Source organism: Corynebacterium sp. HMSC14B06, from assembly GCF_001807075.1.
Taxonomy (GTDB): Bacteria; Actinomycetota; Actinomycetes; order Mycobacteriales; family Mycobacteriaceae; genus Corynebacterium; species Corynebacterium jeikeium_D.
Map to the genome: position 1 here is coordinate 160,303 of NZ_KV787380.1, position 56,067 is coordinate 216,369.

Sequence of the window (56,067 nt, forward strand, 5' to 3'; positions counted from 1 at the left end):
TTTTAAAATCGTGCCCCCGGTGAGACTCGAACGCACAAAAGGCGACCCGAAATAAACGGTTAACCAGCCTGTTTAGAATCGTTAGCTAGTTTTTGGTGCATTTTTGGTGCACTTTCATTCTGGGGCACTGATTCAAGTTCACCAAGAGTCGAATAAACCATCTCCATCGAATCAGCGACCTCATCAAGGTCCCCATCGAACAAATCTGCGTACTGGTCTAGCGTCATCGCCGCCGACGCATGACCCAATTGGCGCTGCACCACTTTCACATTCGCCCCCGACGACACCAAAAGACCAGCAGCCACATGGCGCAATCCATGGACAGTCACATGGGGAAAACTCGAGTCAGCCTCCTGCACACGCTCCAGTGCACAATGAAAAAACGAACCAGTAGACGGCAACTTCAATGGCCCACCGTCAGCACGCTCCCACACCCAATCACCAGAATCACGCCCCTCAATAAGCGGCGCAAGCATATTACACACAAACCGAGGAATAGCCACCTTTCGGTTCTCATGCGTCTTCAATGTTCCAACTTCAACCCTGGACACAACCGTCACCGCAGCACGCTGCAAATGCGCCCGCCGACCGTCCAAATCCAAATCCCCTACCTGCAACCCAGCCAACTCCGACCACCGCAACCCACTGGTCGCCAACAACCAAATAATCTCCGGCCGACTCGACTCCTCCGCCAAAGTTCGCACCTGCTCCATCGTCAAATACACCTTCACCGGCTTAGGCTTCCTCGGCAAACGCACCCCACGCGCAGGATTAGTCTGCAAACACTCATCATCAACCGCCATATCCAAAATCTGTGACAACACGTTATGAGCGCGCCGGGCGGTTGTTGGGGTCATTTTTGAGGTGTAGATCCATTCTTGGATTTCTGATTTTTTGATGCTGCCGACGGGACGTGGTCCCCATTTGGGTAGGACGTGGTTGTTGAGGGCGCTACGGATGGAGCGTGCGCCGGAGGGCTTGAGCCTGGTTAAGGTGCTGTCCCATCGTTTGGCAAGCACAGCAATAGTGGTGTTTTGCCGGTTGGGGTCTATCCATGTTCCGTCGCGGCCTGCAGCACCTTCGTCTTCGACCCAGGCTTGGGCTTCTATTTTTGTACAGAATCCACGTTTATGAGCGCGCGCGCCGTCGGGTCGTGTGTAGAAGACTTCCCATCGTCGACCTTTCCTTGTTTTATACGGGCTGATTGACGCCATGGTGTAGACTCCTTATGTATCCCATTTCAAACAAGTCGAGCTGTTTATTATGGGGCTTTGCATAAGCGGGCGCTGTCTAAAATGGTGTTAGACAGCGCCCGCTTCATTTGTCGTGATGTGCAAAAACTAGGTTTTATCTTTCGCTGCGAACGAAACTGGCAGTTTTGATAGTGCGGTCAATGCTGTAGTCGAAGTTGAGGGTAGGGCAGTCAATCAACCTCGCGAGGTCATTAATTTTCGCGGTGGCTACGGCGAGCATGCGAGGCGCGAAGAGGTCGCGGACAGCATTGCCGAGTACCTCCTCGTCGATGGATTCAGGCAGTGGCGACTTTTCGTCGGCGCTCCAAATCCCGCTCATGACGAGGTAGTAATTTGCGTAGAAAGTGTCTGCGCCAAGTTTAATATCGACGCTGATGTGTTCAGTGTTTTGGGCAATGCGGAAATTGAAGTCGAATTTGATTGGGGTGGGGTCTTCTGGTGGGGTCAGGGGCTCGTCGACATCCTTGCGCGTTGCCTTGAGTTCGCCGGTTCGGTACCGAACTGTACTAAGAGACTCTTCCAGAGCGTTGATGTCCATTGTGGTTTGCTCCTATTTGGTGAGTAGCTCGAATTTACGTTGAGGGGTGCCGTCGCTCCATGATTGAGCTGCGGTAGTAGTGCGCCCAGTAGCTTCGAAGGAGATGCTATTTCGCTCCCGAGTTATCTCTGCTTCTTTTTCTTGCAGGCGCTTGAGGTTGCGTCGAAGAGCCGACTGGAGCGGCGAGTAGTTCTCTGCCTGCGTCACGATTGGGGCGATGTAGGCATTAACTGCTGTCGCGTAGCGGCGAACGGTGGTGATGTTCGGTCGCTTTGCTCCGAAGATTGCTTTCTCGAATCGTGTAACAGCAGACCTGTCGACGCCCATCGATTCGGCTACCTGCGCTTGTGACAGGCCTCGCTGCTTGCGAATAGCGATGAGTTGCTCGATGAGATCTACTTCCGCATCGGCTAGGTCGATGCCCAGCTGATCTTCTGGGGTAATCAAATCGTCCAAGAACATGCTATTCCCCTTTCTCTACATACGATGTGCATTTTAACGCAACATGTGGCGTTGTGTGTTAATTCCCGAGTTCCCGGTACGTCCGAGAGTTCTTGCTGCACCAGTGGATGATGCGTTTCATGGCTTGTTCTATGTCGTGGTTTTGTCTTTGTGTAACTTTCGTCTGGTCAGCGCCTTTATTGGACGTCCATTTTTCTCCGCCTGAGATAGCAAGCATTTGTGCCGCTGCTTCTTCGGCGACATCACACAGGTCACCGAAGTACAGGCGATAGTGCTTGCCGCCACCGATTTCTTTCGTGTGCATTTCGATTCGTAATTCTCCGAGCCAAGGTCTAGGGCCGCTAATCTTTGGCCGGAATCGGTCGCCTACCGGCGCATCGAGCTCATACTCGGAGGCAATGGGATTTCCGTTTTCGTCTTCACCAGAAGTGGGCGCGCCCTCACGTGCGTAGCGGCTCATGAGAGCTATGAGTTCTTGCCAGGTGGCGATATTTGTTTTCTTTAGCTCCTTGAGATCGTCAGTGCACTCCTGTGTCAATATCCACCGTTTGGGTGCGTGCTTCTGGTCTGTGGCGGGGAGGTAGACGTGTGGAGTATCGGGGAAGTAGTCGACCATATTTACGCTCCTCTCAGTTCATCGGCATGTTGAGCTCAGTCTTGCCGCTTCTTTCAGCTGCGCGCGCAGATTCGCCGCAACGTGTACATCGTCTAGGGTGATGAGGTTGGTTGCAGCCCATTTGTCTGTCCGGCGTTCAGGGGGGGGACGCCCCTTTACTTCTTTTTCTTTGCAGCAAAAGCTCCGAGCCACTTTGCGCCAACGTATCCACCGAACAGAATTGCAGCGAGCATGACAAACCCCGGCCATGCGGGTGTGTCAGTTCCTGGTTCTCCGAGAAAAGCCCCAATTAGCAATGCCACGATGAATAGGCAGACGAGCGCCCCAAGTAGACCACCGAGTAATTGGAGAATAATCTTCGGAACCTTTGCTAGCTGTTCCGATCCACGTTGACGTGCCTCATTGAATTGCGGGTGACTCTGTTCTGAGGGCTGTATAGCTGGCTTTGCTTCGCTAAACGTCGGCTGTCCGTGTAGCGAACCATCGTGTGTGTCAGCTGGTGTTTTTGGGGCAGCCGGTTTTGGAGAGTCTTTCTTCCGCAGGATCTCTGTCGGGTTCGGGGCGCCACCACTCTTTGCCTCCGGGCGTTTCTGTGCGCGTTGGATGGGAGTGCGTTTGCCTGGGTAGGCGGGAGGAACTTCGTAATTGTGGGCGTTTACCTCAAATGGCACAAGTTTACGAAGCGGGCTGATTTCCGGGTCAAGGTCATCGTTAGATAATTCGTTAGATCGTAATGCGTGAATCGTAACTTCTGCGGCCAATGATGACCCCTTGATTTTCCCGTACACAACGGTGGTAAGCCCCATTGCATCGAAGTGCTTAATAGCATCAACAAAGCGAGCACTCGATTGTTTTGTCAGAACCCCGATGGGTTCTCCATCGAGGCGAACCTCAACTTGCTCGAACTTTGTTTTAACCCCGCCTTCGATGATGTGAAGGCTCACCAGCAGCAGGCCTTCACCGGATTCGGGCACGTAATCGAGTAGGTGGTCATAGTGCTCATTTTCTTTGGTGACCTGCAGGCTGGTGCCGATTGGAAGTAATGTCCAACCTTCAACCGGTGGGTCATTGAGTGGAACAAGGTAATTGAAATCATCGAGGTAGAGCTCGATGTTGGTAACTAGTTCCTTCTTGGGTCTATATGAGTCACTGTTGAGGTAGTCGTAATCGTCCCATTTCTCGTGTTCGTATGCGATGTAGGTAGCTTTGCAGACAGGTGTGTACCCACTCGCGACGAGACGCTTGATCTGTTGGTAGTTTCCTACTTCTGATTCCTTGATGTGACCGAGAACTTTATTGTCCCAGCGAACTGAAATAGCTTGGCGCGCCGGGCTGTATGGATTGTCTGGCTCTGGGATTAGCTCTACCACGATTTTTGTTCGTTGGTATTCCTCGACATTGAGCCGAAGGCTTCTGATTAATGCTCTGTGGTTCTTCTTGTAGTACGAGGTTCCGACGACGAGATCAGGTGTGTAGCCCCGGAATTTAGAAAGGCTATATGTCGACTTCATTGTTTCTGTCTTTCGTATGTGTCTCGCCAGACGGCGAGTAGGTGGGTCGTGACGCCGAGTTCACGGGCGATAGCCCCGGGGTGTGGCCCGTAGATCGATTCCGCTGTGGCGTATTCGGCGTGAGAAATGAGAAGTTCGGCTGCTAATTGGTCGGCTGCGCGTTCTGCTCTGGCATCGAAATGCGGGTTACCGGTTGGAGTATCGCCCCTGATGGCGTGTGCCAACTCGTGGGCTAGGGTGCACCGCCTGTTTATGGAGCCCAGTGTGGGGTCGAGCAGGATCGTCTGGCGGTGGTGGATGTATCCGCCGAGATCGCCGGGGCGAAGTGACTTGCGGTAGTCGTCTTCCACGGTGATTCCCATGGATTCGGCGAGTTGTTCAAGCTCCGTCTCCGTAATCGTCATCGCCCTCCTCTGGTTCTGGGGTGCCGCGCTTGGCAACGTAGTCCAGATGTGTATCAGCCGGGGCGGATTCAGGCCCGGGGAATTCGAACACCGTAGCGTTGAGCGCATCATCATGTGGCTTGCCGTCGTGCATGGTGCGCAAGTCACCAACGGCTGTCTCGCGTGTGGGGTTCTTGGTGCTGTCGTGGAATATGCTCAGAATCTCGGCTGAGCCAATCCGACGGCCGACGGACTCCTGCTCGATTTGCGCCACAACTTCAAGCGGCAGCTCCTGCAGTGCGCCAAAGCGCTCTTCAATCATCGTGCTAGGCATTGGCCCGCCAGCCCTGTCGGGAAACGGAGCATGTCCCGGCTCTGCATACAGGCTTCGAATCATCACCCAGCGACCATCACCGCAAAAGTCCCACACGCGAGCAGGCTCACCCAATGTCACAGCCAAACGACGACAAGACGCCACCTGGGTGTTCGGACGGTGCTCTGCAAGCTCATCAACAGGCTCATCAAAAGCCTGTGAACCTGCTTTAAGTCTGCGCAAAACCTCATCAGTTAGCTGCTCATCCGATGCAAGCCGGAGTGCACCGGTTATATTCGGCACCTTCTCCCACACGCGACTGACGATTCCAAAGTCCAACAGCGTCTCAATCGGGTTCACGTCGTAGGTCGATGAAATCTTGAGCAAATTCTCGATACTCGGCTTGTCGTTAGCTAGCTGGTATTGGAGCGTGCGCCGGGGGATGCCGGTACGTCGTGAAATCTCGGCTATTGAATCCTCGGTGGCGGTGGATAGCCAATGTTGAAATGTCATGCCCTCATGGTAATTGCAATTAGGTATGTGCGCAATAGTTGCACACCTTGTTACCTGGGGAAACGTTAAATTGCTAAGAATAGCTTGCGCTATTCGGCAAGGGTGTGCAATGATTGCGTTGCAAGCGCAATGAATTGCGCAGATGGAATTACACAGGAGGAATACAGTGGGCTACCTGCTAGACCCGTCAGTCCTGGATGATGCCCGTCGCCTGGGTGGATACACCTCGGATGAGAAGTTGGCTGCAGCAATCGGAATGACCGGTACGGCAGTGCGAAATTTGCGCCACGGGCGCAGCTCTCCGTCGGTAGCCACGTTGGTGAAGTTGCGCAGCATCTCCGGCAGGCCATTGGACGGGATGCTTATCCAGCAGCCAAAAACCGCGTAAGAAAAACCGCGCCGGGCACTGGGGAAGGCGCCGGGCAGCAACCGTCAACAAGCGAGAGCCCCCAGCAGCGCTTAAAGCATGGAGCTGCTGGAGGTAACCGACCTAAAGGAGGTCAGTATGGGCAACCGAATCCAGCAACTTATTCGGCTTCTCAAACGGGCGATAACCGTCAGGCCAGCTGACGCTGACTGGCGTCGCAGAGGTGACCAGAACAGTCGCGTACCCGTCACCCTCGGTTCCCAGGTCCAAGAATCTGAACCCCGGGTCATCAATAAGAGCCGCGTTAATCAGGGCGACATAGAACTCCACCAATGCAGTCGGTGCAGTGAATGTCACAGGCCCAACGGTGAGAGTCGCCATGTTTTCACTGTCCGTACTACCGACGGCCTCCGCGAACTCTTCTTGCGACAGAGACATCGTAATCACCTCCTCTCTGGGGAAGCGTCCCCTGAGCAGGAAGTTTAACCAACTGAATAGCTGCCCAGTGCTGGGGAAGGTGCTGGGCAGAGCAAACCGTCGATAAGCGAAAGGAGGAAGCGGCGATGAAGTACATGGATTTAGCCAAAGCTAGAGGCCAACTGCGTCAACGAATGTTGACCAGACTCCATGACAGTGGCCTAAGCCAGTATCTCGTCATCAACGATGAAGAGTTGCTCGAACAACTCGATGGTCTTACTGAGATACATTTCTGCGTTGGCCATTCGGTCATCGAGGCTCCAAACACCGTAGCTGCGGGGAATGCGCTGGACCCAGTCGGCTACATCGAATTGGAGACGCCAAGTGATATCTACTCCGTCATTCGAGTTGAGTTCGATGCCGCGGCGGAGCGCGATCCACGCGGCTTCCAACTCCTCATCACCCCGGATGAAAGCCTCGAACTGATTGCATACACCACAGCGCGAGGCGTCGATGGCCGGGCTGTTGGAATTGACCTGCAGCTCGATAATGCGCCACACGAGGCAATGCCCACGTCGATGGCGGTCAATTCGAGCGAGCTCATGAATCCACCACAGCGCACTTCCGCTGAATCCTCCGGTGGCGTGATAGGGCTGCGTGCGTTCAATAGCTCGGCGAATCCTATCGGAAACCCCATAGGTATTGCACGAAGCGAAAGCGTCAGCAGATCTACACAACGGGTAGGAAATCCGGCCGGCATTTGGCGGAGGGTCCAACTTGGTTTCTCGGACAACGATTTCGTACATCAGCCCATCGAGAGCGGCACGAAGTTGGTACAGCCACTCTCCGAAGACGAGGGACAACTCGGTTGGCACAGGTGCGGTCGCATGGAGGCGAAAGGAACGGATATCACCGTCGCCTACAACCCGGCGCTCAATCGGATTCGCCTTCAGATGTTCGGCACCAAGACTCCACAGCTCGTGGCGGTGCGAAGCTGCTCGCTCTACTCGAGCTACGAGGCGCCGGAATTCGTTTTCACTCATAGACAAATCGTAACGGCTGACACTAATCCAACTGCATCAACAAAACCAGGGCAGTAAAGGGGAGCACACATGGAATTAACAGCAGCAATCGGGAGCACGAGAATCGACGCCACCGAAAGCGAAATCACAATCACCAATACGGACAACGACACATCAGTGTCGATTCCTTACCGGGCAGTCGGCACCGTTGTCGAAGTGTTGGAGCTCGCAGATAGGTGTCGCGCGCCTCTTACACATCCATGGGCAGCCAGAGCAGTCCCTTGGTCGGACTACAGCAAATTGGCGAAATAAGAACAGCCCGAATGGTTACTCAGAGGTTCGATTCCTCTGCCGGGCACTGGCGCGTAGGCGATATGAGAATCGGTCGCCGCAAGCCAGCCACAATGCCGTGGGCCTTTCGCACGGCGGTTTGGCTGCGCGCCTCACAAACCAAATAAAAGGGCCCGCCCCCGCTAGCACCAGGGACAGGCCGAAAGTGTTGAAAGGAACACTGCCATGAAGCATACCGCAAGGAACGAGGTCACCATGCCAACGCAAGACCAAGTGATGTGGACACCCAAGGAAGTCGCCAAGCATTTCCGAGTACACGTGAACTATATCTACGCGCTCTTAAACGCAGGTCGTCTGCAGTACGTGGGTCCTCGCCGTCGACCAGGATCACGACGCCCGTACCTCATCCATGTCACCGAGGTTCATCGCATTGAGCGCGAAGGGCTTCCAGAAGCACCAAGGGGAGCAGCATAAATGAGTAATCCAAACGTGAAGTTCAGCCGCTCAATGTGGCGCGACGCCTACGATTTGCTGGACCACGTCAACACCAGAAACAAATTGCAATGGGCAATGTCGCTGATTCTTGCCGCATCCTCTTTCGCAATGGTCATCATTACCGGCTACGACAATTTCAATTTTGTGCCAATCATTTGGACAATCACAACAATTTTCTGGTTGTGCACGGCGGTCTTTATTTCAAAGTCTGTCAAAAACATTGAGCGTGTTCTCCAGATGAAAAAGAACAACAGTGGCGTCTCTGCGACCCGGTATTGGCCGGAGGCATGACATGAAACAGCTTCGTAGGGTTCGCTCACCGAAGAATCGGTGGGTGCTCGTAGTAGTCCCCGTGCCCCGCGGCGGCAGGAAGCCGGCCACGATCGATTTCGAGGTGTCGTTCGGTGATGTGATGTCAGAGATGCCTCGTAGTCTGAGGTTTCCGGCAACGCTGCCTCGGCGGTTAGGCCGGCATGGGGATGGGCAGCAGTTCATCACCAGAGGGGCCTTGGAAAACCTGGTCACTTTCAATAAGGATGACAAGCGCGTTATGCGCCAGCTTGAGGAGTTCATCGAGCACATCGCAAGTGAGGTGCAAGGTGAACCAGAAAGATAAGCCACGGTGCGCCCGCCGAATCTCAGACGGTCGCTGGCAGGTAGCAATGGCAGGGATTCCGCCGGCCGTGATCTGCAATTCGCTGCAAGACGCTCTGAAGGCCGCGGTGGGCATTGAGGAAGTTCCGCCCGGCGATTATGAGGTGTGCCGGCTTGATGCTCGGGGGCATGTTCTCGAGCTCATAGAACTGGGAATGTCAGTAGAACATATCGCTGAGTCAGCCCAGGTGGGCTGTCAAACAGTGGAAGCAATCATCTCCGGTACTGCAGCCGTCGCTATGGCTGACGTTAATGCGATGGCGCAGGTTGAGTTTGAGCTCTCCGATGCGGAAGCCACCGCGCTAGATCTCCTGCACTTCACGTCATTAGGAGCCACCCTTCGGGAAGCGATTGCATGGTGCCGAAAAAGAGATGGCCTGTCGGCGCAGAAAGCGTGGGCTGCAGTTCCCGTCGTCAAGCAGCGTATGGAGGGGCTGAAATCAGCATGATGCGCCGACGATGGCTGATTTTCCAGATGACGGTCGAAGCCCACGTGTTGCGGATAGTCCACCGCGGCGAAAAGCACTAAGCAGCCGATAGCAGTCAAACATAAGGAGGAAAAATGCCACCCCAAAGGGTTTGTAGGTATTGCGGTTTCCCTATCCGGTGGGCGTGCACACCATTGGGGCATCGGCTTGCCCTTGATGCATCGTCTGACCCAGATGGGACCGTGCAGATCGTACATGGTGCTGCCGTGTTCCTTAGCGCGGAAGAAGCTCTGCGGAAACGGTCGCAGGGGTATTTGCTGTTCCAGCAGCATGTATGCGCCGGTGCTCATGGCAAACGACGAGCGGGCATGCCTGAGCGGGAGAAACAACGCATGCAACAGCGGCGTGCTGCGCGTGAACGCAAGCGGCTCAATGAGATGACGAAAAACCATAAAGCGGCAGCTAGATGACGTCAGATGAATCAGCTGCGCAGCGTTGGTGGGAGCAGCAGCAAACGCGACGCCAAATTCAGATCTACCGATTCCTTGGCCCCCGCAAGCGCCCCACCCGCACTGAGATTCCAGGGCAATTAACCATTGATGGACAGGAGATACGCGATGACCACCAAGAAGATTGACAATGACGCAGAACACCAGAACCAAGACCACCGGGAGCCTGAAGCGGCCAAGTTGCAGGAGGATGCACCGGCCAAGTGCATTGTCGTCAACGCTCGTCCGCTGGGAGGCGTAGCGTAGCCATGACGCTCCAGGTGAAGAAGACGGGAAGCAGTTTGTTGCCGTGGGTTGTCGAGGACGATACCGGTGGCATCGCGTGGTGTGGCTCGTGGGAAGACGCTGTCAGTACCGCGAACGAGTACGCCCGCGAGGTGGAAGTACAGCTCGTACGGCCGGACAAGCTGTTCATTGAGCATTGCTACTCATTGGGTGTTGGGCGTTACGACCGTGATATCGCACAGTTCGGCGATGTTGAGGCTTCTCGGGGTGTGGCCGCCTGTGGTGGCCCCCGGGTTCGCCTGGGGGACATTGTGTTCGCTTCTGTCGACGAGGCTCGTCGGACGGCAGCGCAGTTGCTGTCTGCGTGTCAGTGGGCGCAACGGCCGGCAGTAACGGGGAAGGTTTCTTGATGGGTGACAGCGGCGTAAGCAATAACAAGGCCGTCAGGCAGTTCTGTGTGGTGGCGTCAACAGATGGCGGATACACATGGAATTCATTGCGCGTCGCTGGGGTGACATGGATGAGCGCAGAACAGGCACAAGATGTGCACCAGGCGTGCAGTTTGCGGGCCCGCACGTATGGCTTGCCTGTGCGGTACCGGGTGCTGTCCCGCACTGTTTCTGCGAACACCATGTGGCCTTATCCGTCTGATGAAGATGATGACCGAGCCGGTTATCACGAGGAAAGCGAGGATTAGCCGTGGCGCTACCAGTGCCTTGTTGTAGAGATCCGTAAGCAATTGTGTTGGTTCATTTTGTTACCGCGCCTGTTTTTGATTTGGAGTTCGAAGAATGATTGTTACCGCTTCCCATATTTCTGCTGGGCAGCCCCGGTCCGGGAGTGATGCACCATGGCATGGGTAAGGGTCAGCGATACTTTCAACGAGGCCCCGGAGTGGATGCGAGCCTATGAGCTGGCAGCCGAACGTGGCGATGACCGTCTGGTCAGTGAACTCAAAGGCGCGGCGTCAGCGTTGTTTACGCATTCTGCGCAGCAGTGGACGGATTACAAAATCACCTATGGTGCAGCCGTCCGGCATATCGGCATTAGCCGGGTGGAGCCTGTACTTCAGGATCTGATCACTATCGGGATTATCACCGAGGTGGAGTCTGAAGGTGAGCGGCAATTCATGCTCGTTGAGCGTGAATCGTTTGTTCATGTCATCCGCTCCGATGCGAAGTCGAAGGCAACGAAACGCCGCAACGATCAAAACCGTGCTGGGTTGCAGGTGCCGGTCATGCTCCGTGATGGAGACCAGTGCCGGTACTGCGGTGATGAAGTGGTCTGGGGCGATAAGAAGTCCGATCGTGGCCGTGAGTACGACCACCGTGACATCGATGCGCCGACGACCCCAGACAATTATGTGACGGCATGCCGTGGCTGTAATCAGCTGCGGCATGAATTAGGCGAACGCGCCGAGGAGGAACTTCCGCTCCTCGACCCACCAGAGTCTCCAATGTATGGCCCGGAGCTGCGTAAGAAGCTCTCCCGCTGGGAGGGATTCGTTGCGCGCTGGTGCAAGAAGGAGGGACTCCCGAATCCGCTTATCGCGGACGAGGTTGAGGCCCAGGACAACCCGGCAGCCAGTCGGGCAGTGACCCCTTCTCAGGAAGAAAAAACGGTACGCGCTACGTCCCCGGCCGCGGGCCCAAGCCAGGAGCCCGGCAAGCCGCAGTTCCCCAATACTGATTCCCATGGCCAGGTTGAGTCTGAGGGTAGAGCCGCCAAAGGGAGTTCTCGGCAGCCAGCCGAGACTATTCAAGTCAATGTTGTCCAGTCGCTTCCGGCACTCCCCGCACACCATGCGGGCGGTGCGCCGCAGGGCCGTAAGGCATCGCACGTGCGCGATGCCGGTCCCGCCAAAGGAGCGGAGCCTTTCGCACGTCGCCGTCGCCGACGCCGCCGCAACTAGTTTTCGAGTACACGCCCCGCGATAGGAGGGGCGAAAAACAAACGAGCATGCGGTGCGTCCAAGAGAGCCTACGCGCTTTTGACGACGCGGCCTTTGTCGTACCCAAAAACTTTCCCGTCGACGAAAAAACCGTTCGACAAGGGGAGTAGTTGTCGGGCTGGCACCGGGTCGGGTCGGGACGGGTCGGGTCGGGACGGGTCGGGGCGGGAGGGCTTTTAAATATCCCTCCCCCTCTTTCTTTCCACCCCCCCCTTTACCTTTGTTGGTTCTCTAGTTCTTTTTGTTGTGGCTTGTTGATTGGAGCCTTATGCCACCGTTGTCGCCAGACCAGGTTGAGCAGCTTGGTCGTGCATTGTCCGCGATTGAATCTATGGCCCCCGCCCTCGCTGAGATGATGGTCCCCTCGCCGCCTGCCTCCGGGGTCAATGGGGGCCGTCCCCCGAGTGCCCGGGGGTCTCGCCCGCCGCTACCGGTGTACCTGCTGGATGTGGAGCACGCGGCGGAGTTGTGTCTGTGGGACTGGGCGCAGGCGCTGGCCTACGAGGTGCAGTGCCGGCCGCCAACCAGCCGACGCCTTGAGCACGTGGCTCGTTGGCTTCATGATCGTGTGCATGATGTCGCGGAGCGTTCGTGGGCTGATGGCATGCTCGTCGAGGTTGAGCATCATCGGCGGGTGATGGGCGATAGAGTGAGTCCACCTGAGCCGGTAGCGCGGCGGGAGATTCCGCAGCAGGGTTCTGCGCGTCAGGTTGCCGACGCGCTCGCAGTGCTGGGTGTGCGTGTCAGTCACACGTCGTTGAGGAAGTGGGCGAAGCAAGGCGAGATTCCAACGACGCTGAACGCTGAAGGCGTGGAACTCTTCGACATCGCAGACTGCATGCGCGCAGTCGCAGCGCATCAGTGTGGCGACGACACGCGGTCGACAGGGTAGAGCTTCGTGACCTGCGGTTTACAGTCCGTGTGCTAAGCTACGCTTGACTGAAGCGCATGCTCTTAAACCGGACTTAGGTTTGAGGGCATTTTCTTGTATGCGGCTCTCCTTGCCAGTGGCACAGCCGGGAAGGGATTCCCAATGTCCAGAACTGGAAACATTCACTACCGAGCAAAAAGAGCTCGCTTACTAGCCGGCGACGGTCTCGTCTGCGCCCGCTGCGGTCTGCCTATCGACAAGACACTGAAGTTCCCAGATCCATTCAGCGCGACGGCTGACCACATCACCCCAGTAGCCGCCGGCGGCCATAACCTCGGCCCCCTCCAACCGATGCACCTGTGCTGCAACCAAGCAGAGGGAGCCAAAGGGCATCGGGCAGCAAAGGTGAAGCCTAAGCACGTTAGAAACTGGTAGCGCATGTGAAGCCCCTGGGGAGGGGACCCTGTCCCGACCACGGAAGCAAAAGGGGCACTGCATTGCCTGGATACCTCCCCTGACCTGCGAAAATGAAGTGTGACTAGGTAGGGACATCCTAACAAAAACAGAACGAAGGAGCAGCCAATGAATCAGCGGCTTACATGCATCGTCTGCTCCACACCCCTGACGGGGCGGCAACGGTTCTACTGCTCAGGCCGATGTAGAAAGCGCGGCCAACGCCACCCCGATCTCTACCCAAAACCACAGCCCCGAAAGCCCAACCCCACGGCACAACCGCCCGTAGAGATACCTCGCGCTGGGCGTATCACCACCGCGGTACGTCGCAACAGCAAGCAAGACGTACTGGACGAACTGCTCCTACGCCTTGCGATGGAAATCGACCAGGCGACCGACCCGAAAACAATCGCCCCGCTGTCAGCGCGCCTCATTGATGTCCTCGACCGAGTAGAAGACGCAGACACCGATTCGCAGAAGGGAGGAAGCTTCCTTGACGAACTCACTGCACGCCGTGCCCAGCGCCCCGAGGCTGGGTAGCCAAATGCCAAGCTTCCTCGCCAAGCCGAAAACCCCCGTAGCCGACATCTACGACGGCGAAGACTACATCGCCCTAGCCAGCGCCTGCGGCCTTATCCCAGACGAATGGCAAGAAGGCATCATCACCGGCATCACAGCAAGAGACAAAGACGGGCGCCTCGTCGCCAAGCGCGCCGGGCTGTCTGTTCCTCGCCAGAATGGTAAGAACGGTGCCCTTGAGGTTTTGGAGCTCGGGCAGATGGTTTTGTCCGGGCGGAGGATTATTCATACAAGCCACGAAGTGAAAACGTCGCGTAAGGCGTTTATTCGTTTGGCGTCGTTCTTCGAGGAGAACGATGAGCTTGCGAAGTTGGTGAAGAATATCCGTAAGGTCAATGGCCAGGAGCAGATTATTCTCACCAATGGTGGCTCGTGTGAGTTTATCGCTAGGTCAAAGTCGTCGGGGCGTGGCTTCACGGTGGATACTCTGGTTCTTGATGAGGCGCAAGAGCTTCGGGACGAAGCGCTAGAGGCTTTGCTGCCTACGATCGCATCGGGGCCAGCCGGAGACCCTCAAATCATCATGACGGGCACGCCGCCGGACCCGACAGACATTAACGGTGAAGTGTTCCGGCGAATGCATGATGCTGCGCACTCTAACGAAGATGACACTTTGTGGTGGGCAGAGTGGTCTGTCCTCGCCGATGACGATGTCGAGATAGACGCTGATGATCGCGACCTGTGGTACCAAGCGAACCCGGCGCTTGGAAAGCGTATGCGTGTCGAAACTGTCGCTGCGGAGCGTGCAGCTATGGCGGATTCGTCTTTTCGTCGCGAGCGTCTTGGTATGTGGGAGCAGGAACGTAGTGCGCGAATCTTGCCGATTGAAGACTGGACGGCGTGCGCTGACCCGAACTTGTCTGATGATGGGGAGCCGGTGGCGTTAGCCATTGATATTGCTCCGTCGCGTGATTCTGCGTCTATCGCGGCTGCCGGCATGACTGTTGATGGTCATGTGTGGGCGGATGTGATTGAAAACCGCCGCGGCACACCTGAGTGGGTTATCCCGCGGTTGAAGGCGATTCTGGAGAAGCAGGAAGCCCGCGCGGTTCTCATCGATGTGTTGTCGCCGGCTGGGTCGTTGATTGACCCGTTGGAGGCGGAGGGCGTCAAAGTCTCGCGCATCGGGTCGAACATTATGGCGGCGGCAACGGCGCAGTTGTATGACGCTGTGATGTCGCATGATTTCCGGCATTTGGATCAGCCGTCTCTGAACCTTGCTGCTGCGGCTGCGAGGAAACGCAAGCTTGGTGATGCGTGGGCGTGGAACCGGTCGAACCCGGACGCGGACATTACCCCATTGGTGGCAGCGACGCTGGCATGCACAGGACGGACATACACGAGGGCGAAGCGCCCGGTGAAACCGGTGAGGGCTAGAAGGAAGGTGACGGTATGGTAGCGGATGTTTTCTCCCGTGAGGAGAAGGCGCTGGTGGATTCGATGCTGGCGCAGATTGTGGCGCATTCGGCGGCGAACCGTGAGCACGCTGCCTACTACGATGGTTCGTTCTCGGCGAAGCTGTTGAGCATTTCGACTCCGGAGCATATTGGCCGGATGCTGAAAACCGTGTCCGGTTGGGCTGGCACAGCAGTTGATGTGCTTGAGGAACGCCTGGACTTCCTCGGTTATGCCGATGATGATTTGGTTGATGCGTTTGAGGCGAACGCGCTGGATGAGGAGTCTGGGCAGGTTCACCTCGACACACTGATCTACGGCATCGGATTCGTCTCAGTAACCGGTGGCGGCGAGGGGGAACCGGAACAGCTGATCCGTGGACACGACGCAAACAACACGACAGGCATGCTTAACCCGCGCACCCGACTGTTCGACGCGGCACTAACCCGCGAGGTCAAAGACGGCGACATCGTCGGTGTGGACCTGTGGCTACCAGACCAGGTAGTCAAGGCCCGCAGGCAACGCCATGGTTCCCCGTGGGAGATTGTCGACCGCAAGCGCAACAACCTCGGTGCAGTACAGATCGTGCCGTTTATCAACCGTGCCCGCATCGGCGACCGTGGCGGCAAATCTGAGGTGACTGCTCCGCTGCGCCGCTACGCAGACGCCGCAGTGCGCACCCTCATTTCGATGGACGTCAACCGTGAGTTCTTCTCCGCGCCACAGCGCTACGCCATCGGCATGAGCACTGATGATTTCGTTGGCCCCGACGGCCGGCCCCTAAACCCGTGGCAGATCCTCACTGGGCGCGTGTGGTCAACCGGCGAAGTCGGCGACGATGAACGCGAACCAAAACTCGGCGAATTCGACCCACAACCACCAGGACCATTCCTCGACCAAATCGAGGGACTAGCGCAGTTGGCTGCTGCAGAAGCCGGGCTGCCGTCACATTACTTCGGTTTACGCGGTGACCAAGCAACATCAGCCGACGCTATCCGTGCGATGGAAGCCCGCCTCGTCAAGCGCGCGGAGCGCCGCCAAAAATCATTTGGCCGCTCTTGGTCGCAGGTTTCCCGCCTGGTGCGCGCCGGGCGTGACGGTGAACGTGTCGCAGACGTTCAGGCGTCGCGTACACGCTGGGGCAACCCGGCGACACCAACGGTTGGTGCGACGATGGACGCGATGGTCAAGGCCGTGCAGGCAGGAATCGCGCCGGGTAATTCTCGGGTGATTTGGGATCGTGTCGGTTTCACCCCGGAGGAACAGCGACTGTTGGAACGCGAGGTGGCGCAGCTGCGGTTAGAGAATCGTGTGGCGCTGATTTCGGGCGCCTCGCGTGCCGTAGGGGATGAAGCCAAGGCTTTATCTGGTTCTGAGCAGCCAGTCGCAACGGAAATTGGGATCGATGAGTTTATACGTGGCAGTGATTCCAGCGGCCTGTAGCGGAGGTGAGCAAACATGCCTTCCGGGATGGACGAGTACGCATTTGCGCTTGACCAACTGAGGATACTGGCGCAGCAGGATTTAGCGGATTGGTGGGCTAACACTGATGGGTTGGCGCCGCCGGTGCGAATGGATACGCTGCGTGAGGCGTTCCATGCGATACAAGCGACATATGGAGAGCAAGCCGCGTACTTGGCGGCAGACTATTTGTTTTTGCAGCGTTCTTTAGATGACACGCTGTCCGATATGGAGTTCCCGGAGGTTGCTAACCCGGCAGGGTATGAGCAAGCGCGGGCTGGGTTTAACTGGGCGACGGCGAAGTATCGTGAGGAGTTCGCCCCGGAGTTAGTGCCGATGGCGCGGGAGAAACTGGCTGGGGTACTTAATCGGCTGGTTTCTCAACCTGCTCATGACACAGTTGCCAAGGCAGTAGAAACCGCTGGCACAGGGTATGCGCGTGTCCCAGAGCCTGGGGCATGTAGTTTCTGTCTCATGCTGGCATCACGAGGAGCGGCTTACTCCAAAGCGTCGGTGCAGTCGGCAAACGGGTACCACGATAATTGTCGGTGTGTTGGCGTCGAAGTCAAAAGCGATGCCGACTTGCCGAGGATTAACCGTGAGCTCCATGAGCTGTGGCAGGCGACAGGCAAGAAGCTCGGTGACACGCCTACTGAGAGGCAGTTCCAGGAGGCGTTGCTGAGGTACAGGAATAGAACCCCTGACTGGGTGCCTTTCGAAGCAATCAGGATAAATGAAAAACCTCAACATCAACGAGGAATGCATCCAGGAGTTAAGACCATTCCTGACTTGGAAAAGCATGCGCTTGTTGAATCTGTGTCGACGTTGCCAGGTACCAAGCGCTCAAAGCGAGAGCAACAAGTTTACGAAAATGAGCAGAGCGTTATTGAATGGTTGGCTGGCAACGGCGCGGTGAAGATTCAAAGGGTTGGAATTGCGAACGACGCTATTCCCTCATTGCCGGAGGGGCAAAAGAAAACTCCGGACTTAATCGTCGATGGCATGACTGCCGATGTTAAAACAATCACCTCAAAACGCGGGATTCATAAAAATGCGAAACGAGGTTCCCAACAGTCAACCTTGCTGATTTATGATGCTCGAAAATCAGGGATTGATGAAAAAGATCTTGTCACGTCAAGCAAGAATGCAATACGCGATTATGGCGACAGACTTGATAGAATCGTGATTATTAGTGATAAAACTACGTTGTTTTGGGAGAGGTGAGCATGATGAGCATCTATCCGACTATTGAAATAATTTCGGGGCCGACGGCGCCGAGCGAGATAGAGAACGTCATCCGGCATGTACTCCCCGAAAAGTCACTGCCGATGGGAGAATATCGGCATTCAATGTTGGATATCACCCATCAAGACGATGGATCTACGAGTATCTCGACAGATGCACTCGATGAAGTCCCACTTAGTAGGTTCGCAAAACTGTTCACACAGTTATGCGCTGAGACTGATTGGGAGTTACGTCTCGACTGGGATGATTTGGAATCAATCGACCCGGGTTCGAGAAGGGAATATCTGTACCGACCGCTTGGCGGCGGACAACCGAGAGAGTATGCCCCAGAGGGGGCCTAGCGCGTGTAGGTTTCTTAGCCCCGTTCCACTGCGGTGGTTCGGGGTTTTCTCATGCCCAAAAATAGAGGCCACCTAGTCGGGTAGGGCAGGGTGCAATTCCCTGTATGGCCACGGCATTGACCCCACATTCCCCTGGCGGGCTCTGTGGGGTTTTTGCGTACCCGAAGTGTTTTTCTCCCAGGAGGGGCAAACAAATTTATGTCTACGAATGAAGCGGCTGCTGATGCGCAGACCACCGATTCCACGTCAGATGCTCCGGCGCAGGCTGAACCTGCTCGCGAGACTAGCGGCGCGGAAGAGAAGCAGGAAATGACCATCGAGGATTACAAGTCCGCGTTGGAAAAGGTTCGTCGTGAGGCGGCTAAGTATCGCACGGAAAACAAGGAGCTTCGCCCTCTGGCGGAGCGCGCTAAGGAAGCCGAAGAGGCTGGAAAGAGTGAGCTGCAAAAAGCCCAGGAGCGGATTGCGGCATTGGAGGCGGAAAAGCAGGCAAGTGTTCTTGCCGCAGCACGCGCAGAGCTCGCAGCTAAGCACGGTATTCCTGGTGAGTTGATTTCCGGTGATGATGCCGAATCGATGGCGGAGTCTGCGGCGGCTATCGCTGCGTATGTGGACAAGCGGCTGGGGGAGTCGGCGAAGCCGAGTCTTCCGGTTGTTGAGTCGGTCGGCCGCTTAAGTGGTGGCGTTGATCGTGACTCGCAGGCCAGGGCAATCCTCGGCCTGAAATAACAAGACTAGGCCACCATGTGTGGCAGAAAGGACAGGTAGCATTATGGCTACTCTGACTGCAGAGACTCTGACTGGGGGAAACGGCGGCTCCGCGCTGCTGCCCCGCAGCGTCTCTGATGAGATTTGGAACGCAGCGACCGCACAGTCGATTGTGCCGACGCTGGCGAAGGCTCACCCGGTGATTCTGGGTGAGAACATCATCCCGGTGCTGACTAAGCGCCCGTCCGCGTCGATTGTCGGCGAGCTGGGCAACAAGCCGGACTCCGAGTTCGAGGTTGGCGCGAAGTCCATCAAGCCGATTAAGGCTGTTGTGGGCCTGGAGTTTTCTATGGAGACTCTGGTGGCTAACCCGGCGAACACTATGGACATGATGAGCGAGGAACTGTCGGCAGCTCTTGCCCGCCAGATTGACCTTGCAATCATCCACGGCCGCCAGGCATCCGACGGCGCCGCACTGTCCGGCAACCCGGAGTTCATCAACCAGACCACTAACCGCGTTAAGGTTGCCGGCACCCCGGAGACCGCGGACTCGGAGCTATGGCAGGGCTACGACCTTGTTGTCGGCGGCTCCACTGCACGCGATTTCACCGGCTTCGCTATGGACCCGCGCATGGTGTCCATGCTGGCCAATGCCCGCGATAAGGAAGGCCGTCGCCTGAACCCGGAGATTCCGATGGGCGGCCAGGTCACTAACTACGCAGGCCAGCCTGTGGCTGTGTCCCGCTCGGTGTCTGGCCAGATGGACGCATCGGCGGACACGAAGGTTCGCGCGTTCGGTGGCGATTGGAATGCTCTGCGTTTCGGTCGCGCTCTGGATATTTCCCTCAAGCGCATCGAGTACGGTGACCCGTTCGGCAATGGTGACCTGCAGCGCCGCAACGCGGTGGCTTTCCTGACGGAGGTTATCTTCGGCTGGGCAATTCTCGACAAGGACGCATTCGTTGCCTACGAGCTCGGTAGCGAGGGCTAGAGCGATGAAGCTTGTCAACAAGGCGAACGGCGTCGAGGTGTCTGTGTGTGATGAGCGCGGCCAGGAGCTGCTCTCGGAGGGCACATGGGAGCGTATCGACGCGCCCAAGAAAACCACGCGGCGGACTTCGCGTTCGAAGACAGCTACTGAATAGCAGCTCTGCTGCTAGGGGAGGAGGAAGTGATGCCAGTCATCATCACCGTTGAGGACATCCACGTTTTCAACAAGGACATCCCCACCGAACAGGCCGAGATTCTTATCCGTGATGGTTTGGCGCTCGCCAGGCGTGTAGCGCCCTGCATCGACGATGAGGAATTCGCATTCGCTGATGCTGCAGCGGCGATTATCCGTGGCGCGATTCTCCGTTGGGCGGAGTCCGGCTCCGGTGGTATCACGCAGCGGCAAATGTCGGCTGGCCCATTCGCACAAAACCTGTCGTTCGATAACCGGCAGTCGCGGCGCTCGCTGTTTTTCCCATCGGAGATAACGGAGCTGCAGGATCTCTGCAAAGCATCGAATACGGATGGGGCGTTTGGTATCGACACGATTGCCGACCGTCCGTCGCGGTGCGTGCGTGACTACGAGGGCTGCCCGTACCTGATGGGGTCGGTGAACTCACCGTGTGAAGCATGCGGTGAAACACTCCGGCCTGGTTGGTGGTTGGGGGCGCGATGACTAGTCCGTACAAATGCGAATATGCCGTTGAGGTACTGCGGCGTGCCGTGAAGGTCAACGAGTTCGACGATGAAATTGAGGTGCCAGGAACACCGGAAACCGTCACCGTTTTTGGCTGGTACGTCGGCGGGCGCGTGGAAGGCCGACCAGACGGGCACGTCTATCAAGTGGAGTGGGACGCCACACTCTACGCCCCGGTGGAAGCCCATATTCATGCCGGTGACCGTGTTCGCCTTCCTGGGGTTGGCGAGTTCACCCTGGTTGGTGAACCGTCCAATTGGGATAACAACCCCTGGTTCAGCCCCGGCCTCGTAGAAGTCAGACTCAAAAGAGTAGGTGACCGCGATGGATCTTAAGTTCAACGTCAAGCGCCTGAAGCTGCACAACTCCGCTTTTACAGAGATGCGCAAAGACGCCAACCTAGTAGCCGATTTGGAAGCCCGCGGCCGCGCTATCGCCAACGCTGCGGGCTCCGGCTACGAGGTGTCCTCCTACTCCGGTAAGACCCGTCACCGTGTCTCTGTGATTACCGAGTCGTATGATGCGGCCAAGGACACAGCGGAAAACAACACACTGCTCAAAGCACTGGACGCGGGGCGATAACCGGTGGCTATTCGTTCTGCGGAAAAAGTCGCACTACAGATTCTCCGCGACGCTGGATTCCGGGCGCATGTGACACCACCTCGTGACGTCACAGCACCGTATATCCGGGTCAATCGTGTCGGCGGCATCATGTCGAACCTGGTGACCGACGCCGCAATGCTGGCTGTGGCCGCATACGCGGCTGACCCAGCAGAAGCGGCAAACATGGCAAACAAAGCACGCGAAGCCTTATTCGCGGCGCGCACAACAATGGTTGGGGACGCATGGGTGCGGTGGTGGAAAGAATCAGCCGGACCCGCGAACTTCCCTGACCCAACCTCAAAACTGACCCGGTACCAATTCTCCGGGCAGCTGATGATTGCAACAAACCTCGACTAACACAGTCGGGGTTTTACTCATTTTTAAGGAGAAAACCATGGCACTTGGAAACACCAAGAATGTTCTCGCCGGTATCCCTGATGTTGCCGGCGGCCTGTGGGTCAAGGACCTCATCACCGACCCAAAGGAGTACCCGAAGGCAGGCGCTGACCTCAAGGCAGAAGGCTGGACACACGTCGGCTTCATCTCCGAAGACGGCGTAACCGAAGCCAACGAGCGCGACACCGAGAAGGTCAAGGCATGGGGCGGCGACACCGTGCGCGTCCTGCAGAACGACCACACCCAGACCTTCGCATTCTCGTTCTTCGAGCTCGGCAACCCGGAGGTTCTGAAGCTCATCTACGGAGACGAGAACGTCACCGTTGGCTCTGACGGCAAGGTCGAAGTCAAGCAGAACTCCAAGGTTCTGCCGCACAAGTCCTTCATGATCCAGGTACTCGACGGCGACACCAAGATTGATAAGTTCATCCCCGATGGCCAGATCATCGAGACCGGTGAGCTGCAGATGACCCACTCGGCGGTTATGTCGGTTGAGGTCACTGTGGAGGCGTTTGTCGATAAGCAGGGCAACAAGGTCTACACCACTCAGTCCACTGCTGCGGCGCCGGTTGGCGGGGCTGAAACGTCTGGCCGTGACACTGGCTCAGAAACTAGCGACCAGTAGCTAGGCAGCGCGCCGGGCGGTCGCGCTTTAGGGAAGTCACCGCCCCTCTTTTCTTCTATTCACTGCATATAAAAAGGACAGTTTCTATGGCTCTTGAAAAGTTCCACCACGAGTTCGACGGCAAGAAGTTCACGCTGCCGAAGTTCGACCAGCTGCCGTTCGGCGTTATCCGTAAGCTCCGCAAGCTGCCGGATGAGGAGCAGTTTTTCCAGATGTTCGAGCTCGCCGCCGATGATAAGGCGCTGGCTGTCATCGACACGATGGGCATGAAGGACATCGAAAAGCTTGTCGAGGAGTGGCAGAAGGACGCAGGCGTCACCCAGGGGGAATCCTAAGCCTGGTCGACAGGCTCGAGGACAGTGAGAAACGGCGGGCGCTGGAAGCAGACCTCATCAATGCCGGGATGAGGCTGCGTTGGTTTCCAGCCCCCGATTACACCTGGGGCGATCTCGTGGCTTTCGTCTCAGGGCTCGACCACGGCTCTGCGTCTGTTCGCGCGGAGCTTGGCGAGGACGCGATGTGGGGGCTGCAGGAGCAGCTGCTGGCCCTGAATGCGGATTATCTGCGGATTCTGATTTGGCAGAGAACCCCGGATGGTCAGAAGGGTCGTAAATTCCCGAAGCCCATCAAACGACCTGGCGTTGATGACGGCGTCGACAGAAAGAAGATTGGCGGCACTACGAAGGTGCCAGCTGAGGAGCTCGCGAAACTCCTCGGAGTGTAGGAGGTCATCGTGGCAACAAATCTTGCGACCGCATACGTGGAGATCATTCCCTCGGCGAAGGGGATTGGTGCGGCTATTTCCCAGGAGTTGTCTGGCGTTGAGCCGAAGGCAACGTCTCATGGCTCGAAGATCGGCTCCAAGCTGTCTGCGGGTCTTAAGTCTGCGATGAAGAAGGGCGCGCTGGGCGCTGGCGCGGCTGCTGGCGCTACGTTGGGGCGTGCTCTGCAGAAGGGTTTTGGCCGCCTGAATGCTATCGAGCAGGCACGAGCTAAGTTGTCCACGCTTGCGGACAGCGCGGCTGATGTCGATGCGGCGATGGATAGCGTCACAAAGGCTGTGACAGGCACTGCGTTCGCTACATCGGAGGCTGCGGATGCCGCGGCTATGGCTATGGCAGCTGGCATTAAGCCAGGCAGGGAGATGACCGGTGTGCTCTCCACTATCGCCGATGCCGCCTCGTTTTCGAATAAGGAGTTTTCCGAGGTTGCGCCAATCTTCACCAAGGCCATCAATAAGGGCAAGGTGATGGGCGATACGCTCATGCAGCTGGAAGAAAACTCCATTCCAGCAACCCAGGCTTTGGCTCGCCATTTGGGTAAGACTGGCGAGGAAATCCAGGAAATGGCTTCCAAGGGGCAAATCAGCTTTAAGGATTTGCAGGAAGCGATGGATAAAACCATCGGCGGCCAGGCGCAGGCACAGGGCGAGACGTTCACTGGTGCGCTAAAGAATGTTGATGCCGCTTTGGGGCGTTTCGGCGAGACGCTGCTTGCGACGCCGTTCAAGATGGGGCCGCAGGTTTTCTCCGCGCTCGGCAAGTCAATCGATGACGTAAACACCAAAGTTAAGGCTGGTATTGAGTACTTGCAGACTGGTGTGGACACCGAGGGCTACATGTTTAAGGCGTTTGGCACCCGTGAGCAGGCCGATGAGGTCATGGCGATGCTCGATGACGTGCGCCAGAATTGGAGCGAGTTTCAAGCTGGCCTGCGTGGTGAGGACGCCTCCGGCCTGTTCGGGGCGCTAGGCGGCTCCCTGCGTGAGATTGGGCAGGCTGCTGCGGACATCATGCCGGCACTGATGGATGTCGGCATGTCGCTGGGTGAAGCCGGAATGACCGCCTCGATTGTGTCTATTACCGGCGCACTAGGTGTAGTAGCGCCGCTGCTTGCGGATGTGCTTGCGCCAATTCTGCAGACTGTCGGTGACCTGATGCGCGAGAACCAGGGCGTTGTGAACGCACTTGTCACCGCGTTTGTTGGTATGAAAGCCGTCAACGGAGTGCTTGGCCCGTTGGGTAAGGGAGCTTCCTCCCTGCGTAAGTTCGGAGGCACCGCAAAAACGGCTGCAGGATTATTAAAGCTTCCTGGCGGGGCTGCGCTGGTTTTCAAAGATGTGCTTGGTGGGCTCGGTGGAGCGATCACTAAAGTTGCCCCCAACGTCTCCAAGTTGGCAACGTCATTTGCCAAACTCGGCGGAGTTAAGAAAGCTGCTGCCGCATTCAAGAACTTTGGCAAGATCATTGGCGGCGATTTTATTGGTCTGATGAAGGACATGCCGCGCTACGCCGCATCTGCTGCGAAAGCTATTGGTGGCGGTTTAGTGCGAGGGCTCAAGCTTGCTGCTGGTGGCTTCAAGGCTCTCGGAGCAGTGATCTCAGCGAACCCGTTTGGCGCGGTCGTTGCAGTTATCGCAGCTGTTGTCGCTGGTCTGGTCTGGTTCTTTACCCAGACGGAGACCGGTAAGAAAATCTGGGCAGACTTCACTGAGTTCTTGGGCAGGGCCTGGGAGAGCATCAAAATCTGGGCGCAGGACACATGGCAGACGATTGTTGACGTGTGGAACGGTATTCCGGAGTGGTTCTCTGAGAAGTGGAACTCGGTTAAGGACACTGTTTCGCAGGCGTGGGAGGGCATTAAGACCGCTATCTCCAACGCCTGGAACGCCATCACTGAGTGGTTCGCGGCAGTGTGGGAGGCATACAAGGCGCAGGTTCAGGCGAACTGGGAGTTCGTCAAGAGCATCTTCAGCGCTGCCTGGGAAGGCATCAAGAACATTGTCATCCTCGCGTGGAATGGTATCCAGACGTTCTTCACTACCGCGTGGACTATCTTCACCTCGCTGGTGCAGACGGTGTGGAACGGCATTGTGCTGGTGTTCCAGACCGTGTGGAACGTCATCAAGACGGTTGTCACCACAGTGTGGAACGGTATCGCCGCGTTCTTCTCGGCAGCGTGGACAATGTTCACGTCCATCGTCACAACGGTGTGGAACACTATCCTCACTATCATCCAGGGCGTATGGGACGGTATTAAGAACGCTGTCACTACAATCTGGAATGCCATCTCGTCGTTCATTTCCGGCGCATGGTCGGCATTCACCGGGTTCGTGTCCTCCACCTGGGAGAACATCAAGAACCTAATCTCCAACGCCTGGGAAGCAATCAAGGCAACCACCCAGGCCGTATGGGAAGCCATTAAGACTGCTATCGCTAACGCGGTGCAGTCCATGGTGTCGAAGCTGCAGGAATTCGCGTCCTCGGTCAAGGCCAAGATTGATGAGGCGTGGAACCACGTCAAGCAGTTCCCGCAGAACATCCGCAACGCGTTCTCCAACGCTGGCTCCTGGCTCGTCAACGCTGGTAAGGCCATCATCCAAGGCCTCATCAACGGCATTAAGTCAATGGCCGGAACTGTCGGCAACGCTATCCGCAGTATCCTGCCTGGCGCTGTCCAAGGCCTCATTTCGCTCGGCGACGGCGGCATCGCCCTAGTCGACGGTGGTATCACCGCCTACGCCAACGGCGGCATCCGACGTTTGGAGCAGTACGCCAACGGCGGGCACCGCCGCGAAAAGCACGTCGCACAGATCGCAAACGCAGGTGACTGGCGACTATGGGCAGAACCAGAGACCGGCGGTGAGGCTTACATCCCACTTGCTCGGTCGAAGCGCGGGCGCTCCACCGCGATTCTCAACGATGTTGCCAAAATCTTCGGCCTGCAGCTGGTCGATAATGACGGCAACCGCGTTGATGCCACCACGCCTGGTGGTACGGGGCCGAAGGGCAGCGCAGTCCGCGCATTCGCCAACGGTGGTATCCGCACAGCAGCAGAAGTCCGCCGATTCGTCGAAGGCGACAACGTCGCCGGCGTACAGGCCGAACGCTCACTGCAAGGCGCACCATATGAAAACTTCCCAGGGCGTGACGGCGCGTGGGGTGACTGCTCCTACACCCAGGGCAACATCGCCGCGTTCATGCTCGGTCTGAACCCGTGGCCACGCAAATTCTCCACCAGCTCGCAGCTGTCATGGCTCCGGTCAAACGGGGCAAACATCGGCATGGGTCCAGAAGGCTCCTACCGCGTCGGCTGGTACGACAACGGCGGCGGACAATTCGGCCACACCTCCGGTACTCTGCCGGACGGAACCAACGTCGAAATGGGCGGAGGAAACGGCGGCGGAGCCATCGGCGGCGGCGCAGTCCCATGGAACCACCCACAATTCACACACCACGCATGGATCCCCGCGGCGCCGGGCTACACCGGTCCAACCGGTATGGATGATGCTGTGGCTGAGGTACCGGAGGTTGATTTCTCCGACACCACTGGCGGCTCGGCTACAGCCACCACGTCGACTACGGCGGCTACCGGTTCTGACCCGAACATGGTGCCACTGGACGACGATGTAGCGGCCAAGGCGGAGCAGGCCGGCATGGTCGACACCAGCACCACTGGTGAAGCAACCACCTGGTCTGACGCTATCGGCGATATGGCCAAGGCGTTCGTGTCTGGCCACATCAAGGACATCCTTGGTGTGTTCGGCATCCCGGACGAGATTCCGCCAATCATTGTTGCTGCCCGCAAAATGTTCGTTCAGGCCACCCAGGGTGACCCGGACGGGCAGAAGGCACAGCAGCAGATTGAGGACGCGGCGGACGCGCAGCTAGAAGCGCAGGACGCTGTAGTCGATGTTGAAGCCGAGCCAGTCGAGATTGATTCGGTTCCCACAGGCGCTATCGACGACAACGCCAGTGTCGCTGATGCAGCGATTGAGGCGAACCCCACCCCACCTCCGCCAGAGTGGGGTGAGGGATTTTTCGCCCACGAGATTGCCCGCGCTGCAATCGACCAGAATTTCCCTGGCGACGAAGCCCCGTTCGATGCCACACAAATTGCGCTCGCGACAGCGCTGGTTGAGTCCGGCGACCCGATGCTGATGTACGCGAACAACGCAGTTCCAGAGTCGCTTCAGTATCGTCATGACGCTGTTGGCTCCGACCATGATTCCGTTGGCCTGTTCCAGCAACGTGACAACGGCGCGTGGGGAACCGTAGCGCAGAGGATGAACCCCTACGACTCCGCGGTCATGTTCTACCGCGAACTGAAAAAGTTCGATTGGCAGAGCATGCAACCGGGCGACGCGGCGCAGAAGGTTCAGCGCTCTGCGTTCCCGGACCGCTATGCCACAAAGCTGGATAAAGCAGGCAATCTCGCGTTCGACACGGGCTATTTCGTATACGACCCAGAACGGAACCGAAACCTTCTCAAAAGCGCGCCGGGCTTTAAGAAGGGCGGCATGGTCTATGGCGGTAATGGCAAGAATCTAGATGATGTGCTCGCGTGGCTGTCGCAGGGTGAGATGGTCATTAACAGTGATTCTGTTGACGCTGACCCGGATATGGCGAAAACTCTCAACGACGCTGGCCCTGACGCGGTACGTGACCAGGTGTTGCGTGACGCGGTGGGTGGCGCACTGAATGCGGTGCCGGAGTTTAAGTTGTCCGGCAGCATGCGGGATATGTTGGCGCAGAACCTCTATGGTGCGTCCAATACGTTCTCGCAGTTGGCGTCGATGGGTGTTGCTGCCGGTTTCCAGCTGGCGGGCACTGGTGCTCGGTCGGCGTTGACGGCGGGTGCTGCCGGCGCTGACGTCGCTCTGGCTGGGGCTGGAATCACACCGTCGATGCTGGGCGTTCCAGGTCTGCCTACTCCGCCGAGTGTTGCTGGCATGGCCGGCATGGTGCCAATCGAGGGATTATTCGGTGTCGCCGGTGATGTGGCGTCGTGGTACACGGGCAAGGTCACATCCGGTATCGGCAACGCGCTGGCAGAAGCAACCCTCGGCGTGTACGACATCGGCGTCGGCCAAGTCGAAGAGGTCATGAACGCCTTCGGCATGAACCGACTGAACCCGGCGATGATCGCGGAGAACTCGGAACTCGCAGAACTACGCGGTGTTCTCGAGGATTCGGTTCAGACCCGGTTCAGCCCGGAAGCAGGCTACGGCACACAGCCGGTTGGTGACACGTACGTGTTCAACGCTAGTGATTTCGGCCAGATGCAGTCGCTGTATCGCCGTGAGAAGGCTAAGAAGGGGAAGGTAGGTGCCCGCTAATGCTGGCTGAGCAAGCAAATATCACCATTAGGGGAGTTGATGGAGTTGAGTGGCATATTCATGGGCCGCGGTCCATCGGCTCCCCAGTAAGGTTGCGCGAGGGCGCTGTCGGTGAACTTTTTGATGCGCCATTTTCCACGGTGTACAGGGGTGTTGCCGGCAAGCCCGGTAAATCGTTCCGTGGAATCAACTATGCGGAACGTAACGTTGTGCTGCGGCTCAACATCGCCGGGGATACCGGTGGGGATTGGGCGCGGGTGGATTCCCGTTTCCGCCGCTCCCTGTCTGCGGAGCGGGAGTTTCAGCTCATCTGCGACACGGAGTTGTCGGGACGCCGCTGGTTGAATGTTCGGCTAGCGGAAGCCCCGGAGGTGGAGAACAACCTTGACCCGCACGAGCAGGCGAATATGCAGATGCAGATTGTGGTGGTGGCTGCTAACCCGTTTTGGCAGTCTCAGCCGATTACGGACGAGTTCGTATTTGACGGCTCTAACTGGACGTCGGATAGCGTGACGGTAACGAATCCGGGTGATGTTCCTGCATGGCCGAAGTGGGTACTCACAGCGCCCGCAAAATATGGTTTGCCGGATATTGACCTGTCAACGCCGGTTGATAAGCGCCTGGACCGGTTCGTTTATCTGCCGTTCCAGCCACATGGCAGGGAAGTGCTGGTGGACACAGACCCGTTCGAGGAGATGATTACCACCAACGACGGGACACTGCTGTGGGCGCAGATGAACGGTCAGTTCTTCCAGAACCAGCTCCCGCCACACCTACCGCCGACACAGCTTCCCGTTTATGTTGACCCGTTTCCGCTGCTGCCGTTCGACCTGCCCACAACGTGGCGCATCTGGATTGGCGAGAAACTAGAAAAACTAGTCGACGCGATTGGGCTGTCGGAGTTCCTGGCGCTCACGCCGGAGGCCATTGCGGAGAAAATTACCGAGTGGATCAACGGCGTGAAGCCAGACTGGCTCGACCCGATTGTTCCTGACATTGCGGTTCAGTTGACATTTGATTTCGTTGCCCGCATTATCCGTGAAACCTACGGGCGTATCGGCAATATCGCGGGCGCGACTGCACAAATCATTGTGGAGCCGCAGCACACGAGACCGTGGGGAGGTTAGACGATGGCGGAGGCGAACTATGCTGCGCTTCAGCGGATTTATTCGTCGACGATGCAGGCCAGAAGGAAGCGGGATGACCTGCGCCGGAAGCCCCCGGCGGTGCATATCTATGACGGTGACTGGAAGTACCGTGGGCAGGTATTCGGTGAGCGCGATCTGTCGTTTGAGTGGAAGAAGAATGACACTGGCCCGGGCCACATCACTTTGCCGGCTGAGCATCATATTGCCCGGTGGGTAGCGGAGTACTGGAAGCGGGATAAGCAGAATGTGCATGTCCGTCTAGATAAGGACGGTGCTCGCTGGTGTGGCACGCTTTCGGATTGTGTGTCGGAGCAGGATGAGGACGGAGACCGTGTTGTCACCCTCAACTTCCTGCATGACTACGAGAAGCTGAAGCACATTGACCTGTGGCCTAACCCACTGACTCCTGCTGGGGTGCAGTTCCCGAAGGCGTGGGTCATGCCAGGCCCAGCAGCCTATGTGCTGAAACTGACCTTGTTCATGAACCTGTTTAGGCACTTCGGCAATCTGTGGCAGTTGCCGGATGACCCACTGGATTTCAAGTCATGGGTGCGTGGCCTGAACTACAAGGACTGGCCAATGCTAGTCAAACCCAGCTCGCTGCTCATGGATGATTCGCCGTGGTGCATAGTGTCCTCTCGTTTCAAAACGTTCGATGAGGTTGCTAAGCCCATTCTGGCGGATGGGCGGTTGATGGTGAAGCTGGACAGGTGGTTCACCGGAGACCCGCAGCCGTGGCCGGGCGCTGGGTTGAAGCGCGATGGCCAACTGATTGTCGACATCGTGGACAAGTCCGGTTGGTGGGAACAAACCAGCGTTGGTGGCACCATCGCTGGTGGCCTGGTGCGCACCGGCGTGGAGCTGGCTGAGAACCTGGTGGATGAAGCCCGCGTGCATCTACAGAAGTACGAGGACGCGGAGGAATACACCCTCGCAGGCTGGCTAGGTATCGCACCGAAACAACCATGGGTGGTCTACCGCACCAACGAGCCGTACAACACTGCGGCATCGACGCGGTTCACGTGGCAGCCCGCGACGGTAGGCCAGATTACGGTTGGTGGGCATTCGGCTCCGGGCATCAACGAAAGTATCAGCATTGCTACTAAGTTGGTGTTCAACATCCTCGGGTCGTTTATTCTGCAGCCGGGTCTGGGCTCCATCGTCGACGGCGCAGCCGCACCACTCTACGAGGATGTGCTGGGCGCTTTCATGAGCGTGAAAAACCCACTTCGAACCAGAAAACTCGGCTGGGACCACTACCTTGAGAACTTCGAGGACGGGGCAGATAAGGCCTACACGCTGTCCTCACTCATCGCGCTGCGCAGCGGGTTCTTTAAGACCCGTGAGCGCACCGCCCACACAATGAACATCCAAGACGGAGCGCCGTACCTGGTCGGCGATAACGGCCAAGGACACTTCTTCCTCGGCGACCGTGTTGGCGGGGAAATACCCGGCTCAAAGGAAGGCAGGGTGGTCGTTGAGCAAGTCAGCTCAATCGTGCTCACCCAGTCAGCCGAGCAACCGCACCAGTGGGAAATCACCACCGGCGACGAAGAAACAGATCAAGACCCAGTGGACTATCTACTGGGTCTTTCTCGTGATTTCTTCGCATCAATCAAGGAATTGGGGCTGATATAAATGTCGATTCCGACGCAGGATAACTGCGACCTAGACAATCCGCGCGAGATGTTCCTGTGGATGCTGGTCAACATTTCCAACTCCCAGGTACCACTGCTGTTCCCGCGCAAGGTGCTCGAGGATATCTCCGAGCAGATTTACCGCTGCGGTGGGCGCCTGCATTTGGACGAGCAACAGATTTACTACAAGCCACCGAAACCACCGGAGGACGGCAGCGTCTGGGATTCACTAGGCGGCGAATGGGTAAAAGCCGAGCAACCCGGCGTTCGACCCGAAGGCATGGAGCCAACCAGAGTGCAGGCCATGCTCGATGTACTCGATGACCAAGCAAAGCAAGAAATTAAGGCCGAGCTAGAAAGGCGGGGATTCTGATGGGCATTGCACCTGGTGGCAGCAATCCACGGCCGGAGGGCTCTTTGAACCCTTCGGGGCTACAGGAGTTGGCGTCGTATGACGAGGCGTTTGTCCGTCGGCAGGCGCTGACTGGTATCACTGCAGCAGCAGAGGAAGCCCGCAACGGATTCCTTCAGGGGCTGAAGAGTTCCATCATCAGCCCCCTCGTGAAGGCATTCACAGGCTCTGAAGGTGACCTACCGGATCTCACGACCGCTATCACCGACCAGCAGAGTAAAACGCAGAGCCTGTGGGACGAGCGTGGCCGTGGACATGTGTTTAGTTCAAAGAATTTGACGTACCGCGGCGACCAAACCGCAGGGACCCGCATGCAGATTCCCTTCACTGAGCAGGTCGGGCCTCTCATCGGTGTGGAAATCGACACGGACGGCGGGCTGGTGTTAAAGACTCCGGGTTCGTGGCTGATTACAGCCAAGTGCGGAGTGTCAGGCACGAATGCTCTGGGAGGGGACTGGCAGCGGGTGTGGCTGGAAGCCTACCGCGCTGACGGTTCACTGCTCGCTGAGTCGTGGGCTACCGGGTGGGCGGCGAAAGACCAGGCGACAGTGATGGACATTCTGCCGCTGGTGATTAGCCCGTATGAAGCCCAGGACGGCGTGACTATCAGGGTGTTCCAGGACGCAGGACGCTGGCGGTACCTGCTTGGAGGGCATGGTTACACGTTCCTCCTTGCCCAGAAACAGTCCAGTACTCGCGTGATGTCCAGCGTAGATCCGGGCGACCCGGGAGTCTTTGACCAAGAAGAAGGTGAATCATGACCATCCTTTATGGGACTTTCATCAATGAAGCCCGCGAGCGGTCGAGCGGCACTGTCACGGTTTCGTCTGTGGAGTCACGGCCATCGTATGAGGGCACGGAGATTGTCACCCGGGAGCTGCACAGGCAACGCCTCGAAGAGGGGACTTTTGAGACTCCGGAGCTTGACCCCGGTCGTATTCGGGTAGAGCTGGCGGTTTCTGGCGTGTATGAGGTGTGGGAGATTGATCTGCCGTTGTCTGGGCGGGTGAACCTGAAAGACCAGCTGGAAGCGAAGGTGGATTACTCGCCGGACGTGACTGGCCGTGTCGAGTCTGCACTAACGAAGATTGCTGAGGCGGAGCAGCGCATTGAGGCTACGGTCGCTGATACTGCTGACGCTATCGAGACCAGGCTGCAGGAGTCGATGTCCGCTCAGGTTGCTGCTGCGAAAGACGCTGCAGCGCGTGCCGAGGCCGCAGCCCAAAACACCGTAGTGGGCGCGCCGGAAACTGGGTGGGCACGCAACCAGCTATCTGACGATGTTCAATCTTCGCTGGCTAAGGCTGATGAGTCTGTGTCGGCGGCTGGCGTGGATGAGCGAGTGTCTAAGGCTGTGGAGCCTCTGGCGCAGTCAAGTAGCGTGGACGCACTTTCGAAGCGGGTCTCTGCCCTGGAAGGCGCGGATACGCCTGATTTTTCTGGGTACGCAACCCGCGAGTGGGCCACGGAGCAGATGAAGGCGAAGGCCGAACGGTCGGCGGTGACATCGTTGCAGCAGCTGGTGGAGAACCAGCGTCAGCAGATTCAAGCGCTTCAAGGTCAGGTAGCCGAGCTAGTTGCATCTGCTTCTGTGCGCCGCATTGAGCTGGGCACCGGCTCGGATGCCTCGACTTTGTACATCGAGGGGGCGTAGATGCCGCAGTTGAGTGACGCGAAAGCGGTTTCATTTGGTGGCAGGCCGGTTAAGGCTTTGTGGCTTGGTAGCCGGAAAGTGTGGCCGACTACCCCGGAGGTTGGCGACTGGCTGCTAGGGAATCAGGCCGTGCGGGCGTATTACCGCAACAATTTGCTCGATAAGAGCCTCGCAGATCCACCTAAGTCCGGGAAGACCAGCGTCACACTGTCTGTGCCGGATAGATCATTTGTTGAGTTCATGGTGTGCCTTGCTGACGGTGGCAGCGTCACATGGGCTGATGGTGGCCGGGTGGCGCTGAGAGTGTCGCGTCGTGGCCGTCAGGTGCGCGTGGAATCAACCGCAACTCGTGGTACTGTGACTGACTTTTCGTATACCTGCGAAGATGCCCCGTGGGTGTGGATGGGTGTGAAGTCATCTCGCCACTGGTACGGGTACTGGCTCGATTTGTTTGATGCTGATGGAAACAAGCTAGACGGGCGCGGTAACTCTCATGGTTTGAAGCTGCCCGAGCAGATGTTTAGTGGCGACCAGATGACGGTCAGTATTAACAGCTCGGCGTGTTACCCGTTGAACGGCCTGCACGGTGGAACGAAATTCCGCGAGCTACTTTCAAGCAACCGCATTGTTGACATCTTCACTATGTCCCAGTCGTGGAAGCGCCGCCACATGGACCCTGGTGGCACAACCATCGGTTATCTGGTCGGTGGCGGTCAGGGCGGTACAGGCGGCCAGGGAGGCCAAGGCGGCCAAGGCGGCCAGCACGGCATGGAGAAAGCGCAAGGCGCAACCGGGCGCCGGGGTGAAACCGGAGAGATGGGCGGGCCAGGTAGCCGCGGTTTATGCCTCGTCATTGACGGCATGCCTGAAAACGCCACATTGACCGTCGGCCAAGGCGGCGCCGGTGGAGCAGGCGGCGCCGGCGGCGCAGGAGGCGCAGGAGGCGGCGGATTTTGGTTCAGCCCTCGGCCCGGGTCAGCAGGTGAACGCGGTCTCCCAGGAAAACCAGGGGCAGCCGGAACCGAATCACAACTCGCGGAGTTCACCTCGACCAGTGGCCAACTACAGCCAACAGACACACCGAGCGCCGTACTCAAAGTCGGTGCCGGTGGTGTCGGAGGTGCCGGTGGCTCAGGAGGAGCAGGCGGCGCTGGCGGAGAGACTCAGGACACCAATGGATACCCCGGCAAACCAGGCTCCCAGGGAAGCACAGGCGGAACCGGCGGCGTCGGCGGCCTCGTCGTGGTCTACGACTGGAACTAAAAACCACCACAAAAAATAACCGTAAGGAGACATCATGGCTGATAACGCCGTTGATATTGACAAGCACCATCTGATTACATTCGGCAGGTCAACACCATTGCCGAAGAAACGAATCATAGTTCACACTACGGAGAACGCTCCGGGCACGTCCTCGCAGACAATCCTGGACTACCAGGTGCGCACGCGCACAGGTTCGTATCACCGACTCGTAGATGCGACTGGAAAAATTACGCTCGCCAATACGGATGATTGGCAAACGTGGTCAACGGGCAATAAGGGAAATGACATCGCGTTGCATGTGTCGTGTGTGGCGCAAGCGAAAATGACCCGCGAGCAATGGCTCGCCCAACCGAAAATGCTGGAAGGTGTCGCCAGGGGTATCGCGCATTGGTCGAAGAAGTACGGCATCCCGCTGGTGAAGCTCTCACGCCAGGAACTCGGCGCAGGCAAGCACGGTGTCGCCGGGCACCTCGAAGCACAGGTATGGGGCAACACCACACATTGGGATCCCGGCTACCACTTCCCATATGACGTGGTTCTGAAGCGGGCAAAGGAAATCAATGAGGGTAAATCAGCCCCGGCTGTGTCGGTTCCGCCTACACCGGCTCCGAAGGCTCCGATGACGTTGGATACCCCGTGTAAGTCACATGTTGCAGGCTCTAAGCATGTTGCGCCGTTGGCGGATTACATCATGTACATCGACCGTGGCGTGTATGAGGGGCGGCATCAGATTGACCAGGTTCTTGCTGCTACGGAACGCATCGAGAAGCAGAACGCGGAGATTCTGGCGTTGCTGAAAGAACAGAACAAGTAAGCACCCCACCGGGGTGCTTTTCTTTTACCCAAAACAACTCTGAAACAACGTCTACCAGCACAAACGCTAAACAGTTGTTCGGAGTTGTTTGAAACAACTAGGAGGAAACCATCATGGAAACCATTCGTAATTTCATCCCAGCGTCCGCTCGTGCCACCTGGTACGCGGTAGCGTCAGCGCTCGTCGCAGCGCTCGTGTCCTGGGGTGTCCTGGACGACACCGCAGCGCCAGCAATCACCGGCGTCATCATCGCAACCGTCACCCTTGTCTTCGCCCTGCTGCACTCTGACACGCCGTGGCGTCAGGCCGTCTACGGCCTCGCCGCAGCGCTCGGTGTCCTTGGCGTGTACCTCGGCTGGGGCAGCGAAGTGCAGATGGATGCGCTACTGGCGGTTATCGCCCCGGTTCTCGGCCTGGGAACCGCCGCAGCGACCACTAACCCTGGCGAGTATGTCGGTGAGCACCGGCTGGGCGAGTAGGAGCTGGCGCGGTGACGGAAAAACTGTTCAACCCGCGCCTGATCGCCACAGTCTGGGCAGTCTACGCTGCAGCCACCAGTTACGGCTACTACGGGCATTCGGTGACCGCGCTCACACCAGTTGAGGCGGCGCTGCCGGCCGGTAGTCCGGCGTTGGCATGGGCGGCCGCATCGCTGCTTCTGGCTATTGGTGCGGCTACCCCGCCGAAAGGGAAGTGGGCAGCCCTTGGCAGAGTCAGCAGAACCGCAGGCATTGCAATCTGCGGCGCGTTGCTGACAATGTGGGCGAGCTCGTATGCGATTGACGCGATCCACGACGGGTCACGAATGTGGGTGAGCGCGAAGAATTATCTGCTGTTGGCTATTACTGCGGCTGCGTCTGCCACAGTGATGGGGCGAAACCGCTCCCGTGGGGAGGTTGCGTATGGAGATCAACTGGGGAAGTCTCATTAATTCGATTCCGGGTGCTGTGGTTGGCATTATCGTGGCGTGGATTGGCTGGAAGGGCCGTAAAGAAGAGTCTTCGGTGACGTTCAACGGAACGCTGCTGCAGAGCCAGGACAATCGGATTAAGAAGCTTGAGGACCGGCTCGATAGTGTCGAGAGTCGCCTGCGGGACACGGAGGCGATGCTTCGTGTGGAGGAGGACCGGACGCATTTGCTTCGCCGTGGTCTCACGGATGCGATTGATTGGCTACGCGAGTTCATTGATTGGGCGCGTTGTGGTGCGGAGGGTGCCGCACCGCAGCCGGATTTGGCGAGACTAACCGGGATCGTGGGGGATTCGCAGGCGTTGCCGACAGCCCGGAATCCACCGACCGAGACTTAAATCAAGAATCTTTGCCCCGCTGGTTTGAGTTGTTCGGGATTTCCGAACGGTTCGCCAGCGGGGCGTTTTTTTTCATGCCTACAGGGCGGGTTGGGGCAACGATACTGTTTTCGAAAAGTGCGATTTCACAGCCGAACTCTTGGGATTGTGAATCCTGCTGCTTTACGGCGCAATTGTGTGGTGCGTTCGTGGTGCATTTTTGGTGCAAAATACCCGTGAAAGTGCGTGAAAAAGAGTGAAAGATAGTGAATACTCAGACAAGTAAAACCCGCTCCCACCAGGCTAAAAGCCTAGTGAAAGCGGGTTTTAAAATCGTGCCCCCGGTGAGACTCGAACTCACACTGGACGGGTTTTGAATCCGTTGCCTCTGCCAATTGGGCTACAGGGGCGCAAAGCCGTCGATAAGCGAAAATGCTCTATCGAAGCGACTTTGACTAGTTTAGTCCATCGACCCCGAATTAGAAAAACGGCGCTGCGCATAAGCGACGACGCTGACGATTGCGGCGCCGAGAATGAACAGTCCGAGGGCGAGTCCCCAGTCGGAGCCGATGCCCTGGAGCTCGTTGTTTTCGGTCTGCCACGGCCAGAGAGCGCGCAGTGAACCGAGCATGAGGCCGGACATGGCGACCAACGTGAGCGCCTGGTGCGTACTCAGCAGCCATTCGAGGAGGCGGATGAACAGGACGATGCCAATCAGCGCGCCGACGAAGAACGTGCCGATGTAGGCGAAGTCACGGTCGTGAATTGCGCCCATGGTCGGTGCGTAGAGTCCGATGACCAGCAGGAAGAAAGAGCCCGAAACGCCCGGCAGAACCAGTGCGCACACGGCAATCGAGGCGGCGATGAGTACGAGCCAGAGAGGCGGCTGCGTCGGTGCGGCCTGGGGGAGGGAGGTCAGCGCGAACAGGGCGATGCTGAAGAACAGGAAGACTGCGATGGCCTTGCCGCGCATGCCCGGCTGACGCAGAGCGCCTGGCTGTAGCTCGTTCAGCGGCATGGTGATCGAGGCGGCGATCATGCCCATGAACAGTGCTCGGGAAGCGACTGGTTGGTTGGTGACGAAGTTCTCCATGATGCCTGCCATGGAGAAGACCACGGCAACCATGCCGATAGCCACCGGGATGAGCAGCCACCAGTCGATTCTGCGAAGGTCCTCCTTGAAGGTGCCCTTCGAAGTTGCCCGCGGCAGGTCGGTGATGCGCTTTGCCGATTCAATCAGGCGTCCGTAGATGCCCGTGATCAGCGCAAGGGTGCCGCCGGAGACCCCCGGAATCGTCTCGGCGAGACCAATGAGGCCACCGCGAACTGCGTTGGCGATGACACCCAGCGGGGTCGGCTTCGGGATTTCAGAGTAGGGGCTCGTGGTCGGCAGCGTGGTCGACTCTGCGCCAGGAGCGCTCGTATTTTCAGTAGACATCGCAGGCCATTGTATGTCTTCCACCTGAGAAGAAGCGTATTTCCGTGTGTGTATTAGTAGCTTCGGGGTGCGATTAAAGACACAAAACAAAAAAGCAGCGCCTGGGGTGGCGCTGCTGATTCAGTGAGTTACGCAGGAGTAGTCGGTGGCAGTGGGGGGGGGGGCAGTAGGCGGTGGGCAGTGGAGCTGCTTTCTTAGCCGTGCTCGGTTCTTAGCCGTGTTCGATGATTTGCTGCAGGCAGCTGCCCAGGGCCTCAACCGAAATCCTCGGCGCGTTGGCCTCATCGATTAGGCCGGTGTCGGAAAGAACTAGGTATCCGACGCAGAGGGAAATAGCCATCTGGCTGCGGTGCACAGCAGTGTCGTAGCTAACGTCTTCCGGTCCGTCCGCTTCGACGCGGCGAATTAGGTCATCTGCAACAGCTTCATTGAACCGCTCGGCAATGACTTTTGCGGTTTCCTCGGAGTCGAGGGATCCGACAATCAGTGGAATCATGGACTGTCCGGCCATTCCTTGACCAGTCAAAATAGCGCTGGCCATCCGCTGGCCAAGTTCATTGAAGGGAGCTCGGCTGAGTGTGCCTTTGAACTGGCTGAAGTCAATCAGTTCGGCCATGAGACCTTCTTTGGAGCCGAAGTACTTGATGATGAGCGGCGCGCTAACGCCCGCATCGCTGGCAATTTCCTTCAGCGGCACGCTTCGCAAAGGCTTGCGCGCGAAGTGCCGAGCTGCAGCCGCGATGATGCGCTCGCGGGTGGACTGGGCGCTCCGTTGGAAATCGGTCGAATCGAACTCACTCATGCTGAAGAGTCTAAAGCCATGAAAGCGTAACTACGCCAATTGATTTCAGAGGCATGCGCAGGACGTGGTGATATGTTTTCGCGGCCACCTCAAAGAGGGGGTAATTTCTAGGTGCCTCATTTGGGGCAGGTTCCGTGCATGCTGTTGAACAATCGCTGGAAAATATGGAAAAACTCCAGGAAAATAAGGCGAATATTAAAGTTGGATTACAGCATTTCGGAAACTGAAACCAGGTGCCAAGCGACGCTCGAGAGGCTCACTCTTGCGAATCACTGTTCAGGTGGACTAAGGGGCTGCTGAATCCGTTTCAAAATGCAGCCTGATTACCGTAATTATTGTTCACTGAAGCTGACCGGCCAACAGCTCATCCTCCGCAGCTCGCGATTCCTCAGCGCGCATCTCAGTTTTCCTACGCTGTTCAATATTTTCCTACACTGGGATGTCATGAAGAAGACCCTCATGCTTATCGACGGTCATTCCATGGCCTTCCGCGCGTTCTTTGCCCTTCCGGTGGATAATTTCTCAACCACCGGTGGTCAGACAACGAACGCGGTGTACGGCTTCCTTTCTATGCTGTCCAATATCCTCAGCGAGGAAAAGCCCACGCACGTGGCGGTCGCCTTCGACGTCGCCCGCGAGACGTTCCGCAACGAGATCTTCCCGGAGTATAAGGCTCAGCGTGAGAAGACTCCTGAGGAATTCCGTGGTCAGGTGCCGCTTATTCAGCAGGTGCTGAAAGAGATGGGCATCGTCACGCTGGAAAAGGACAACTACGAGGCCGACGACATTATCGCGACGTTGGCTACCCAAGCCAAGCCCGAGGGTTTCGAAACGCTCATCGTCACTGGTGACCGTGACTCGTTCCAGTTGGTCAACGACACCACGACGGTGCTTTATCCAATGCGCGGCGTCACCACGCTGCATCGCTTCACGCCTGCTGCTATCGAGAAGAAGTACGGTCTGACGCCAACTCAGTACCCGGACTTCGCGGCTCTCCGTGGCGACCCCTCTGACAATCTCCCGGGCATTCCGGGTGTCGGGGAGAAGACCGCGACGAAGTGGATCGTTCAGTACGGCACGCTGGCAAACCTCATCGACCACGCTGACGAAATCCGCGGCAAAGTCGGCGATAACTTCCGCGAGCGCGTCGCAAACGTCCAGCTGAACCGCGACATCACCGAAATGGTCAAGGACCTGCCCTTGCCGTATGGTCCGAACGAGCTCGAGCTCCGTCCCGCCGGCGCCCAGGGCATCATCGACTTCTTCGACCGCCTTGAATTCGGCGACAACCTTCGCGAACGCGTCTTCCGCACCCTTTCCATCGAAGGCGCGGGCGTCACCGCCTCCACCAGCGACAGTGCGACAAAGCTCGAGGCTGTTTCGCTTGACGACGGCGCCCTGGCTGCCTGGCTCGATAATCTGCACGAGCCGGCCGCGTTGCAGGTCGGGGAGCACACCCTGATGATTGGCTCCGCAGATGAGAAGGGCAGGACCCCCGGCCAGGCTGTTTCTCGCGACTTGGGTGATCTTTCCGCCGAAGATGCCGACGCACTGCGCGAGTGGCTCGCTGGCGACCATCCGAAGCTGGTGCATGACTCTAAAACGGCCATGCATGCACTCTGGAACTACGACTTCGAGCTGGCCGGGGTCATCCACGACACCTTCCTGGCTGCGTATCTGCTGCGCCCAAGCCAGCGCAGCTACAGCTTGGACAACGTCGTCCAGCGTCACCTGGGCCAGACTCTTTCGCAGGCCGATGGCCAAATGACCCTGCTCGATGGCCCGGCCGAAGACGCTTCCTATGTCGCCGCCGTCATCGACCTGGCTGAGCGATTGGCTGTCGAACTCGACGAGGCCGGGCTCTACAGCGTGTACGCCGACCTGGAAGTCCCGCTCGCCCCAGTGCTGGGTCGGATGGAGCGTGCCGGTATCGCTGTCGATGTTGATGCGCTCGAGGAGCTCCGAAAGCAGGCGCAGGCGGCTACCGATGAAGCGGAGAGTGAGGCTCGCAACCTCGTCGATAAGCCTGAGTTGAATCTCGGATCGCCGAAGCAGTTGCAAGAGGTCCTGTTTGACCAGCTGGGGATGCCCAGGACAAAGAAGACGAAGACTGGCTATTCCACGGCGGCGAAGGAGATTGAGGGGCTGGCGAAGGTCAACCCGCATCCGTTCCTGGATTACCTGCTGAAGTTTCGCGAGTCGCAGAAGATGAAGTCGACCGTGGAGGGGCTGATTAAGGCTGTCGCTGATGATGGCCGTATTCATACGACTTTTAATCAGACGGTCGCGGCGACGGGGCGTCTGTCGTCGACGGAGCCGAATCTGCAGAACATCCCGGTGCGCACGGAGTTCGGGCGACGGATTCGTGAGGCGTTCGTGGTCGGCGATGGCTATGAGCAGCTGATCACCGCGGACTACTCGCAGATTGAGATGCGCGTGATGGCGCACCTGTCGCAGGATCCGGGGCTGATTGAGGCCTACCGACAGGGCGAGGACCTGCACAACTACGTTGGTTCGAAGGTTTTCGGTGTCGGCATCGATGAGGTTACGCCCGAGCTGCGTCGTCGTGTGAAGGCGATGAGTTACGGTCTGGCTTATGGTCTGAGTGCTTTTGGTCTGGCGCAGCAGCTCGACATTCCGCAGCGCGAGGCGAAGAAGCTCATGGAGGACTACTTCGAGCGCTTCGGCGGCGTGCGCGATTACCTGCACAAGGTTGTTGAGCGGGCGCGCAAGGACGGCTTTACGGCCACGATGTTCGATCGTCGTCGCTACCTGCCGGAACTCAACGCCGACAACCGCATCGCTCGCGATAACGCGGAACGTGCGGCATTGAACTCGCCGATTCAGGGGTCGGCGGCAGACATTATTAAGATTGCGATGCTCCGGGTCGACGATGCTTTACGACGGGGCGGGTTGCGCTCACGTGTCCTCCTGCAGGTTCATGACGAACTGGTTGTTGAAGTTGCAGATGGGGAAGAGGGAGCCATCAAGGAGCTGTTGCATCGCGAGATGGACTCGGCGGCTGAATTGCTGGTGCCGTTGGATGTTTCCATCGGTGCTGGTGTGAACTGGGATACTGCTGCGCATTAGTGGTGCGAAGGTCGGGCCGTAGTGCTGGTCGGCGGACTTGATGCGGGCTTGCCGCGGATGTGTTGCGGACTTGAATGTCGCAGCTCAAATCGGTATTGTTCGCTAGGTATGCATTAGCGTGCCGACTTTGCAGCCTCGAGCTTCATGGACATCGGGTTAACTAATTGCCAATGGTGAGATTCGCCGAAAGCGGATTTGGCCCGGTTGTCCAGGGGTTTCTTTGAGGGGCAAGGCCGAAATTGTCCGTTTTTCGATTTCTATCCGCTTCGGAGCACATCTTATATGTCCACTTCTAACGTCCCTCAGGTTGCCATCAACGACATTGGCACCGCTGAGGATTTCCTGGCCGCTGTCGACTCGACGATGAAGTACTTCAACGATGGTGACATCGTTGAAGGCACCGTCGTTAAGGTTGACCGCGACGAGGTTCTTCTCGACATCGGCTACAAGACTGAAGGTGTCATTCCTTCCCGCGAACTGTCCATCAAGCACGATGTCGACCCTGACGAAGTGGTCGAAGTTGGCGATGAGATCGACGCGCTGGTCCTGACCAAGGAAGACAAGGAAGGCCGCCTCATCCTGTCCAAGAAGCGCGCTCAGTACGAGCGTGCTTGGGGCACCATCGAGCAGCTCAAGGAGAACGACGAACCGGTTACCGGTACCGTCATCGAGGTCGTCAAGGGCGGCCTGATCCTCGACATCGGCCTGCGCGGCTTCCTGCCGGCTTCCCTCGTCGAGATGCGTCGTGTCCGCGACCTCCAGCCGTACATCGGCCAGGAGATCGAGGCCAAGATCATCGAGCTCGACAAGAACCGCAACAACGTCGTTCTGTCCCGCCGTGCATGGCTCGAGCAGACCCAGTCTGAGGTTCGCTCTGAGTTCCTGCACCAGCTGCAGAAGGGCCAGGTCCGCAAGGGTGTCGTTTCCTCCATCGTCAACTTCGGCGCATTCGTCGATCTCGGCGGTGTTGACGGCCTGGTTCACGTTTCCGAGCTGTCCTGGAAGCACATCGACCACCCGTCCGAGGTCGTCCAGGTTGGCGACGAGGTCACCGTCGAGGTTCTCGAGGTCGACCTGAACCGCGAGCGCGTTTCCCTGTCCCTGAAGGCTACTCAGGAAGATCCGTGGCGCGTCTTCGCCCGCACTCACGCAATCGGCCAGATTGTTCCGGGCAAGGTCACCAAGCTGGTTCCGTTCGGTGCGTTCGTCCGCGTCGAGGAGGGCATCGAGGGCCTGGTTCACATCTCCGAGCTGGCTTCCCGCCACATCGACGTTCCGGACCAGATTGTCTCCGTCGACGAGCAGGTCATGGTCAAGGTCATCGACATCGACCTCGAGCGTCGTCGTATCTCCCTGTCCCTCAAGCAGGCTGACGAGGACTTCACCGAAGAGTTCGACCCGACCAAGTACGGCATGGGCGACTCCTACGACGAGCAGGGCAACTACATCTTCCCGGAGGGCTTCGACCCGGAGACCAACGAGTGGATGGAGGGCTTCGAGACTCAGCGCGCCGAGTGGGAGGCTCGCTACGCAGAGGCAGAGCGTCACCACCAGCTGCACGCTGCCCAGATCGAGCGTCACCGCGCTGCAGCTGCCGAGGCTGCAGAGACCGCTTCGAACTACTCTTCCGAGTCCGGCGAGGCAGCCCCGGCTGCTCCGGCCGCACCGGCTGCAGACAACGCAGGCGGCACCCTGGCTTCCGACGAGCAGCTCGCTGCTCTGCGCGAGAAGCTGGCTGGCAACTAAGCTAGGCCGCTAAGGGCTTACACGTCCCTTTGAGAAATCGCCCCGGCGAGGTTTTCCTCGCTGGGGCTTTTTCGTGCCTTCTTTGCTTTACGACGGGCACCTGCTCGGCCTTGTTCTTATAGCGGCGGCTTGGGGGCTTGCTGCATTTTTGGTCCTGGTGTTGGGGCTTTGGGCCATAAAGGTGGCGCCGCTGTTGCCTAAAGCGGGCTTGCGCTTCACCAGAAGTGGCTTGCTGCACAGTAACGGGCTGCTGGCGAAGCGCAAGCCGTCCTATTGGCCCTAAGGGCCCTAATGTCCTGGTGGCCTTGTCGATTTTGGTGGCTCTGGCTGCCCTTACTGCCGTTGACAGCCCGTCTCTCTACCCATATGATTGGTGACATGACAACAAAGGACGAAGCCAAACAGGTAGATAACGCTAATCACGTAGAGGATTCCTCCCACTCCACAGGCGGTGTGTACTCGCAGGAGGGTAAGGACTTTAACCGCGACACCCGCTATATCAACGACCGCATTGTTAAGAACGGTCGCGAGGTAGGCGACGGAATTAAGACGTGGCCCGTTGAAGCCGGTCACTACCGCCTCATCGCGGCTCGCGCGTGCCCATGGGCGCATCGCACGCTTATCGTTCGCAGGCTGCTCGGCCTGGAAGATGCAATTTCAGTCGGAATTCCAGGGCCAGTTCACGATGCCCGCTCCTGGACATTCGACAAGGGACCAGGTGGCCGTGACGAAGTACTAGGCTACGAACGCCTCCAGGAGGCATTCCTCAAGCGTTTCCCGGACTACCAGCGTGGCATTACTGTTCCGGCCATCGTCGAGATCGAGTCGGGCGAGGTCGTGACCAATGACTTCCCCTGGATTACCTTGGACTTCATTACCGAGTGGACCGAGTTCCACCGCGAAGGCGCCCCGAATCTTTACCCGGTGGAGATGCGCGAGGAAATGGATGAGCTCATGCAGTTCATCTACACCGAGATCAACAACGGCGTCTATCGCTGCGGTTTCGCAGGCTCGCAGGAGTCCTACGACAAGGCCTACGACCGACTGTTCAGTGCCCTAGACAAGGTTTCTGAGCGCTTAGAGACCCGCCGTTACCTCATGGGCGACCACATCACTGAGGCCGACATTCGCCTTTACACGACCCTGATCCGCTTCGATGCCGTCTACCACGGCCACTTCAAGTGCAACCGGAGCAAGATCTCCGAGATGCCGGTTCTTTACAACTACCTGCGTGATCTCTTCCAAACTCCGGGCTTCGGCGACACCACTGACTTCGTCGATATCAAGCGCCATTACTACGAGGTCCACCGCGATCTCAATCCTTTAGGGATTGTCCCGAAGGGCCCGGAGCTCTCCGGCCTGCTCCAGCCGCACGGCCGTGAGGCCCTTGGTGGCAGCCCATTCGGTGACGGCACCGCCCCGGCCCCAGTCAACCCAGATCCCGTTGAAGAGGGTCACCGCATCGAGGATCTCGTCGTAAAGCACTAACGTGCGGGGGCGTGTCCACGTACCCTTAGAGACATGCTCAAAGTAGGACTAACCGGTGGCATGGGCAGTGGGAAATCTACGGTCGCCCGTAGGTTTGCCGAGCTCGGTGCTGTCATCATCGACGCTGATCAGATCGCTCGCGATGTCGTCGAACCCGGGGAACCGGCGCTGGCCGAACTCGCCGAAGCTTTCGGCGAGGGCATTTTGCTTGACGACGGCTCCCTCAACCGCGGCGAACTTGCGAAGCGGGCCTTCGTATCCGCGGAGAAGACGGAGCTGCTGAACTCCATCACCCATCCGCGTATTGAGCAGCGCACCGAAGAGCAGTTCAACGCGGCAGGTGACGCCATCATTGTTTTTGACTCTCCGCTGTTGATTGAAATGGGGCAGTCGGAAGCACAGGACCTCGTCGTAGTTGTGCATACCCCGGTGGAGGTCCGTCTCGACCGTCTGGTGGAAAGCCGCGGTGTAGACCGAGAGGATGCGAAGCAGCGCATCGCTAAGCAAATCAGCGATGACAAGCGCCTGCAGTTCGCCGACGTGGTTCTGGAAAACTCAGGCACCGAGGAGGACCTCGTGCGCCAGGTCGACCGGATTTGGGAGCGGATTATTCAGCCGCTGAATCAGATTCGCCAGCTGCAGGCCGGGCAGCAAGATAATCCCGCAGCCGGATGATAGCCTCCTCAATCACCTCGGCGCGCTTGCAGAAAGCGAACCGCACCAGGTAGCGGTACTTTTCTGACTCTGGGTCATCCACAAAAGCGGTGACGGGGATGGCTGCGACGCGGCATTCCTTGACCAGGCGGGTGCAGGTCTCCAGGGCGTCGCCAAGCCCCCAGCTCGAGACATCGGCGACGACAAAATACCCTGCCTGCGGCGTGAAGACGTCGGCGCCAAGGCCCTCCAACCCATCGGCGAGGAGCCGCATGTTGCCCTCGAGCTGACCCGCCAGCTCGTCCACCCATGGGGCACATTCCTGCAGGCCACGGGCGACTGCGGGCTGAAGGGGAGTGGCGCCGACATAGCTCAAGAACTGCTTGGCCTTGACGACGCCATCGAGTAGTTCGGTCGGGGCCAGCGCCCAGCCGATCTTCCATCCGGTGACGTTGAAGGTTTTTGCGGCGCTGGACACGACAATGGTTCGCTCGCGCATGCCGGGCAGAGCGCTGATGGAAGAGTGTGACAATCCGTTGAAGTACAGGCGTTCGTAGACTTCGTCGGCAAGCACGAGTAGATTGTTTGCGATGGCGACATCGGCGATGGCCTGCAAGTCCTCCTCCGTGAGGACGGTGCCGGTGGGGTTGTGCGGCGAATTGATGATAATCATGGCCGTTTTAGCGGTGACGGCATCGGCAAGCGCGCTGCGGTCGAGCGACCAGGAGCGTGCCGTGCCGGAAGCTGCGGGGATGAGCGGCACCGCGGTATATGTGCAGTTAGCCAGTGCGATGACGGCTTTGTACGAGTCGTAGTACGGCTCGATGACGATGACGTGGCTGCCGGGTTCGAGATGCCCCAAGGCGGTGGCGGCAATCGCCTCCGTGGCGCCGACCGTGACGAGGCATTCGGTGTCGGCGTCGTAGACCTGCCCCGTGCGGCGGGCGCGATCGGCGACGATGGCATCACGGAGCACCTTCATACCGCGGCCGGGGCCGTACTGGTTGTTTCCTCCAGCTATCTGATGTCGCGCCTCCGCGAGCACCTCGTCCGGCCCATCCCAATCCGGGAAGCCCTGCCCAAGATTGATTGCCTCGTGCTCGGTAGCGAGGCGGGACATGGTGGCGAAGATGGTCTCGCCGAAGGGGCGCAAGCGGGAAACAGTCATGGTTTCACTGTAGGCGGGAGTTTGCGGGCTTGTTGCGATTCCCCATCGGCGAATCGCGGCTGGCGGCCAGCAGTTGCACCGACTGCCGACCGCCACCTGGTGCGCTAGTACATGTAAATCTTCGCGTTGTTGCCGCCGGTGCACACGACAACGTCGTCTTGTGTGCTGCAGCTGAGGTCGTAGGTCTTCCCGGTCGCGGGACTCTTGGCCTTGATGTTTGGCTGCAGGTGGTCGCGGATATTGTCCTCCGAGGCGTTAAGCCCCTCGGTCTGCTGGTTGAAAACGGCCTTCGCAAAGTCGCAGCTGGTATTCGGGCCCGCCGCGATGAGGTTGAGGCCGTACCCATCGCCGTAGATGCAGGTGGTTGCCTGTTCGCCGGCCGCCATGAAGGTAGATCCCGGCGAGGGGTTGTTGTAGATTTCAGCGGTCATGTCCTGACGAAGCCGGCTCCCGTCGCCGTTGTCGCCTCTTTCGCTTGACGACGTCGACGCGCCACCAGTCTCCGCCGTCGATGTATCGCCTCCCTGGTCCGGTGCAGAACCGGTTGGGTTTGGCGTGTTGCCCGAACTCTTGTCAGACACGCCATCCTCGGTCTGAGTAACGGTAGTGGTTTCAACCGGAGCAGCAGATTCGGGCGCTGCTTCAGTTTCCTGTGTTGAGCAGGCGGTGAAAGCCAATGCGGTGGTAGCGAGGATGCCGGCCACAAGGGCTCGGTGTGAGGTTGCTTTTCGAGTGGTGGAACCTGGGCGAGTCGTAGCGGGCGTGTGGACTGGTGTGCGGCGCGAAGTGTTCATAGGCGCCAGGCTAGTTGCTGTTCGGTCAGTTTTCATTACAAAATAAATAACAATTTGGCAAGTGGATGGCTGTTTATCTCGCGATATCGGCTGTTTATCGCTGCTTATTGGCGTAGCCAACCGTTGGATTCCATTCCCAAACTTTCTGACAGGCAGGCCATCCTGGTTTATAGTCCACGCGGGGACGGCGCTTTTGCACCCATCGAATTGCCTGCTCGATTTCGTCGAGGACACTGTCGAGATTCCAATTGATGCATGAGTCTGTGAACCGCAGGACTATCCAGCCGTGCAGCGTGCCGGAGTTGGCCTTCCAGCGATCTGCGATGAACGAGTCCTCGTTAGCGTGGTACGTCTCTGAGTCGACTTCGATAGCTATTTTCCACTGGTCAAGCAGGATGTCGAAGCAGTAGGGGCCGATGTACTGGTTCATTCGGATGCGGTACCCGCGCTTGATTAGTGGACGGGCCAGCTTGCGCTCGAGTTCGCTGCATGAGCCGATTGGCGTGGTGGCGATGGTTTCACGCAGCCAGGCGGGAACTTTCCGCATCCGGCTGAGGTCGTGGTTGAGTCGCTTCTCGCCGTCCCGGCCGGCGTAGTGTGTTTCCAGGATTCTGCGTGCATAGTCTTTTGAAGCTCGTGCTGCCCAGAGTGCTTCGACAACTGGGAGGCCATTGATGCTGGTGTAGGACGGTAGGCGGCTGTGCCTAATGGAGAAGGTCTCGGCCTGAACTGATCCCGCGCCTTCTGCCTGGATAGGAAGTGTCAGGGGAAGTCTCAAGTGGATTTGAGCTGCGCTTTTACCGGTTAGCGCAATGCTTTTGTAATGCCCCGTGATTGCTCGGGCGACTGAGGCGGGAGAGTGGTCGTCAATGTAGAGGCCACGTACCAATTTAATTAGCCTGCCTTGTTGTAGGAGGGCTCTGGTCTTTTTCTCTCCGATGCCGAGTGCACGCAACTCGGCCGTGGTGAAACTTCCCATGGTCGGGACTCTAAGCTTTTTCGGCCCAGGGGATTTTCTGTGAGAGAGGCTCCACGTCCAATCTGTGGACAACTTTCAGGGTGTGGATAACCCAGGCCTCCCGCAGCCTTGCAGCCTTGCAGCCTCGCAGCCGCAGCCGCGGACCATCGATAAGACGGCTTGCGCTTCACCAGGAGTCAGTCCATGCGCACTAAGGGCCAGCTGGTGAAGCGGAACCCGCCTTTGCTGGCCTGGCAGCGACTTTATGCCAGCCTTGTCCAAATCTGTGCCGGTTTTAATGTTGGTCCGGAACTCGACAGCCGCTCCTAAGCCCCTGGGCCCCAGCCCTGGACAGCCCAAAGCCCCAGGAAGTAACGTAACCAGCCGCTTTCAAGACAGCCTTCGCTACGCTGGGAACTATGGCATTTGCAGCAGAGCAACCCGTCCTCGCGCACTCGGAGTTCCGTCCCGTCGGTGAAGTCGAGCGCGCTGAGGGAAACTTCGAGGTCATCAGCGAGTTCGAGCCCTCGGGCGACCAGCCGCAGGCAATCGCGGAACTGTCGGACCGCCTAGATAGAGGCGAGCGCGAGGTAGTCCTGATGGGTGCCACGGGCACCGGTAAGTCAGCCACCGCAGCGTGGTTGATCGAAAAGGTGCAGCGGCCAACCCTCGTCATGGCACCGAACAAGACGCTTGCGGCCCAGCTGGCCAATGAGCTCCGCAGCCTGCTGCCAAACAACGCGGTCGAGTACTTCGTTTCGTACTACGACTACTACCAACCCGAGGCCTACATCGCGCAGACCGATACCTATATTGAAAAGGATTCCTCCATCAACGAGGACGTGGAGCGCCTGCGCCACTCGGCTACTTCAGCGCTGCTGTCGCGTCGCGACGTAGTCGTCGTCAGCTCTGTTTCTTGCATCTATGGCCTGGGTACCCCGCAGTCATACCTCGACCGTTCGGTGTGGCTGAAGGAGGGCGAGGAAGTCGACCGCGACCAGTTCCTGCGCCTTTTGGTGGACATTCAGTACGCCCGCAATGACATTGCCTTTACCCGCGGCACCTTCCGAGTAAAAGGTGACGTGGTCGATATCATCCCGGCCTACGAAGAAAAGGCCGTGCGGGTGGAGTTCTTCGGCGACGAGATTGATTCGCTGTACTACCTCAATCCAGTCACAGGCGACGTCATCGACCAAGTCCCTGAGCTGCGCATCTTCCCAGCTACGCACTACGTCGCAGGCCCGGAGCGGATGGAACGGGCCGTCGCGGACATCAAGGCCGAACTCGCCGAACGCCTGGCGGATCTGGAAAACCGGGGCAAGTTGCTGGAAGCACAGCGTCTGCGCATGCGCACGGAGTACGACCTCGAAATGATTGAACAGGTCGGCTTCTGCTCCGGCATTGAGAACTACTCGCGCCACATCGATGGTCGCGCGCCGGGCTCGGCCCCCGCGACGCTCATTGACTATTTCCCGGAGGACTTCCTCACCATCATCGATGAGTCGCACGTCACCGTGCCGCAGATTGGCGGCATGTTCGAGGGCGATGCCTCCCGTAAGCGCAACCTCGTCGACTTCGGTTTCCGCCTCCCATCGGCGTTGGATAACCGCCCGCTGACGTTCGACGAATTCGATGCCCGCGTGGGCCAGGTCGTGTTCATGTCCGCAACGCCGGGTGACTATGAGCTCGAAAAGACCGGTGGCGAGTATGTGGAGCAGGTTATTCGTCCGACTGGGCTGGTGGACCCCAAGATCGTCGTTAAGCCTACTGAGGGGCAGATCGATGATTTGATCGGCGAGATCCGAAAGCGCACCGAGCGTGACGAGCGCGTTCTCGTCACAACCCTGACGAAGAAGATGGCGGAGGATCTGACCGACTACCTGCTCGAAAATGGCGTGCAGGTGCGGTACATGCATTCGGATGTGGATACGCTCAAACGCGTTGAGCTGCTGCGGCAGTTGCGTCTCGGCGAGTACGACGTGCTGGTCGGTATTAACCTGCTGCGCGAGGGGCTGGACTTGCCCGAGGTTTCGCTGGTGGCAATCCTCGACGCCGACAAGGAGGGGTTCCTGCGTTCGGAGCGCTCGTTGATTCAGACGATTGGTCGTGCCGCGCGAAACGTCTCCGGCGAGGTGCACATGTACGCCGACAAGATCACCGATTCCATGCGGTTCGCCATCGACGAGACGGAGCGCCGCCGCGAAAAGCAGATTGCTTACAACACTGAGCATGGCATCGATCCGCAGCCGCTGCGCAAGAAGATCGCGGACATTCTGGATCAGGTCTACGACAACGCTGACACCGATTACGAAGGCAAGACCGGTGCGGCCGCTGATGCGCTGCTCTCGCGTGCCGACGGCTCGGGCGCGGCCGATGGTGCTAGCGGTAAGCAGATGCCGAGGGCGGAGCTTGAGGCGCTTATCGCGGACCTGTCGGAGCAGATGGCCGCGGCTGCGCGAGAGTTGAAGTTCGAGCTCGCGGGGCGCTTGCGCGATGAGATTTTCGACCTCAAGAAGGAACTTAAGGGGATGATTGAGGCCGGTGTCGAGTAGTTTTTTGCTACTGTTGTGGGAAGTAAAACAGTGTATTCGCGAAAGTGGCTCTGGCCAGTGGGTTCGGGGCAACGACGGCGTTACGCACGATGAACTGTTTTAATGCAACTTCCACAGTGAGGGATAGTTTTCATGAGTGATTACAAGACCATTGTTGTCGGCACGGATGGTTCTAAGTCGTCGCTGCTCGCAGTAGAGCGCGCTGCCTCGATTGCTGCTGCTTTCGATGCCACCCTGGTTATCGGCTGCGCTTACTACGAGACTGCAGAGGATGCGTCCAAGACCCTGCGCCAGGATTCGGTTCAGGTCCTCGGTGATGACCCGGCTCAGAAGAACCTGGCTGCTGCTAAGGAGGCCGCAGAGGCCGTCGGCGCTACCAAGGTTGAGACCGAGGTTCGTTCCGGCTCCCCGGTTGAGGCTCTGATGTCTCTGGTCACTGACCGTCGCGCTGACCTGCTGGTGGTTGGCAACCGCGGTATTAACTCGCTGACTGGTCGTCTGCTGGGCTCCGTGCCGGCTGATGTTGCTCGTCAGTCGGACTGTGACGTCATGATTGTTCACACTGTGAGCTAACAAAACGGTGAGCTAGTAAGACCGTCAGCTAACAATTTAGCTTTCGTTTTAAACCGGCATCTCTTAGTTGAGGTGCCGGTTTTTCTATTGTCGGCCGGTGATAACCCCTTCTTCAACTACAAAAGGCCAGCTAATTCCGTTTCTGGTTAAGACCTGGTTGCGAAGGGATTCAGGAAGAACTTCGGTACGGCTGCCATAGCCCATGAGGTACTCGTCAAAAGCGGGCAGTCGAAGCGTCAGTGAAAGCGCGGCTTCAAGCTCGGCCTCAGCTACGTTCTGCTGCCATGCCGGCATGAAGTACTCATTTTGTGCGAGTCCTTCGCCGGTGAATTCTGTGTCAGTTGGCGTGTGCGGAGAGGCAGAGGAATCGAGGGAGAAAGGAGCTATTAAGTGGTCGATAAGCTTAAAGGCCTTTTTCGCTTGAGTTTTCGTCAGCCCCAGCCACCACGCGAAGTCAGCTACACAGATAGGTCCGCGGGAATTAACATAGCGCCAGGCAATGTCGGCCAGCGTGGATTCAGCTGAGTGTTCTGTGCTGGAGCCCTCCGTGGTATTTGCTGAGAGGCCGCCTTTGAAAGTTACGTCGGCAAGCAGGACGAAGGTATCTTCGGATCCTTTTCGTGGCCCTTGGACGACAGCGCCTTCGCCGCCGAATGTGCGCAGTAGGTGAGGACCTCTTTGTTCCGTGGGGTCTATTCCATGATCTGCGAAAACCTCATAGGCTTCAGTCCGAGTCAGCGGGTCGGACAGGCCACGTGAGCGCAATTCGGAATGAAATGCTGCCCTTGCGGTCTGCACATCATCTTGAGAAAGCCCGAGTGTCGTACGACGTCTTGCTGCTGCCTTTTCGATGCGCGGATTCGTCAACCTCATAATTGCTCCCGCGTCTTGCGCTGAAACAAAGTGCAGGGTGCCTCGTTGAGACCAACAGCGAACGATGTCGTAAGAAGAAATGGCTGCTAAAACATCGTCGGTGGTGCTGCCACTGCGTAGGGCGATGGCATTAACACCGTTCGAATAATTCTGCCCTTGTAGAGCGACCATGCCATGCGTTGCTGATAATGCAGGCGAGTTGAGGTTTGTATTCCAATCGCTGCGTGCTTGACTTGCAGCTAACCCCTGGGCAATGAGACGGCGTGCGCGAAGTTCAGCTAGCTGAGGTAGATAGTTTTGGGACATAATGTCTCACTCATTCTGTACGGCACTATCCTCGTCATTCTAACCATTGCAGCTCCGGCAAAACGCCCGACTGCTGAGGCGCCACAACAATTAGCCCCTGGGTCGCACGAGTCAGTGCAACGTACAGGTCCTGTAGCCCCTGTGGGGATTGCGCCACAATCTGGTCGGGCGCAACGACGATGACCTCGTCGAATTCCAGGCCTTTTGAGGTCGTGATGTCGTAGACCGCGCAGTTGGTGAGTTTGCTGGGGCGAGTAGCAGGTGCGTCATCGGCGGCACTAGCCCCGCCAGCACCATCAGGGTCACCATCTCCATCAGCTCCACCACCGAGAAAATCCCGCACCTCCGCGCGCGTGGCTTCGAGCAACTCGGCGGGCGCGATCACAGCGACCAGGCGGTCCGGCTGCGCAACCTGCTCCACATGCGCCAGAGCCTCCGTCACGGTGCGAGCCTGGACAGGCTTGCGGCCGGTCGCGCGGATCGACTGCGGTGCCTCCAGCTCCGGATCAATCTCGGCCAGGACGCTGGCGGCGACCTCCATCACCTCAGCTGGGGTGCGGTAGTTGACGGTCAGCTCGTGGAGATGCCACCTCGAGCCGATGATGGGTTCCAGCACATCATCCCAGGTCGCGGCACCTGCGGGGGAGCCCGTCTGGGCCACGTCGCCGACGAGGGTCATCCAGCCGTTGGGGCTGCGGCGGCGCAGCATTCGCCAGGCCATCGCGGAGAGTTCCTGAGCCTCGTCGACGATGACATGGCCGTAGGCCCACAGGCGATCCGCCGCCGCCCGCTCGGCGGTGGATCGCAGGTCGCGCTCACGGTGGCGTTCGGCCAGTGCCTCGGCATCGATGACGTCATACGCTGACAAGATCTCGGCCTCGAAGCCGTCGTCAAGATCCTGGGACGCAGAACTGGACAGGGTATCCAACGCGCCCTGCGCTTCCTCGACGCGGGCCTGCCAATCCTCTTCATCGGCCTCCGCGTCACCAACTGGGCCGAGGAGTTCCGCCAGCTCGTCGAGAAGCGGGGCGTCGGAAGGCATCCAGTCGGTGCCTTCCGGCCGGTAGAGAGCCTCGCGCGTCAGCTCGTCGTAATCGGTGGCGGCGTAGTCGATGGCCTCGCGAGAGCTCAGCAGCTCCGACAGCACCCGCTCGGGCGTAAGCGCAGGCCACAGCTCATCGAGGATGTCGGCAACTGCTCCGGATTCGTCGATTTCGTCGCGTAGATCGGCAATGTCGGTCACGGACAGGAGGTTTTCGCCGCCCAGCGGATCGGCACCGATGACCTCGGCCATCTGTGCGGCCAGCAGTTCCACCACGTGATCGCGGAAAATCGGCCGGGCCAGATTGTGGGGTTTCCGAGTCCGCCGCGCACGCGTGCGTGCAGCTTTCACCATGTCAGGTGTGATCGTCAGGGTGATGTTGTCGTTCCGGACTTCAAGAGGTTCCGCGGGGAGCTCCTGGTAGGCCCGCACGGCTTCGCGCAGGATAGTGAGCATCTCAATCGAGCCCTTAACTTCCTGCGCAACCAGGGGTTCGGGGTTGTGTCCGTCGATAAGCGCGTTGGAACCGCGCACGCCGGGGTAGAGATCGGCAATGGTGGTCAGTACCACGCCCGTTTCGCCGAGGCTCGGCAGCACGCGCGAGATGTAGTCGAGGAAGGTTGTGTTCGGGCCGATGATGAGGACACCGGTTTTCGCCAGTTGATTGCGGTAGGTGTAGAGAAGCCACGCGACGCGATGCAGCGCCACCGCCGTCTTGCCCGTGCCGGGACCGCCCTGGACGACCAGGGTGCCGCGGGTGGAGTCGCGGATGATGAGGTCCTGCTCGCGCTGAATGGTCTCCACAATGCCGCGCATATGGCCGGTGCGCGCTTGATTCATGACCTCCCGCAGCACCGATTCGCCACCGACGCCCGCTTCAACTTCGGTCTCGTGTGCGCTGTCGGCTTCCTCGCCGGAGAGCCATTCGTCGTCAATGCTGCGGACCTTCCGGCCGTGAGTGCGCAGGTGTCGACGCAGACTGACTCCCTCGGGATGCGCGGTCGTGGCCAGGTAAAACGGGCGCGCGCCGTCGGCACGCCAATCCATGATGACCGTGCGGTAGTCGTCGTCTTCATCGGACAGGCCGATTCGCCCGATGTATCGCTTATCGACGGTCGCCCCCGGCCCTTCCTCTGACAAAGGATTGTCGGGGTCTGTGTCATCGATATCGATTCGACCAAAGACCAGGCCAATCTCGGCTGAGCGGTAGCGGTCCAGATTAGCCTGTAGTCGGTGGTATTCCACCTCGCGTTCAACGCGGGCTTGCGGGTCTGGGTCGTCGATGAGCATGACCTGGCGCAGGTACTCTTGGTCGCGCTCGCGTGCCCGGTCGAGGAAGCTGAACGCACGGTCGACGTAGGCCTGTTCGGCAGCGAGGGTACTCTCTTCTTCTCGCTGTGGTGCTGAACTTGCTTGGTCCGGCAGACCTGCCTGGCCAGTGTGGCCAATGCGGCCTGTCTGGTCCTGCCCGGGCTCGGATGCGCGCGACGCCAACCTGGTCTCCTCAACGAATCGCAAAATTAGTGCTAACTGATGTGCTGAATGAATATAAAAATATGAAAACGCTCCCGCACGCGTAGTGGCGTGGGGAGCGTTTAAGTATACCGCTTTAACTGCGGCAGCAAACTTACTGCAGGCGCTTCTGCGCCTTCTTTGCGGACTTCTTGGCCTCCTTGGAAGCCTTGGCTGCGCGCTTGCGCAGTTCCTTGCGCTGCTTGCGAGTGTCCTTCTTGAGATCCTTGCCCAGGTCCTCGGCATAGTCGCGCGCGTCCTCAGCGAGCTCGGTAGCCTTGGCAATCCAGTCGTCCTTGTTGTCCTCGACGTAGCTCTTAGCGGTGTCGAAGGCGTCGGTGAGCTGCTCGCGCCAGCCGTCCTTGTTGTCCTCGACGTATTCACGAGCCCCATCGGTGGCCTCAGATGCGCGGTCGCGGAGCAGCTC

At 58.3% G+C, this 56,067-nt stretch carries 58 protein-coding genes and 1 tRNA gene (1 of these 59 only partly in view); 40 read left to right on the forward strand and 19 right to left on the reverse strand.

Annotated features, from left to right (window positions below; genetic code table 11):
- Positions 1-59: 59 nt before the first annotated feature.
- The 7 genes from HMPREF3130_RS06740 to HMPREF3130_RS06770 form a co-directional block, all read right to left on the reverse strand.
- Positions 60-1,214, reverse strand: coding sequence for a tyrosine-type recombinase/integrase (locus HMPREF3130_RS06740; protein ID WP_070429592.1), 1,155 nt, complete (start codon positions 1,212-1,214; stop codon positions 60-62).
- Between the two features lie 133 nt (positions 1,215-1,347).
- Entirely contained in the window at positions 1,348-1,791 is a 444-nt protein-coding gene (locus tag HMPREF3130_RS06745) for a hypothetical protein (protein ID WP_070429593.1), read from the reverse strand.
- Between the two features lie 12 nt (positions 1,792-1,803).
- Positions 1,804-2,253 carry a helix-turn-helix domain-containing protein gene (locus HMPREF3130_RS06750; protein WP_070429594.1) on the reverse strand — a complete coding sequence of 150 codons (450 nt, stop codon included), beginning with the start codon at positions 2,251-2,253 and terminating at the stop codon, positions 1,804-1,806.
- Between the two features lie 58 nt (positions 2,254-2,311).
- Positions 2,312-2,869: a hypothetical protein gene (locus HMPREF3130_RS06755; RefSeq protein WP_070429595.1), complete on the reverse strand. Its 558-nt coding sequence runs from the start codon at positions 2,867-2,869 to the stop codon at positions 2,312-2,314.
- Positions 2,870-3,024: 155 nt separating this feature from the next.
- On the reverse strand, positions 3,025-4,380 hold the full coding sequence (locus HMPREF3130_RS06760) for a hypothetical protein (RefSeq protein ID WP_070429596.1): 1,356 nt from the start codon (positions 4,378-4,380) through the stop codon (positions 3,025-3,027).
- Complete coding sequence (locus HMPREF3130_RS06765) at positions 4,377-4,784, reverse strand: ImmA/IrrE family metallo-endopeptidase (protein WP_070429597.1); 408 nt, start codon at positions 4,782-4,784, stop codon at positions 4,377-4,379. Before HMPREF3130_RS06765 ends, HMPREF3130_RS06760 begins: the two co-directional genes overlap by 4 nt.
- Positions 4,759-5,589 carry a helix-turn-helix domain-containing protein gene (locus HMPREF3130_RS06770; protein ID WP_070429598.1) on the reverse strand — a complete coding sequence of 277 codons (831 nt, stop codon included), beginning with the start codon at positions 5,587-5,589 and terminating at the stop codon, positions 4,759-4,761. The genes HMPREF3130_RS06765 and HMPREF3130_RS06770 overlap by 26 nt, the downstream gene beginning before the upstream one ends.
- 166 nt (positions 5,590-5,755) lie before the next feature.
- On the opposite strand from HMPREF3130_RS06770, the gene HMPREF3130_RS06775 reads away from it, so the two are divergent.
- On the forward strand, positions 5,756-5,977 hold the full coding sequence (locus tag HMPREF3130_RS06775; protein WP_070429599.1) for a helix-turn-helix domain-containing protein: 222 nt from the start codon (positions 5,756-5,758) through the stop codon (positions 5,975-5,977).
- A gap of 102 nt (positions 5,978-6,079) precedes the next feature.
- Here HMPREF3130_RS06775 and HMPREF3130_RS06780 read toward each other — a convergent pair whose 3' ends face one another.
- Both HMPREF3130_RS06780 and HMPREF3130_RS06785 read right to left on the reverse strand, forming a co-directional pair.
- Entirely contained in the window at positions 6,080-6,394 is a 315-nt protein-coding gene (locus HMPREF3130_RS06780; protein WP_070429600.1) for a hypothetical protein, read from the reverse strand.
- A 200-nt stretch (positions 6,395-6,594) separates the two neighbouring features.
- Positions 6,595-7,416 (reverse strand): hypothetical protein, encoded by an 822-nt coding sequence (locus HMPREF3130_RS06785; protein WP_070429601.1) that lies wholly within the window; start codon positions 7,414-7,416, stop codon positions 6,595-6,597.
- A gap of 495 nt (positions 7,417-7,911) precedes the next feature.
- Between HMPREF3130_RS06785 and HMPREF3130_RS11225 the strand changes: the two genes are divergently transcribed.
- The 7 genes from HMPREF3130_RS11225 to HMPREF3130_RS06820 all read left to right on the forward strand — a co-directional run bounded on the left by HMPREF3130_RS11225 (position 7,912) and on the right by HMPREF3130_RS06820 (position 12,840).
- On the forward strand, positions 7,912-8,160 hold the full coding sequence (locus HMPREF3130_RS11225; RefSeq protein WP_141698017.1) for a helix-turn-helix domain-containing protein: 249 nt from the start codon (positions 7,912-7,914) through the stop codon (positions 8,158-8,160).
- On the forward strand, positions 8,161-8,472 hold the full coding sequence (locus tag HMPREF3130_RS06790; protein WP_141737787.1) for a hypothetical protein: 312 nt from the start codon (positions 8,161-8,163) through the stop codon (positions 8,470-8,472).
- A gap of 308 nt (positions 8,473-8,780) precedes the next feature.
- Complete coding sequence (locus HMPREF3130_RS06800) at positions 8,781-9,284, forward strand: hypothetical protein (protein WP_141737788.1); 504 nt, start codon at positions 8,781-8,783, stop codon at positions 9,282-9,284.
- A gap of 596 nt (positions 9,285-9,880) precedes the next feature.
- Complete coding sequence (locus HMPREF3130_RS11360) at positions 9,881-10,018, forward strand: hypothetical protein (RefSeq protein WP_168157913.1); 138 nt, start codon at positions 9,881-9,883, stop codon at positions 10,016-10,018.
- Positions 10,019-10,020: 2 nt separating this feature from the next.
- A complete protein-coding gene (locus tag HMPREF3130_RS06805) occupies positions 10,021-10,407 on the forward strand; it encodes a hypothetical protein (RefSeq protein ID WP_070429604.1) in 387 nt (128 codons plus the stop codon).
- A gap of 440 nt (positions 10,408-10,847) precedes the next feature.
- Complete coding sequence (locus tag HMPREF3130_RS06815; protein WP_070429606.1) at positions 10,848-11,909, forward strand: HNH endonuclease; 1,062 nt, start codon at positions 10,848-10,850, stop codon at positions 11,907-11,909.
- Positions 11,910-12,216: 307 nt separating this feature from the next.
- Positions 12,217-12,840, forward strand: coding sequence for a hypothetical protein (locus tag HMPREF3130_RS06820; RefSeq protein ID WP_048731114.1), 624 nt, complete (start codon positions 12,217-12,219; stop codon positions 12,838-12,840).
- A 189-nt stretch (positions 12,841-13,029) separates the two neighbouring features.
- Here HMPREF3130_RS06820 and HMPREF3130_RS11515 read toward each other — a convergent pair whose 3' ends face one another.
- On the reverse strand, positions 13,030-13,212 hold the full coding sequence (locus HMPREF3130_RS11515) for a hypothetical protein (RefSeq protein WP_246815123.1): 183 nt from the start codon (positions 13,210-13,212) through the stop codon (positions 13,030-13,032).
- A 189-nt stretch (positions 13,213-13,401) separates the two neighbouring features.
- Between HMPREF3130_RS11515 and HMPREF3130_RS11235 the strand changes: the two genes are divergently transcribed.
- From HMPREF3130_RS11235 to HMPREF3130_RS06940, 25 genes are all read left to right on the forward strand, one after another.
- Entirely contained in the window at positions 13,402-13,812 is a 411-nt protein-coding gene (locus HMPREF3130_RS11235; RefSeq protein ID WP_141737789.1) for a hypothetical protein, read from the forward strand.
- A gap of 4 nt (positions 13,813-13,816) precedes the next feature.
- Positions 13,817-15,250, forward strand: coding sequence for a terminase TerL endonuclease subunit (locus HMPREF3130_RS06825; protein ID WP_246815124.1), 1,434 nt, complete (start codon positions 13,817-13,819; stop codon positions 15,248-15,250).
- Positions 15,244-16,689 (forward strand): phage portal protein, encoded by a 1,446-nt coding sequence (locus tag HMPREF3130_RS06830; RefSeq protein WP_070429608.1) that lies wholly within the window; start codon positions 15,244-15,246, stop codon positions 16,687-16,689. The genes HMPREF3130_RS06825 and HMPREF3130_RS06830 overlap by 7 nt, the downstream gene beginning before the upstream one ends.
- A gap of 15 nt (positions 16,690-16,704) precedes the next feature.
- Positions 16,705-17,931, forward strand: coding sequence for a VG15 protein (locus HMPREF3130_RS06835; RefSeq protein ID WP_070429609.1), 1,227 nt, complete (start codon positions 16,705-16,707; stop codon positions 17,929-17,931).
- 560 nt (positions 17,932-18,491) lie between these two features.
- Positions 18,492-19,022 (forward strand): DUF4355 domain-containing protein, encoded by a 531-nt coding sequence (locus HMPREF3130_RS06845; RefSeq protein ID WP_070429611.1) that lies wholly within the window; start codon positions 18,492-18,494, stop codon positions 19,020-19,022.
- A gap of 43 nt (positions 19,023-19,065) precedes the next feature.
- Positions 19,066-19,992 (forward strand): phage major capsid protein, encoded by a 927-nt coding sequence (locus tag HMPREF3130_RS06850; RefSeq protein WP_048731102.1) that lies wholly within the window; start codon positions 19,066-19,068, stop codon positions 19,990-19,992.
- Between the two features lie 4 nt (positions 19,993-19,996).
- Entirely contained in the window at positions 19,997-20,146 is a 150-nt protein-coding gene (locus tag HMPREF3130_RS11365; protein WP_160309997.1) for a DUF7302 family protein, read from the forward strand.
- A gap of 29 nt (positions 20,147-20,175) precedes the next feature.
- A complete protein-coding gene (locus HMPREF3130_RS06855) occupies positions 20,176-20,667 on the forward strand; it encodes a hypothetical protein (protein WP_053084323.1) in 492 nt (163 codons plus the stop codon).
- Positions 20,664-21,023, forward strand: coding sequence for a hypothetical protein (locus HMPREF3130_RS06860; RefSeq protein WP_048731100.1), 360 nt, complete (start codon positions 20,664-20,666; stop codon positions 21,021-21,023). Before HMPREF3130_RS06855 ends, HMPREF3130_RS06860 begins: the two co-directional genes overlap by 4 nt.
- Complete coding sequence (locus HMPREF3130_RS06865) at positions 21,013-21,270, forward strand: hypothetical protein (protein WP_053084322.1); 258 nt, start codon at positions 21,013-21,015, stop codon at positions 21,268-21,270. Before HMPREF3130_RS06860 ends, HMPREF3130_RS06865 begins: the two co-directional genes overlap by 11 nt.
- A gap of 3 nt (positions 21,271-21,273) precedes the next feature.
- Positions 21,274-21,648, forward strand: coding sequence for a DUF3168 domain-containing protein (locus tag HMPREF3130_RS06870; protein ID WP_048731098.1), 375 nt, complete (start codon positions 21,274-21,276; stop codon positions 21,646-21,648).
- 37 nt (positions 21,649-21,685) lie between these two features.
- The gene (locus HMPREF3130_RS06875; RefSeq protein ID WP_048731096.1) at positions 21,686-22,312 is read left to right on the forward strand and encodes a phage tail tube protein; all 627 of its coding nucleotides are present in this window, start codon (positions 21,686-21,688) and stop codon (positions 22,310-22,312) included.
- An 86-nt stretch (positions 22,313-22,398) separates the two neighbouring features.
- Positions 22,399-22,647: a hypothetical protein gene (locus HMPREF3130_RS06880; protein ID WP_048731094.1), complete on the forward strand. Its 249-nt coding sequence runs from the start codon at positions 22,399-22,401 to the stop codon at positions 22,645-22,647.
- A 116-nt stretch (positions 22,648-22,763) separates the two neighbouring features.
- Entirely contained in the window at positions 22,764-23,036 is a 273-nt protein-coding gene (locus tag HMPREF3130_RS11240) for a DUF5361 domain-containing protein (RefSeq protein ID WP_141737791.1), read from the forward strand.
- Between the two features lie 9 nt (positions 23,037-23,045).
- Positions 23,046-28,430, forward strand: a complete 5,385-nt coding sequence (locus HMPREF3130_RS06890; protein ID WP_070429613.1) for a tape measure protein — start codon at positions 23,046-23,048, stop codon at positions 28,428-28,430.
- Positions 28,430-29,557 carry a phage tail family protein gene (locus HMPREF3130_RS06895; protein WP_070429614.1) on the forward strand — a complete coding sequence of 376 codons (1,128 nt, stop codon included), beginning with the start codon at positions 28,430-28,432 and terminating at the stop codon, positions 29,555-29,557. Before HMPREF3130_RS06890 ends, HMPREF3130_RS06895 begins: the two co-directional genes overlap by 1 nt.
- A gap of 3 nt (positions 29,558-29,560) precedes the next feature.
- Positions 29,561-31,216, forward strand: coding sequence for a Gp37-like protein (locus HMPREF3130_RS06900; RefSeq protein WP_065419890.1), 1,656 nt, complete (start codon positions 29,561-29,563; stop codon positions 31,214-31,216).
- Positions 31,217-31,588 carry a phage gene 29 protein family protein gene (locus HMPREF3130_RS06905; RefSeq protein WP_048731083.1) on the forward strand — a complete coding sequence of 124 codons (372 nt, stop codon included), beginning with the start codon at positions 31,217-31,219 and terminating at the stop codon, positions 31,586-31,588.
- A complete protein-coding gene (locus tag HMPREF3130_RS06910; RefSeq protein WP_048731081.1) occupies positions 31,588-32,388 on the forward strand; it encodes a hypothetical protein in 801 nt (266 codons plus the stop codon). The genes HMPREF3130_RS06905 and HMPREF3130_RS06910 overlap by 1 nt, the downstream gene beginning before the upstream one ends.
- Positions 32,385-33,281, forward strand: coding sequence for a hypothetical protein (locus tag HMPREF3130_RS06915; protein ID WP_070429615.1), 897 nt, complete (start codon positions 32,385-32,387; stop codon positions 33,279-33,281). The genes HMPREF3130_RS06910 and HMPREF3130_RS06915 overlap by 4 nt, the downstream gene beginning before the upstream one ends.
- 78 nt (positions 33,282-33,359) lie before the next feature.
- Positions 33,360-34,544: a hypothetical protein gene (locus HMPREF3130_RS11570; RefSeq protein ID WP_070606480.1), complete on the forward strand. Its 1,185-nt coding sequence runs from the start codon at positions 33,360-33,362 to the stop codon at positions 34,542-34,544.
- A gap of 34 nt (positions 34,545-34,578) precedes the next feature.
- Positions 34,579-35,358 carry an N-acetylmuramoyl-L-alanine amidase gene (locus HMPREF3130_RS06925; RefSeq protein ID WP_070429616.1) on the forward strand — a complete coding sequence of 260 codons (780 nt, stop codon included), beginning with the start codon at positions 34,579-34,581 and terminating at the stop codon, positions 35,356-35,358.
- Between the two features lie 113 nt (positions 35,359-35,471).
- A complete protein-coding gene (locus tag HMPREF3130_RS06930; protein WP_053412701.1) occupies positions 35,472-35,837 on the forward strand; it encodes a phage holin in 366 nt (121 codons plus the stop codon).
- Between the two features lie 11 nt (positions 35,838-35,848).
- On the forward strand, positions 35,849-36,289 hold the full coding sequence (locus HMPREF3130_RS06935; protein WP_070429617.1) for a hypothetical protein: 441 nt from the start codon (positions 35,849-35,851) through the stop codon (positions 36,287-36,289).
- Positions 36,261-36,665 carry a hypothetical protein gene (locus HMPREF3130_RS06940; protein ID WP_070429618.1) on the forward strand — a complete coding sequence of 135 codons (405 nt, stop codon included), beginning with the start codon at positions 36,261-36,263 and terminating at the stop codon, positions 36,663-36,665. Before HMPREF3130_RS06935 ends, HMPREF3130_RS06940 begins: the two co-directional genes overlap by 29 nt.
- 315 nt (positions 36,666-36,980) lie before the next feature.
- Here HMPREF3130_RS06940 and HMPREF3130_RS06945 read toward each other — a convergent pair.
- The 3 genes from HMPREF3130_RS06945 to HMPREF3130_RS06955 form a co-directional block, all read right to left on the reverse strand.
- Positions 36,981-37,054 (reverse strand) — tRNA-Leu (locus HMPREF3130_RS06945).
- Positions 37,055-37,104: 50 nt separating this feature from the next.
- Complete coding sequence (locus tag HMPREF3130_RS06950) at positions 37,105-38,082, reverse strand: DUF368 domain-containing protein (protein WP_049190011.1); 978 nt, start codon at positions 38,080-38,082, stop codon at positions 37,105-37,107.
- A gap of 211 nt (positions 38,083-38,293) precedes the next feature.
- A complete protein-coding gene (locus HMPREF3130_RS06955; protein ID WP_049190009.1) occupies positions 38,294-38,884 on the reverse strand; it encodes a TetR/AcrR family transcriptional regulator in 591 nt (196 codons plus the stop codon).
- A 459-nt stretch (positions 38,885-39,343) separates the two neighbouring features.
- Between HMPREF3130_RS06955 and polA the strand changes: the two genes are divergently transcribed.
- The 5 genes from polA (at position 39,344) to coaE (ending at position 45,883) form a co-directional block, all read left to right on the forward strand.
- The gene (polA, locus tag HMPREF3130_RS06960; RefSeq protein WP_070429643.1) at positions 39,344-41,974 is read left to right on the forward strand and encodes a DNA polymerase I; all 2,631 of its coding nucleotides are present in this window, start codon (positions 39,344-39,346) and stop codon (positions 41,972-41,974) included.
- Positions 41,975-42,256: 282 nt separating this feature from the next.
- Positions 42,257-43,720, forward strand: coding sequence for a 30S ribosomal protein S1 (gene rpsA / locus HMPREF3130_RS06965; protein WP_005510285.1), 1,464 nt, complete (start codon positions 42,257-42,259; stop codon positions 43,718-43,720).
- A gap of 73 nt (positions 43,721-43,793) precedes the next feature.
- Positions 43,794-44,003, forward strand: coding sequence for a hypothetical protein (locus HMPREF3130_RS06970; RefSeq protein ID WP_070429619.1), 210 nt, complete (start codon positions 43,794-43,796; stop codon positions 44,001-44,003).
- 83 nt (positions 44,004-44,086) lie between these two features.
- Positions 44,087-45,208 carry a glutathione S-transferase family protein gene (locus HMPREF3130_RS06975; RefSeq protein ID WP_070429620.1) on the forward strand — a complete coding sequence of 374 codons (1,122 nt, stop codon included), beginning with the start codon at positions 44,087-44,089 and terminating at the stop codon, positions 45,206-45,208.
- A 33-nt stretch (positions 45,209-45,241) separates the two neighbouring features.
- Entirely contained in the window at positions 45,242-45,883 is a 642-nt protein-coding gene (gene coaE / locus HMPREF3130_RS06980; RefSeq protein ID WP_069359775.1) for a dephospho-CoA kinase, read from the forward strand.
- Here the strand turns inward: coaE and HMPREF3130_RS06985 are convergent.
- The 3 genes from HMPREF3130_RS06985 to HMPREF3130_RS06995 all read right to left on the reverse strand — a co-directional run bounded on the left by HMPREF3130_RS06985 (position 45,816) and on the right by HMPREF3130_RS06995 (position 48,803).
- Positions 45,816-47,030 (reverse strand): aminotransferase class I/II-fold pyridoxal phosphate-dependent enzyme, encoded by a 1,215-nt coding sequence (locus HMPREF3130_RS06985; RefSeq protein ID WP_069359776.1) that lies wholly within the window; start codon positions 47,028-47,030, stop codon positions 45,816-45,818. The genes coaE and HMPREF3130_RS06985 overlap by 68 nt on opposite strands.
- Positions 47,031-47,134: 104 nt before the next feature.
- Positions 47,135-47,824: a hypothetical protein gene (locus HMPREF3130_RS06990; RefSeq protein ID WP_240593373.1), complete on the reverse strand. Its 690-nt coding sequence runs from the start codon at positions 47,822-47,824 to the stop codon at positions 47,135-47,137.
- 94 nt (positions 47,825-47,918) lie between these two features.
- Positions 47,919-48,803 (reverse strand): DUF559 domain-containing protein, encoded by an 885-nt coding sequence (locus tag HMPREF3130_RS06995; protein WP_049193954.1) that lies wholly within the window; start codon positions 48,801-48,803, stop codon positions 47,919-47,921.
- A 398-nt stretch (positions 48,804-49,201) separates the two neighbouring features.
- On the opposite strand from HMPREF3130_RS06995, the gene uvrB reads away from it, so the two are divergent.
- Positions 49,202-51,334: an excinuclease ABC subunit UvrB gene (gene uvrB, locus HMPREF3130_RS07000; protein WP_070429622.1), complete on the forward strand. Its 2,133-nt coding sequence runs from the start codon at positions 49,202-49,204 to the stop codon at positions 51,332-51,334.
- A gap of 132 nt (positions 51,335-51,466) precedes the next feature.
- Positions 51,467-51,907 carry a universal stress protein gene (locus tag HMPREF3130_RS07005; protein WP_005511992.1) on the forward strand — a complete coding sequence of 147 codons (441 nt, stop codon included), beginning with the start codon at positions 51,467-51,469 and terminating at the stop codon, positions 51,905-51,907.
- An 84-nt stretch (positions 51,908-51,991) separates the two neighbouring features.
- On the opposite strand, the gene HMPREF3130_RS07010 is transcribed toward HMPREF3130_RS07005, so the two are convergent.
- From HMPREF3130_RS07010 to HMPREF3130_RS07020, 3 genes are all read right to left on the reverse strand, one after another.
- A complete protein-coding gene (locus HMPREF3130_RS07010; protein ID WP_065421639.1) occupies positions 51,992-53,086 on the reverse strand; it encodes a DNA glycosylase AlkZ-like family protein in 1,095 nt (364 codons plus the stop codon).
- A 34-nt stretch (positions 53,087-53,120) separates the two neighbouring features.
- Complete coding sequence (locus HMPREF3130_RS07015) at positions 53,121-55,622, reverse strand: HelD family protein (protein WP_070429623.1); 2,502 nt, start codon at positions 55,620-55,622, stop codon at positions 53,121-53,123.
- Between the two features lie 133 nt (positions 55,623-55,755).
- Positions 55,756-56,067, reverse strand: partial view of a DoxX family protein gene (locus tag HMPREF3130_RS07020; RefSeq protein ID WP_070429624.1) — the 3' portion only. 558 nt of this gene lie beyond the right edge of the window; only the last 312 of its 870 coding nucleotides appear in the window; its start codon lies beyond the right edge, outside the window; it ends in the stop codon at positions 55,756-55,758.

Coding starts and splice junctions, on each gene's coding strand:
- HMPREF3130_RS06740 (WP_070429592.1), bottom strand. CDS start 1,214: ATGGCGTCAATCAGCCCGTATAAAACAAGGAAAGGTCGACGATGGGAA.
- HMPREF3130_RS06745 (WP_070429593.1), bottom strand. CDS start 1,791: ATGGACATCAACGCTCTGGAAGAGTCTCTTAGTACAGTTCGGTACCGA.
- HMPREF3130_RS06750 (WP_070429594.1), bottom strand. CDS start 2,253: ATGTTCTTGGACGATTTGATTACCCCAGAAGATCAGCTGGGCATCGAC.
- HMPREF3130_RS06755 (WP_070429595.1), bottom strand. CDS start 2,869: ATGGTCGACTACTTCCCCGATACTCCACACGTCTACCTCCCCGCCACA.
- HMPREF3130_RS06760 (WP_070429596.1), bottom strand. CDS start 4,380: ATGAAGTCGACATATAGCCTTTCTAAATTCCGGGGCTACACACCTGAT.
- HMPREF3130_RS06765 (WP_070429597.1), bottom strand. CDS start 4,784: ATGACGATTACGGAGACGGAGCTTGAACAACTCGCCGAATCCATGGGA.
- HMPREF3130_RS06770 (WP_070429598.1), bottom strand. CDS start 5,589: ATGACATTTCAACATTGGCTATCCACCGCCACCGAGGATTCAATAGCC.
- HMPREF3130_RS06780 (WP_070429600.1), bottom strand. CDS start 6,394: ATGTCTCTGTCGCAAGAAGAGTTCGCGGAGGCCGTCGGTAGTACGGAC.
- HMPREF3130_RS06785 (WP_070429601.1), bottom strand. CDS start 7,416: ATGAGTGAAAACGAATTCCGGCGCCTCGTAGCTCGAGTAGAGCGAGCA.
- HMPREF3130_RS11225 (WP_141698017.1), top strand. CDS start 7,912: ATGAAGCATACCGCAAGGAACGAGGTCACCATGCCAACGCAAGACCAA.
- HMPREF3130_RS06790 (WP_141737787.1), top strand. CDS start 8,161: ATGAGTAATCCAAACGTGAAGTTCAGCCGCTCAATGTGGCGCGACGCC.
- HMPREF3130_RS11360 (WP_168157913.1), top strand. CDS start 9,881: ATGACCACCAAGAAGATTGACAATGACGCAGAACACCAGAACCAAGAC.
- HMPREF3130_RS06805 (WP_070429604.1), top strand. CDS start 10,021: ATGACGCTCCAGGTGAAGAAGACGGGAAGCAGTTTGTTGCCGTGGGTT.
- HMPREF3130_RS06815 (WP_070429606.1), top strand. CDS start 10,848: ATGGCATGGGTAAGGGTCAGCGATACTTTCAACGAGGCCCCGGAGTGG.
- HMPREF3130_RS06820 (WP_048731114.1), top strand. CDS start 12,217: ATGCCACCGTTGTCGCCAGACCAGGTTGAGCAGCTTGGTCGTGCATTG.
- HMPREF3130_RS11515 (WP_246815123.1), bottom strand. CDS start 13,212: ATGCCCTTTGGCTCCCTCTGCTTGGTTGCAGCACAGGTGCATCGGTTG.
- HMPREF3130_RS11235 (WP_141737789.1), top strand. CDS start 13,402: ATGAATCAGCGGCTTACATGCATCGTCTGCTCCACACCCCTGACGGGG.
- HMPREF3130_RS06825 (WP_246815124.1), top strand. CDS start 13,817: ATGCCAAGCTTCCTCGCCAAGCCGAAAACCCCCGTAGCCGACATCTAC.
- HMPREF3130_RS06830 (WP_070429608.1), top strand. CDS start 15,244: ATGGTAGCGGATGTTTTCTCCCGTGAGGAGAAGGCGCTGGTGGATTCG.
- HMPREF3130_RS06835 (WP_070429609.1), top strand. CDS start 16,705: ATGCCTTCCGGGATGGACGAGTACGCATTTGCGCTTGACCAACTGAGG.
- HMPREF3130_RS06845 (WP_070429611.1), top strand. CDS start 18,492: ATGTCTACGAATGAAGCGGCTGCTGATGCGCAGACCACCGATTCCACG.
- HMPREF3130_RS06850 (WP_048731102.1), top strand. CDS start 19,066: ATGGCTACTCTGACTGCAGAGACTCTGACTGGGGGAAACGGCGGCTCC.
- HMPREF3130_RS11365 (WP_160309997.1), top strand. CDS start 19,997: ATGAAGCTTGTCAACAAGGCGAACGGCGTCGAGGTGTCTGTGTGTGAT.
- HMPREF3130_RS06855 (WP_053084323.1), top strand. CDS start 20,176: ATGCCAGTCATCATCACCGTTGAGGACATCCACGTTTTCAACAAGGAC.
- HMPREF3130_RS06860 (WP_048731100.1), top strand. CDS start 20,664: ATGACTAGTCCGTACAAATGCGAATATGCCGTTGAGGTACTGCGGCGT.
- HMPREF3130_RS06865 (WP_053084322.1), top strand. CDS start 21,013: ATGGATCTTAAGTTCAACGTCAAGCGCCTGAAGCTGCACAACTCCGCT.
- HMPREF3130_RS06875 (WP_048731096.1), top strand. CDS start 21,686: ATGGCACTTGGAAACACCAAGAATGTTCTCGCCGGTATCCCTGATGTT.
- HMPREF3130_RS06880 (WP_048731094.1), top strand. CDS start 22,399: ATGGCTCTTGAAAAGTTCCACCACGAGTTCGACGGCAAGAAGTTCACG.
- HMPREF3130_RS06895 (WP_070429614.1), top strand. CDS start 28,430: ATGCTGGCTGAGCAAGCAAATATCACCATTAGGGGAGTTGATGGAGTT.
- HMPREF3130_RS06900 (WP_065419890.1), top strand. CDS start 29,561: ATGGCGGAGGCGAACTATGCTGCGCTTCAGCGGATTTATTCGTCGACG.
- HMPREF3130_RS06905 (WP_048731083.1), top strand. CDS start 31,217: ATGTCGATTCCGACGCAGGATAACTGCGACCTAGACAATCCGCGCGAG.
- HMPREF3130_RS06910 (WP_048731081.1), top strand. CDS start 31,588: ATGGGCATTGCACCTGGTGGCAGCAATCCACGGCCGGAGGGCTCTTTG.
- HMPREF3130_RS06915 (WP_070429615.1), top strand. CDS start 32,385: ATGACCATCCTTTATGGGACTTTCATCAATGAAGCCCGCGAGCGGTCG.
- HMPREF3130_RS06925 (WP_070429616.1), top strand. CDS start 34,579: ATGGCTGATAACGCCGTTGATATTGACAAGCACCATCTGATTACATTC.
- HMPREF3130_RS06930 (WP_053412701.1), top strand. CDS start 35,472: ATGGAAACCATTCGTAATTTCATCCCAGCGTCCGCTCGTGCCACCTGG.
- HMPREF3130_RS06940 (WP_070429618.1), top strand. CDS start 36,261: ATGGAGATCAACTGGGGAAGTCTCATTAATTCGATTCCGGGTGCTGTG.
- HMPREF3130_RS06950 (WP_049190011.1), bottom strand. CDS start 38,082: ATGTCTACTGAAAATACGAGCGCTCCTGGCGCAGAGTCGACCACGCTG.
- HMPREF3130_RS06955 (WP_049190009.1), bottom strand. CDS start 38,884: ATGAGTGAGTTCGATTCGACCGATTTCCAACGGAGCGCCCAGTCCACC.
- polA (WP_070429643.1), top strand. CDS start 39,344: ATGCTTATCGACGGTCATTCCATGGCCTTCCGCGCGTTCTTTGCCCTT.
- rpsA (WP_005510285.1), top strand. CDS start 42,257: ATGTCCACTTCTAACGTCCCTCAGGTTGCCATCAACGACATTGGCACC.
- HMPREF3130_RS06975 (WP_070429620.1), top strand. CDS start 44,087: ATGATTGGTGACATGACAACAAAGGACGAAGCCAAACAGGTAGATAAC.
- coaE (WP_069359775.1), top strand. CDS start 45,242: ATGCTCAAAGTAGGACTAACCGGTGGCATGGGCAGTGGGAAATCTACG.
- HMPREF3130_RS06985 (WP_069359776.1), bottom strand. CDS start 47,030: ATGACTGTTTCCCGCTTGCGCCCCTTCGGCGAGACCATCTTCGCCACC.
- HMPREF3130_RS06990 (WP_240593373.1), bottom strand. CDS start 47,824: ATGAACACTTCGCGCCGCACACCAGTCCACACGCCCGCTACGACTCGC.
- HMPREF3130_RS06995 (WP_049193954.1), bottom strand. CDS start 48,803: ATGGGAAGTTTCACCACGGCCGAGTTGCGTGCACTCGGCATCGGAGAG.
- uvrB (WP_070429622.1), top strand. CDS start 49,202: ATGGCATTTGCAGCAGAGCAACCCGTCCTCGCGCACTCGGAGTTCCGT.
- HMPREF3130_RS07005 (WP_005511992.1), top strand. CDS start 51,467: ATGAGTGATTACAAGACCATTGTTGTCGGCACGGATGGTTCTAAGTCG.
- HMPREF3130_RS07010 (WP_065421639.1), bottom strand. CDS start 53,086: ATGTCCCAAAACTATCTACCTCAGCTAGCTGAACTTCGCGCACGCCGT.